The following is a 57,671-nucleotide window of genomic DNA, read 5'->3' as shown; positions in this document are numbered from 1 at the left end:
CGGCCTGGACCTCCGCGCCCTGCGGGTCGCGGACGCCGTACTTGAAGGCGGCCGCCAGCACGAAGGGCTTGTAGGTGGAGCCGACCTGGGCGCCGGTCTGGTCGGCGTTGTTGGTGAAGTGCTTGGTCGCGTCCTCACCGCCGTAGATGGCCTTGATCGCGCCGGTCTTCGGGTCCACGGAGGCGCCACCGAACTGCACGTGCGTGTCCTTCTTGGGACGCAGCTTGGTGTTGAGCTTCTCCTTGCGGACCTTCTCCACCGACTTCTCGAGCTCCTTGACCTTCTTCCTGTCGAAGGTCGTGTGGATCTCGTAGCCGCCCTGCTGGAGCTGCTCGGCGGTGATGTTCGTGTTCCGGATGACGTACGCCTTGGCCAGGTCCACGAGGTAACCGGTCTGACCGGCCAGGTCGGCGTTCGACCGGGGGTTCTGCAGCTTGGGGAACGTCCGGTACTTGTCCCGCTCCGTGGCGGTCAGGCGGCCGTCCTTGACCTCCTCGTCGAGGATCCACGCCCAGCGCTTCTTCGCCCGCGCGGTGTTGTCTTCCTTGCTCGCCGCGGGGTCGATCTCGGGGGAGCCGGCCGGGTCGTAGTAGGTGGCGCCCTTGAGCACCGTGGCGAGGAGCGCGCACTGGCTCGGGTCCAGCTCGCTGGCTTCCTTGTCGAAGTACGCCCGCGCCGCGGCCTGGATGCCGTAGGCCCCGCGCCCGTAATAGGCGGTGTTGAGGTACCCCGCCATGATGTCTTCCTTGGGGACCGTGCGGCCGACCTTTATGGAGATGAAGAGCTCTTTGAACTTACGCGAGAACGTCTGCGACTGGTCGCCCAGGCGCGCGTTCTTCACGTACTGCTGGGTGATGGTCGAACCACCCTGGGTCTGCCCGCCCTTGGCCATGTTGACCAGGGCACGCGTGATGCCCATCGGGTCGACGCCCTTGTCCTTCTCGAACGTCTTGTTCTCCGCCGACATGACGGCGAAGCGCATCTCCTTGGGGATGTCGTCGTAGTCGATGATCTGGCGGTTGCGCTCACCGCCGGTCGCGACCATCTGCTTGCCGTCGCCCCAGTAGTAGACGTTGTTCTGGGCCGTGGCCGCCTTGTCGACCTCCGGCACCTGCACCAGCGCGTACGCGATGCCCGCGACGGCCATCAGGCTGCCGAGGAAGCCGATGAACATGCCGGTGACCAGGCGCCAGGACGGGACCCAGCGGCGCAGACCGTCCTTGTCCGCGCGCGGGTAGTCGATGAACCTCTTCTTACGAGGAGGCTCGGCACCGCGGCCCCTGCCGCGACCGGGACCACTGGAGCCGCCACCACCGCGGCGGCCACCGCCACCACCGGAGCGACCGCCCCCACCACCGTCGGGTGCTCTGCGCCGACTGCCGGCCGCACCGCTGCGCTGCGCTGCGCGCCGGGCCTCGGCCCGGCCGCCGTAAGGGCGGTCCCCCTCGTCCGACGTCCCGGATCCTTGCGATCCGTACGAGGAAGAGGGCGACTCAGTGGCGCCCCGCGGTGCCGCGCGGCGGCCCGACGACGCTCCTGGGGCGCCACGCCTGGCCGCGGCGCGTCCGCCGCCCTGCGGCTGCGGCGGTTTGCGACGGTGCTCGCTCATCGAACGATTACTCCTCGGGCAGGCGCAGTTGTCCACGCCTGGAAACGGCGGCTGGTTTCCGGTCCCCCCGAAGTACGGATGCGCCCGTTCCGGCACTCACCCGCACTACACCGGGGACAACGACGCCCCCTGGCGTCACGTGGTTCCCGGCGGTTTGCATGGCGCACAGACTACGCACCGTCAAAACCCTCGTAGGGCCGAAGTTCACCCCAAATCAGGCAAGTTACTTCCTACGAATCGGTGATGTGACGCCGTTCACCATGCCCCCTCTTGTCTCAACCGGATCGCCGTTCTATCGTCTCGATGTATCGAGTCGATACATCAGCTCGGCATAAAGGCCGTACTGAGGGACCACGAAGGACGGGAGGCGACGATGAGCAGGCGCTCCGGCATCCTCGAATTCGCCGTGCTCGGTCTGCTCCGTGAGTCCCCGATGCACGGCTATGAGCTGCGGAAACGACTCAATACGTCGCTGGGAGTGTTCCGCGCCTTCAGCTACGGGACCCTCTACCCCTGCCTCAAGACGCTGGTCGCCAACGGCTGGTTGATCGAAGAGTCGGGCAGCACGCCGGAAGACGCCCTCGCGGCTCCACTCACAGGACGTCGCGCCAAGATCGTCTACCGGTTGACGGCGGAAGGTAAGGAGCACTTCGAGGAGCTGCTCTCGCAGACCGGCCCCGACGCGTACGAGGACGAGCACTTCGCCGCCCGCTTCGCCTTCTTCGGGCAGACCTCGCGGGACGTACGCATGCGGGTGCTCGAGGGCCGACGCAGCCGCCTCGAAGAACGCCTGGAGAAGATGCGCGCCTCCCTGGCCCGTACCCGGGAGCGCCTGGACGACTACACGCTTGAGCTGCAGCGGCACGGCATGGAGTCCGTGGAGCGCGAAGTGCGCTGGCTGAACGAGCTCATCGAGAGCGAGCGAGCGGGGCGGGACCAGCAGCGGTCCACTCCCCACGGCTCCGCTCAGCAGGACAGCACATCTGGGGAGTCGGCGGACCTGCCCCGGCGGCGGGAGAACGACCCGCCGCCGGATCCGTCCGATGACCCCGCCAAGTGAGACCCAGCGTTCCGCAGGGTCTCATCCGGAATACCGAGATCACACAGGGAGCAACCGGAATGGGTTCGGTTCGCGTAGCCATCGTCGGCGTGGGCAACTGCGCCGCCTCGCTGGTCCAGGGCGTCGAGTACTACAAGGACGCCGACCCGGACGCCAAGGTCCCGGGCCTGATGCACGTCCAGTTCGGCGATTACCACATCGGTGACGTCGAGTTCGTCGCCGCCTTCGACGTCGACGCGAAGAAGGTCGGCCTCGACCTCGCGGACGCCATCGGCGCCAGCGAGAACAACACCATCAAGATCTGCGACGTGCCGAACTCCGGCGTGCAGGTCCAGCGTGGCCACACCCACGACGGTCTGGGCAAGTACTACCGCCAGACCATCGAGGAGTCCGCCGAGGCCCCGGTCGACGTCGTCCAGGTCCTCAAGGACAAGCAGGTCGACGTTCTCGTCTGCTACCTGCCCGTCGGTTCCGAGGACGCCGCGAAGTTCTACGCGCAGTGCGCCATCGACGCCAAGGTCGCGTTCGTCAACGCCCTGCCGGTCTTCATCGCCGGTACCAAGGAGTGGGCTGACAAGTTCACCGAGGCGGGCGTCCCGATCGTCGGCGACGACATCAAGTCGCAGGTCGGCGCCACCATCACGCACCGTGTGATGGCGAAGCTGTTCGAGGACCGCGGTGTCCGTCTTGAGCGCACGATGCAGCTCAACGTCGGCGGCAACATGGACTTCAAGAACATGCTCGAGCGCGACCGCCTCGAGTCGAAGAAGATCTCGAAGACGCAGGCCGTCACCTCGCAGATCCGCGACCGCGAGCTGGGCGAGGACAACGTCCACATCGGCCCGTCGGACTACGTGGCGTGGCTCGACGACCGCAAGTGGGCGTACGTCCGCCTCGAGGGCCGCGCCTTCGGCGACGTCCCGCTGAACCTGGAGTACAAGCTCGAGGTCTGGGACTCCCCGAACTCCGCCGGTGTCATCATCGACGCCCTGCGCGCCGCGAAGATCGCCAAGGACCGGGGCATCGGTGGCCCGATCCTCTCCGCGTCCTCGTACTTCATGAAGTCCCCGCCGGTGCAGTACTTCGACGACGAGGCCTACGACAACGTCGAGAAGTTCATCAAGGGCGAGGTCGAGCGCTAAACAGCTCTCTCCTTGTTACTTGTCGAGGGTCCCCGGGCATTCCGCCCGGGGACCCTCCTCATATGTGAGGGTGTGCTCCATGGCTGTCGTCGGTGACCTGCGGATACTGCTGAGGCTGCGGGACTTCAGACGGCTGCTCGCCGTGCGTCTGATCTCCCAGGGCGCGGACGGCGTCTACCAGGTCGCGCTCGCCACCTACGTCGTCTTCTCGCCGGAGAAGCAGGCATCCCCCGGAGCGATCGCCTCCGCGATGGCGGTGCTGCTGCTTCCCTACTCGCTGATCGGCCCCTTCGCGGGCGTCCTCCTCGACCGCTGGCAGCGCAGACAGGTTTTCCTGTACGGCAATCTGCTGCGGGCCGCGCTGGCCTCCCTGACCGCCGTCCTGATGCTGAGCGGCGTGCCGGACTGGCTCTTCTACGCCTCCGCGCTGTGCGTCACGGCCGTCAACCGCTTCGTCCTCGCCGGTCTCTCGGCCGCGCTGCCGCGCGTGGTGGACGCCGACCGCCTGGTCATCGCCAACTCCCTGTCACCGACCGCGGGCACCCTCGCCGCGACGGTGGGCGGCGGACTCGCCTTCGTCGTACGCCTGACGGGGTCGGACTCCGACGCCTTGGTGGTCCTTCTGGGGGCCGCCCTGTACCTCTGCGCCGCCGTGGCCTCCCTGCGCATGGGCCGTGAACTGCTCGGCCCCGACCCGGACCTCGTACAGCCACGGCTCAGGACCGCGCTGGCCGGTACGGCCCACGGGCTGCGCGCCGGCGTGCGGCACCTGGCGCAGCGCCCCGCGGCCGCCCGCGGGCTGGCCGCGATGACGGTGATGCGGTTCTGCTACGGCGCCCTGACCGTCATGTTCCTGATGCTGTGCCGGTACGCCTGGTCCTCGACGGAGTCCGACGGGCTCGCGCTGCTCGGGCTCGCCGTGGGGATCTCCGGGGCGGGCTTCTTCGTGGCCGCCGTGGTGACGCCGTGGGCGGTGGGGCGGCTGGGCGCGGGCGGCTGGATCGTCGCCTGCGCGGGCGCGGCGGCGGTCCTCGAACCGGCACTCGGCCTCCCGTTCGCACCCGTGCCCCTGCTCGTCGCCGCCTTCTTCCTCGGCGTGACGACCCAGGGCGCGAAGATCGCCACGGACACGGTGGTGCAGTCCGCGGTGGACGACGGCTTCCGCGGACGGATCTTCTCGGTCTACGACGTGCTGTTCAACGTCGCCTTCGTGGGCGCGGCGGCGGTGGCCGCCCTCCTGCTGCCGCCTGATGGGCGGTCGGTTCCGCTGGTGGTCGGGGTTGCCGTGCTCTACGCAGCAGTTACTGCGACTATGTACCGATTTAGCCGCCAGTAAGTGTCACATCAATGACACAGAGCCCCTCTGAACTTCAGAGATGTCACTCCACCCCGATAACTTACGGGCGTCGTATTCGCGCCATCGCGCTCTCGTTCGAGGGGGACCCCCAAAGTGACCACTCCGCCGCCCCAGGGCCAGAATCCGTATCCGCCGCAGGGTCAGAACCCGTACGGCCAGACCCAGGGCGTCGCTCCGTACGGCCAGCAGGCCCCGGCACCGTACCCGCCGCAGCAGGGCGCTCCGTACCCGCCCCAGCAGGGCGTGCCCTACCCGCCGCACCAGGGTGGTCCGGTCCCCCCGCCCGCCGCGCCTTCCGGCAAGGGCAAGAAGCTGCTGCTGCGCATCGGCGGCTTCATCCTGGTCGCGATCCTCATAGGCGTCGGCAAGTGGTACCTCGGCAAGAGCGACGCCGAGACGATCTCGGTCGGAAGCTGCATGCACAACAACGGCACGCAGATATCGCCGGACCTCAAGGAAGTCGACTGCGGCTCCAGCGACTCCGAGTTCGAGGTCGTCGAGAAGTTCGACAACACCAGCGACAGCAACAAGTGCGAGGCCGTCACGGCCTCCGAGCTCGCCTACTACCAGAGCGGCAAGGGCCACGACGTCGTGCTCTGCCTGAAGAAGACCAAGTAGGAGACTCCTGAGGGGCGCTGCTTCACGGTTTCACGTGAAACAGCGCCCCTCAGTGCATCCCGGGATTGGCTTGTTTCACGTGAAACCACGGAACAAGCCACCGCCAGAACAAGCCAACGCTTGTCCCGCCGGTCTCAGCCCTGCTCGGCCCACCACTCCTTGAGCGCCGCCACCGCGGCGTCCCGCTCCATCGGACCGTTCTCCAGGCGCAGTTCCAGCAGGAACTTGTAGGCCTTGCCGATCACGGGGCCGGGGCTCACGCCCAGGACCTCCATGATGTCGTTGCCGTCGAGGTCGGGCCGGATCGAGTCCAGCTCCTCCTGCTCCTGGAGGCGGGCGATGCGCTCCTCCAGGCCGTCGTACGCGTGCGACAGGGCGCTCGCCTTGCGCTTGTTGCGCGTCGTGCAGTCGGAGCGGGTCAGCTTGTGCAGCCGGCTCAGAAGCGGTCCCGCGTCCCGCACATAGCGGCGTACGGCCGAGTCCGTCCACTCACCCGTGCCGTAGCCGTGGAAGCGCAGGTGGAGCTCGACCAGGCGCGAGACGTCCTTCACGAGCTCGTTGGAGTACTTGAGCGCCGTCATGCGCTTCTTGACCATCTTCGCGCCGACCACCTCGTGGTGGTGGAACGAGACCCGGCCGTCGTCCTCGAAGCGCCGCGTCCGCGGCTTGCCGATGTCGTGCAGCAACGCCGCGATCCGCAGCGTCAGGTCGGGGCCTTCGGTCTCCAGCGCCATCGCCTGCTCCAGGACGATCAGCGAGTGGTCGTAGACGTCCTTGTGGCGGTGGTGCTCGTCCCGCTCCAGGCGCAGCGCGGGAAGCTCGGGCAGGACCCGGTCGGCGAGGCCCGTGTCGACGAGGAGGGCGAGGCCCTTGCGCGGGTGCGCGGAGAGGATCAGCTTGTTCAGCTCGTCCCGCACCCGCTCCGCGGAGACGATCTCGATGCGCTCGGCCATCGCCTTCATGGCCTCGACGACCTCGGGCGCCACCTCGAAGTCCAACTGCGCGGCGAACCGCGCGGCCCGCATCATCCGCAGCGGATCGTCCGAGAAGGACTCCTCGGGTGTCCCAGGGGTCCGCAGCACCCGCTCGGAAAGGTCGTCGAGCCCGCCGTGCGGGTCGATGAACTCCTTCTCGGGCAGGGCCACGGCCATCGCGTTCACGGTGAAGTCACGGCGTACGAGGTCTTCCTCGATCGATTCGCCGTAGGACACCTCGGGCTTGCGCGAGGTCCTGTCGTACGCCTCGGAGCGATACGTCGTGACCTCGATCTGGTAGCCCTCCTTCTGGCAGCCGACCGTGCCGAAGGCGATCCCGACCTCCCACACCGCGTCGGCCCACGGACGCACGATCTTCAGTACGTCCTCGGGGCGGGCGTCGGTAGTGAAGTCCAGGTCATTGCCGAGCCGGCCCAGCAGGGCGTCCCTGACCGAGCCACCGACCAGGGCGAGGGAGTAGCCCGCCTCCTGGAATCGGCGGGCGAGATCGTCCGCTACAGGGGACACACGCAGCAGCTCGGTGACCGCGCGGCGCTGCACCTGGCTCAGTGCGCTGGGGTTGTCTTCATTGGCGTTCGGCACAACAGAAAAGGGTACGTGCCCGGGACCCCCGGGGCCGAACCGATTCCCTCGGGGCCCTCGGTGGCCCACGACGCCGCTTCCGGCCAGGTCTTCCGATCACGTAAGGCGTCCGCTCTTCCGCTCACGTCGGCAGTCCGCGCGATCACGTGGAGCAGTCCGCGGCACTTCGCCACAGCGCGCATCGTTACCATGCGTGGACGCAGGAACCGAGAACCATCGATGAAGCCGACGACGACGAGGAACGGGCGAACGCGTGGCCGAGGCGGCAGACATCCCGGGGACAAGCCCCTCACCTGCCCGCCGGTGGCTGCGGCGCACCGCAGCACTGCTGGTGGGTACCCCTTTGCTGGCCGGGCTCCTGCACGTACCGGCAGGACCCGCCGCGCACGCCGCCGTGCCCAGAGGGACGGCGGCCGCCCCCACCGGCTCCAGCACCGTCGACGTCTCGCTCGACGGGCTCACCCCCACCGCTCCCGGTGAGGGCGACACCCTCACGGTCTCCGGCACGGTCACCAACGACAGCAAGCAGACGGTGACCAAGGCCGAGGTCGGGCTGCGTCTCGGCCCGACCCTGAACAGCCGGAGCACGATCGACGGCGCCGCCAAGCGCAAGGGCTACCAGCCGGGGTCCGACGGCACCGAGGTCGGCGGCAAGTACGTCGAGAAGTTCGGCAAGCTGGCGCCCGGCGTCCGGCAGGACTTCAGCATCTCCATCCCGGTCAAGGCGCTTGACCTTGGCCCCAGCGGTGTCTACCAGCTGGGCGTCGCGGTCACCGGCCAGTCCGCCGCCCAGCCGTATCCGCAGGTGCTCGGCTTCGAGCGGACCTTCCTGCCGTGGCAGCCCGACGCCGCCGACACGAAGACGAAGACCACGTACCTGTGGCCGCTCATCTCCAAGACGCACCTCACCGCGGAGACAGGCTCCGACGAGCAGCAGACGCCGGTCTTCAAGGACGACGGCCTGGCCAAGGAGATCGCTCCCGGCGGGCGACTGGAGCAGCTCCTGTCGCTGGGCCGGGACCTCGACGTCACCTGGGTCATCGACCCGGACCTGCTGGCCTCCGTGGAGGCCATGACGAAGAACTACCGGATCCAGACCAAGGACGGCAGGTCCACCGTCGCGGGCAAGCACCAGGCGGCCGCCAACCAGTGGCTCAACGACCTCGGTGACGCCGTCAAGGGCAAGAAGATCGTCGCCCTGCCCTTCGCCGACCCCGACCTGGCCTCCCTCGCCCACACCGGCAAGGCGGTCACCGGCTCCCTCGGCCGCCTGAAGGAAGCCACCGAGGTCGGCGCGAAGGCCGTGGAAGCCATCCTTCAGGTGAAGCCGAGCACCGACTTCACCTGGCCCGCGGAGGGCGCGATCGACCCCTCCATCGTCGACGTCGCCACCTCGGCGGGCGCTCACACCGTGATCGCCCGCAGCGACAGCTTCCGCGAGACCGGCGGCCTCCAGTACTCGCCCAACGCCGCCCGCCCCATCGGGGGCGGCACGACGGCCGTGGTCGCCGACGCGCGGCTCTCGACCGCCTTCGAGGGCGACATGACGGGGGCCGAGAGCTCCACGCTCGCCGTGCAGGAGTTCCTCGCGCAGAGCCTGATGGTCACGATGCAGGACCCGGAGAAGCAGCGCAGCATCGTCGTCGCCCCGCAGCGCATGCCGTCCGTCAGCCAGGCCCAGGCCATGGCGAAGGCCCTTAAGGCCCTCGGCGAGGGCCGCTGGTCCCAGCCCGAGGACCTGGCCGCGGCCGCGAAGGCCAAGCCGGACCCGAGCGCCACGACCCAGGTGCCGTCGACCGACGCGTACCCGGCGCGACTGCGCAAGCAGGAGCTGCCGCAGTCGGCCTTCGAGTCGATCCAGAGCACCCAGAAGATGCTCGAGCGCTTCCAGGTGATCCTCACCGAGAAGGACCGGGTGGTCACCCCGTTCGGGAGGGCCATAGACCGTGAGATGGCGACCTCCTGGCGCGGCCGCCCCAGCGAGGCGCGGAGCTATCGCGACGGCGTCACGGACTACCTGACCACGCTCACCGAACAGGTGACGCTCATCAAGAAGTCCGACGCGAAGCTCTCCGGGCGCAGCGCCACGATCCCGGTGTCGGTGCAGAACAACCTGGTGCAGGGCGTCGACCACCTGGTGCTGCGCCTGACCTCCATGAACCCCACCCGTCTCAAGATCGGCGACGGGCCGTACGAAGAGCACCCGATCAAGATCTCGGGCGGCCACTCCCAGTCGGTCAAGTTCACCACCAACGCCAACGCCAACGGACCGGTCCCGGTCTACGCCCAGCTCTTCACCGAGGACGGCGAGCCCTACGGCGGGCCGGTCCGCTTCGAAGTCAACGTCACCGAGATCACCCTGACGGTGATGCTCGTCATCGCGGGCGGCCTCCTGCTGCTCGTCCTCGCCGGGTTCCGCATGTACACCCAGCGCAAGCGCGCGGCCCGGAAACGCGCTCTGGAGGGGCCCGACGAGGGTCCTGAGGGCGAGTCCGGCACCGAGTCGGGTGAAGACGATCCCGAGCAGCCGAGTGACCCGACACCGGACACCGCTCCGGAAAGCACCGACCCGTCGGACACGGGTGAGAGAGTGGACCGTTGAGCGATGTCGTGGCCGGTGGGCCCGGGGACGATGAGGTGGGGTAACCATGAACGCGCCGTACGACGGTGACCGTGGCCAGGGCGCGGGCGGCTCCGCCTCGCCCGGAGGCCCGCCTCCCGGCTCTCCCGAGCACGGGCAGGTGCCACCGCAGCCAGCGCCGGACATGTACCTCCAGGACGCCTACGACCAGGATCCCTACCGGGCGCAGGACCTCTCCGCCCAGGATCCGGTGAACGAGGCGCTCTACGACCGCGCGGCGCACCCACCGCCGCCGCCCGGCACGTACCAGCAACAGCAGCCGCTGTACGCCCAGCCGCCCACCGCGCAGCACGCCCCCGACCCGCGCGTATGGGCCCAGACCCCGGCCCCCGAGCCGGAGGGCCCCACCCGCCACCTCCCGTACGGCGACGACGCGAGGACGACCCAGTTCGTGGGCGTCGACGACCTGGTCACCCAGGCCGGCGAGGAACACCACGAGCCGGACGCCTTCGCCCACCTCTTCCGCGACCAGCAGCCCGGCGGCTACCGGAGCCAGCAGGCGCCCTACCCGCAGGACGGGTACCAGCAGGAGGGCTACCAGCAAGCCGCCTATCAGCAGGACGGCTACCAACAGGGCAGCTACCAGCAGGGCGGTCACCCGCAAGGCGGCTACCCGCAGGGCAACGCCTATCAGCAGGGCGGCGGATACCAGCAGGGCGAGGGCTATCCCCAGGGCAACGGATATCCCCAGGGCAACGGCTACCAGCAGCCGGTCAACGGCGGCTACCCGCCCGTCGACCAGCCGGTCGTCCCCGCTCCCGCGGCCGCCCCGGCCCCGACGCCCGCGCCCGCGCCGCCCGCCAAGTCGGGCGGCCGCGCGTCAAGCCTGCTGAAGTCCAGCGCCGTCATGGCGGCGGGCACGCTCGTCTCGCGCCTCACCGGCTTCATCCGCTCCGCCCTGATCGTCTCGGCGCTCGGCGTCGGCCTGCTCGGTGACACCTTCCAGGTCGTCTACCAGATCCCGACGATGATCTACATCCTCACCGTCGGCGGCGGCCTCAACTCCGTGTTCGTGCCGCAGCTGGTGCGCTCCATGAAGGAGGACGAGGACGGCGGCGAGGCCTACGCCAACCGCCTGCTGACGCTCGTCATGGCGGCGCTCGGCCTGCTCACCGTCCTGGGCATCGTCCTCGCCCCGCAACTGGTGCGGGTGATGTCCGTCCCCGTCGCGAACGACCCGGCGGCCACCGAGGTCGGCACCACGCTGCTCCGCTACTTCCTGCCCTCGATCTTCTTCATGGGCGTCCACGTGGTGATGGGGCAGATCCTCAACGCACGCGGCAAGTTCGGCGCGATGATGTGGACGCCGGTCCTCAACAACGTCGTCATCATCTTCACGCTCGGCATGTTCATCTGGGTGTACGGGTCGTCGGCGGAGTCCGGCATGACCGTCAACAGCATCCCGCCACAGGCCGAGCGGCTCCTGGGCATCGGCATCCTGCTCGGCCTCGTCGTACAGGCCCTGGCGATGATCCCGTACCTGCGCGAGACCGGCTTCCGGCTGCGTCCGCGCTTCGACTGGAAGGGCCACGGGCTGGGCAAGGCCGCCAAGCTCGCGAAGTGGACCATCCTCTTCGTACTGGCCAACCAGGCGGGCGCGCTGGTCGTCACCCAGCTGGCCACCGCGGCCACCACCGACCTGCCGTCGACCAGCGGCATCGGCTTCGCGGCGTACGCGAACGCCCAGCTGATCTGGGGCCTGCCGCAAGCCATCATCACGGTCTCCCTGATGGCGGCCCTGCTGCCCCGGCTCGCCCGGTCCGCGCACGACGGGGACACCGGTTCGGTACGCGACGACATCTCGCAGGGCCTGCGCACGACGGCCGTGGCCATCGTCCCGATCGCCTTCGGCTTCGTCGCGCTCGGCATTCCGATGTGCACCCTGATCTTCGGCTCGTCGGGCAGCGCCCAGGCCACGAACATGGGCTTCATGCTGATGGCCTTTGGCCTCGGCCTGATCCCCTACTCCGTGCAGTACGTCGTGCTGCGCGCGTTCTACGCCTACGAGGACACCCGGACGCCGTTCTACAACACGGTCATCGTCGCGGTCGTCAACGCCGCCGCCTCCGCCGCCTGCTACATGCTGCTGCCGACCCGCTGGGCGGTCACCGGCATGGCGGCCGTGTACGGCCTGGCGTACGCGATCGGCGTCGGCATCGCCTGGCGCCGGCTGCGCAAGCGGCTCGGCGGCGACCTGGACGGCGCCCACGTCATGCGCACCTACGCCCGTCTGGGAATCGCGGCGCTGCCCGCGGCGATGCTGGGCGGCGGAGCCGCTTACGCGGTCACCCAGGGGCTCGGACAGGGCGTCCTCGGGTCGCTGGCGGCACTGATCGCGGGCGGTGCGGTGCTGCTCGGAGTCTTCTTCATCGCTGCGAAGCGCATGCGGATCGCCGAGCTCAACTCGATGGTCGGTATGGTCCGCGGACGTCTCGGTCGTTGAGATGAAGAGGTTCGCACAACCATCGTCGGCCACCGCGTGTCGTGCATAGCACCGGACTGTGGGCACAATTGGCTTTGGCGTCTGACGAAGCGCAACGGATGGGGAGGCAGGAACGACGGTGGCGGAACGGAGCACGGCTGCCGTCGACGTGGCAGACAACAGCGGCGATGAGCCGCTGACCGCCAAGGCGGAGCAGGCCACGGCCGACGGGGTGGCCCAGACCCGGGAGCGGGACACGGCAGCAGACGAAGACGTGGCGGAGAACGACAAGCCCACGAGCCATGGGGCCTCCTCACCCCCAGAACTGCACAGCGGCCACAAGCTCGCCAGACGCTATCGACTCGAAGAGTGCGTCACCCGTCTGGACGGTTTCAGCAGCTGGCGTGCGGTGGACGAGAAGCTGCGCCGCGCCGTCGGCGTGCATCTCCTGCCCGCCGACCATCCACGAGCCCGTTCGGTGCTCGCGGCGGCCCGTTCCTCGGCGCTACTCGGGGACCCGCGCTTCGTGCAGGTCCTGGACGCCGTCGAGGAGAACGACCTCGTCTACGTAGTCCACGAGTGGCTGCCGGACGCCACGGAGCTGACCGCGGTCCTCGCGGCGGGTCCACTGGAGGCGCACGACGCGTACCAGCTCGTCACGCAGACGTCCCAGGCGATGGCCGCCGCGCACCGCGAGGGCCTCGCGCATCTGCGGCTGACGCCCAGCGCCGTGCTGCGCACCTCCACCGGGCAGTACCGCATCCGCGGTCTCGCGGTGAACGCGGCGCTGCGCGGCATCAGCTCCGACACCCCCCAGCGCACCGACACCGAGGCGATCGGCGCTCTGCTGTACGCCGGGCTGACGCAGCGCTGGCCCTACGAGGACGACGCGTACGGCCTCTCCGGGCTTCCCAAGGGCGTCGGGCTCATCGCCCCCGACCAGGTGCGCGCGGGCATCCACCGCGGCCTGTCCGAGCTCGCCATGCGCGCGCTCGTCAACGACGGGGCGACCGCGTCACGCCAGGAACCTCCGTGCACGACGCCGGAGGAGCTGGTGAAGGCCATCGGCGAGATGCCCCGCATCCGCCCGCCGGAGCCCGCCTTCACCGCACCGCCCGAGTACCAGCGCACGACCTACCAGCAGGGCACGTACGGCCGTCCTGCACCCCACCCCGGCGCCACGCAGGCCATGCCCGCTCCGCCGCCCCCGTTGCAGAGCCGTACCGGCAGGGCGCTCAAGTGGGCCGTGTCCGCGTTGCTCATCGCGGCCCTCGGCCTGGGCAGCTGGCAGCTCGCGGACGCCCTGATGGACCGCGAGAACTCCGGCGAGCCCGGTTCCTCGGAGACCTCGGGGGGCGGCGACAAGGGCGAGCCCAAGTCCGCGAAGAACCTGCGCGTCGAGGACGCCAGGGAGTACATCGTCGAGAACCGTACGCAGGACCCGGACAAGGTCCCCAACACGTACGACGGGAACGACGCCACGGTGTGGCGCACCAAGACGTACAACGAGGGCCCCGAACTCGCTCCGTACAAGGCCGGTGTCGGTATCGTCTACGACCTCGGCTCGGAGCAGGAGGTGTCCGCCGCGTCGATCAGCGTGCTGTACGGCGGTCCCCACACGTCGGTCACGCTGTACGCCGCGGATTCGCTGTCGCCCTCGACGCCGGTCTCGTCGATGAAGAAGATCGGCACGGGTACGACATCGGGGACGACCCTGAAGGTCAAGGCCGGCAAGAAGCCGGTGAAGTCCCGCTACGTGCTTCTCTGGATGACGGCGGTACCGAAGTCGGCCACCGACGGCTACTACGGCGCGGGCTACAAGCAGGCCATCAAGGACGTGAAGTTCACGGGCTGACGGACCGGTTCGACAAGGCTCACTGGGGGGAGGGGTTCCAGGTGGACAGCACCGAGCTCGGTGACATGAACGACCAGGACCTCCTCGCCGCCCATGTGGCAGGCGACAAGGACGCCTTCGGCGAGCTCGTGAGGCGCCATCGCGACCGGCTGTGGGCCGTGGCACTGCGCACCCTGGGCGACCGCGAGGAGGCCGCCGACGCGGTCCAGGACGCGCTCGTCTCGGCCTACCGCGCGGCGCACACCTTCCGGGGCCAGTCCGCCGTGACGACCTGGCTGCACCGCATCACCGTCAACGCGTGCCTCGACAGGGCGCGGAAGGCGGCGTCCCGCAAGACCTCCCCGATCGACGACACCGAGCGCCTCGAACAGCTCCTGGAGCCGGAGGAGTCTGCCGCCGCGCCGGTGGAGCGCGGCGATCTGCACCGGGAACTCCTGGAGGCATTGGGCACCCTGCCCCACGATCAGCGCGCGGCGCTCGTCCTCGTCGACATGCAGGGCTATCCGGTGGCCGAGGCGGCCCACGTCCTCGACGTCCCCACCGGCACCGTCAAGAGCCGCTGTGCGCGGGGCAGAGCCAGACTGCTGCCGCTCCTCACTCATCTGCGGACGGAGACCCCCACGCGGAACGGGGACGGCGGCGACGAGGGCGAGAGCAAGAAGCCCGGCTCGGGAAGGAACCGGTCGCAGGGGACATCCGTCCCACCGGCAGCAGGGCCACGGGATGCAGGACCAAGCGATTCAGCTGCTGTGAAGGGCGGAGGTGGGCGCGCGTGACAACCACGACCGAATCGGCCGGGCACCCGGAAGTCGCTGAGATCTCGGATCTGACCGAGGGCCTCCTCTCCCCGTCGCGCACGAGCGACGTACGGCGGCATCTGGACGGCTGCGAGCTCTGCGCCGATGTGTACGCCTCCCTGGAGGAGATCCGGGGCATGCTCGGCACGCTGCCGGGGCCGCCCCGTATGCCCGCCGACATCGCGGGGCGCATCGACGCGGCCCTGGCGGCCGAAGCGCTGCTGGATTCCACGTCGCTCGACGCTCCCTTCGCCTCGACGGAGGCGGAGGCGGAGACAAGGGCAGAGGCGGAAGCCGTACCGGAGCCCGTGTCGGTCTCCGCGGCCACCTCGTCACCCGCCGCCGCGCGTGTTTCACGTGAAACATCGCCCTCATCGACGGCTCGGACGGCCACCGATCGCCCGGCGGGACACCCTCGTGCATCGACCGGTCCCGGTCGTGGCGGGCGGTTGCGCGGCATGCGCCGACGGACGACCGTGCTCGGCGCCGTCTTCACGGCAGCCGCCCTCGGGCTCGGCTCGCTGCTGGTCTACAGCCTGAGCGATGACTCGGGCGGGTCCACCGAGACGTCGGCGGGCCGACAGACCGCGGCCAGCAGCTCCTTCGCCGACGAGAAGCTCAAGGGCAAGGTCGCCGAGCTCCTCGCCAAGAACTCCGTGAAGAGCCCGGGGAAGACGGACGGGTCCCATCCCTCCTTCGACACCCGCTCCAGCCCGGAGTCCCCGGGGTCGAAGTCCCCGCTGAGCACGGCCAGCGTCGACGTTCCGACGTGCATCCAGCGCGGCATCGGTGACGGCACGCCGATCGCCGCCGAGGAAGGCACCTACGAGGGCAAGAAGGCCTACCTCGTCGTGACGCCCCACACCTCGGATGCGACCAAGGTGTCCGCGTACGTCGTCGACGCCGCCTGCGTGGGCAAGTCCTCGCCGTCCAAGGGCAAGGTTCTGGCGGAGCACTCCTACCCTCAGGGCTGACGTCTCGGAGTGTTTTTCCCGGGCCGGTTCACGGCTCGGGAACGCTGCTGCCAGGAGCCTTGTGGTGCATGGCACTCTCCCGTTCTGACACGCTTCCGTGCGCGCGGACACGTCGGGGAATGCATGCCCCGTAGGATCCGTTGGGTGGGGTGAGAGTCCTGATAAGGGCCCCCGCCAGCAGTACGCAGCAGTCCCCAGAGACGAGGAATCAAGCCGTGACCGACGTCCGTAACGTGATCATCATCGGCTCCGGGCCCGCCGGCTACACGGCGGCGCTCTACACCGCGCGCGCGTCGCTGAAGCCGCTGGTGTTCGAGGGCGCCGTCACCGCAGGCGGTGCGCTGATGAACACCACCGAGGTGGAGAACTTCCCCGGCTTCCAGGACGGTGTCATGGGCCCTGAGCTCATGGACAACATGCGCGCCCAGGCCGAGCGCTTCGGCGCCGAGCTCGTGCCCGACGACGTCGTCACCGTTGACCTGAGCGGCGAGATCAAGACCGTGACGGACACCGCCGGCACCGTGCACCGCGCGAAGGCCGTCATCGTCACGACCGGCTCCCAGCACCGCAAGCTCGGTCTGCCGAACGAGGACGCTCTCTCCGGACGCGGTGTCTCCTGGTGCGCCACCTGCGACGGCTTCTTCTTCAAGGACCAGGACATCGCCGTGATCGGCGGCGGCGACACCGCGATGGAGGAGGCCACCTTCCTCTCGCGCTTCGCCAAGTCCGTGACGATCGTGCACCGCCGCGACAGCCTGCGCGCCTCCAAGGCGATGCAGGAGCGCGCCTTCGCCGACCCGAAGATCAAGTTCGTCTGGGACAGCGAGATCGCCGAGATCAAGGGCGACCAGAAGCTCTCCGGACTGACGCTGCGCAACCTGAAGACGGGCGAGACGTCCGAGCTGCCGGTGACCGGTCTGTTCATCGCGATCGGCCACGACCCGCGCACGGAGCTCTTCAAGGGTCAGTTGGAGCTCGACGACGAGGGCTACCTGAAGGTCGAAGCGCCGTCGACCCGGACGAACCTGACCGGTGTCTTCGGCGCCGGTGACGTCGTCGACCACACCTACCGTCAGGCGATCACGGCGGCCGGCACCGGCTGCTCCGCCGCTCTCGACGCCGAGCGTTTCCTCGCCGCTCTCGCCGACAGCGAGACCGCGGCCGCCACCGTCTGACCCCCCATCTTCCCCACCGCACCAAGTTAAGGAGACTGCCGTGGCCGGCACCCTGAAGAACGTGACCGACGCTTCCTTCGACGAGGACGTCCTCAAGAACGACAAGCCCGTCCTGGTGGACTTCTGGGCCGCCTGGTGCGGACCGTGCCGCCAGATCGCGCCGTCCCTCGAGGCGATCGCCGCCGAGTACGGCGACAAGATCGAGATCGTCAAGCTCAACATCGACGAGAACCCGGGCACGGCCGCCAAGTACGGCGTCATGTCGATCCCGACCCTGAACGTGTACCAGGGTGGCGAGGTCGCCAAGACCATCGTCGGCGCCAAGCCGAAGGCCGCGATCGTCCGCGACCTCGAGGACTTCATCGCCGAGTAATCGGTGGCGATGTTTCACGTGAAACACGAATGGACCAGTCCCCGCGGGGGCTGGTCCATTCGCCGTTCCGGAGTCAGAGCGGCCGCAGCGCGGGTTCCTTCTGCACCGCGCCGAGCAGCCGGTCGAGCGCCAGCTCGACGTCTTCCTTCCAGGAGATCGTCGTACGCAACTCCAGCCTTAACCGGGGATAGGCCGGGTGCGGCCGGACGGTCTTGAACCCGACCGCCAGGAGATGCTCCGCGGGCAGTACACACGCCGGCTTCTCCCACCGCGCGTCCCCGAACGCCTCGATCGCCTTGACCCCTCTGCGCAGCAGATCCTTCGCCACGGTCTGCACGATGACGCGCCCGAGCCCCTGGCCCTGGTAGCCGGGCATGATCCACCCGGTTATCAACTGGACGGCGTCGGGGGACACAGGGCTCGTGGGAAAGGCCGTGGAGCGCGGGACGTAGGCCGGTGGCGCGTAGAGCACGAAACCCACCGGCACGTCGTCGACGTAGACGACGCGGCCGCAGGATCCCCATTCCAGGAGGACGGCGGAGATCCACGCCTCCTTCTCCAGCTCCGGGGTCCCGGCCTTTATCGCGGCTTGTCCGCTGACCGGATCGAGCTCCCAGAAGACGCACGCGCGGCAGCGGTTGGGAAGGTCCGGGAGGTTGTCCAGCGTGAGCGGTACGAGCCGACGCCCCATGAAGGCAGTTCCTCACTTCCTTCGCCGGCCGCGCTGCGGGCGGCTGTCAGAGCGCTGCGTTCCCTGAGGAGGCTGCCGACGAACCCGCCGACCGCTCCCAGTCCGAGGCCCGCGGTCATCAGTCCGGTGCGGCTCATCGTTCGCATGGCCCCTGCCTCCCCATGAGGTGCCGTCAGGTGGATGCGCCATACCTGAACGCATCGTATCCACGATGCGATTGCGTCGATACCGTAAGCAAGCAAAGAGCGGGCCGTGTTCCGGTGTGCACCGGAACACGGCCCGCTCTCGCGGTACCGGTGGCTGGGACCAGGCCCCTGCCGTCCTAGGAGGCCTCCTCCTCGGAGTCCTCCGAGGAGCCGTTCTGGAGGACCGGGCCCTCTCCCGGGGCGAGCGTGCTGAGGATGCGCTCCAGGTCCTCGAGAGAGGCGAAGTCGACGACGATCTTGCCCTTCTTCTGGCCCAGGTCCACCCTCACCCGGGTTTCGAACCGGTCGGAGAGCCGGGTCGCCAGGGTGCTGAGAGCGGGCGAGAGCCGGGTTCCCGCACGCGGTCCCTTGGCCTTCGGAGCACTCTGCGGACGCGACCCCATGAGGGTCACGATCTCCTCCACGGCGCGCACCGAGAGGCCCTCGGCCACGATCCGGTGGGCGAGCCTGTCCTGCTCCTCCGAGTCGTCGACGGAGAGCAGCGCACGGGCGTGTCCCGCAGAGAGCACCCCGGCGGCGACCCGGCGCTGTACGGCGGGCGACAGCTTGAGGAGCCGCAGCGTGTTGGAGACCTGCGGGCGGGATCGGCCGATCCGGTCCGCGAGCTGGTCATGCGTGCAGTTGAAGTCCTTGAGCAGCTGGTCGTAGGCGGCTGCCTCTTCCAGCGGGTTCAGCTGGGCGCGGTGCAGGTTCTCGAGCAGCGCGTCCAGGAGGAGCTTCTCGTCGTCCGTGGCCCGCACGATCGCCGGGATGCGCTCCAGGCCCGCCTCACGACAGGCCCGCCAGCGCCGCTCGCCCATGATGAGCTCGTAGCGCGCGGGGCCCAACTGTCGTACGACGACCGGCTGGAGAAGACCGACCTCCTTGATGGAGGTCACCAGCTCGGCGAGCGCGTCCTCGTCGAACACCTCTCGCGGCTGTCGCGGGTTGGGCTTGATGGAGTCCAGCGGCAGCTCGGCGAAGTACGCACCCGCCACGGACTGGTTCTCCGACGCCTGCGCCGGTACCGGCTCCGGTGTTTCATGTGAAACGGGACTCTGCGGGAGTGCCGTCACCTTCGCCGCCGCCACGCCGCGTTCGGCGGTCAGCACCGGCACCGCCGAGGGAGAGGTCGAGGCGCCGCCCACGCTCTGGGGGGCCTGCTTCTCCGTCGGGGCTGCAGGGATCAGGGCTCCGAGGCCTCGGCCCAGCCCTCTCCGTCGCTCGCTCACTGCATCCCCTCCGTCATGTTCTGCTGGTCATTCTGAGCGCCCGTGTGGGCGTGTTGGACGTCGTACCGCACGCCCACTCCGCGCAGCGCGATCTCTCGCGCGGCCTCGAAGTAGGACAGGGCGCCACTCGATCCCGGGTCATAGGTGAGCACCGTCTGTCCGTAGCTCGGCGCTTCGGAGATACGTACCGACCGCGGGATGCTCGTCCGCAGAACCTCGTCACCGAAGTGATTGCGGACCTCGTCCGCCACTTGGGAGGCGAGTCGGGTCCTGCCGTCGTACATGGTGAGCAGGATCGTCGACACGTGCAGGTTGGGGTTGAGGTGGCCCCGCACCAGATCGACGTTGCGCAGGAGCTGACCGAGGCCCTCCAGTGCGTAGTACTCGCACTGGATGGGGATCAGCACCTCCGCACCGGCAACCAGGGCGTTGACCGTCAGCAGTCCCAGCGATGGCGGGCAGTCGATGAGGATGTAGTCCAACGGCTGCTCGTACGCCTGGATCGCCCGCTGCAGCCGGCTCTCACGGGCCACCAGCGACACCAGCTCGATCTCCGCACCGGCGAGATCGATGGTGGCGGGGGCGCAGAAGAGACCCTCGACATCAGGTACCGGCTGAACGACCTCGGAGAGCGGCTTGCTCTCGACCAAGACGTCATAGATGGATGGCACATCGGCGTGATGGTCGATACCGAGAGCCGTGGAGGCGTTGCCCTGCGGGTCGAGGTCGATCACCAGGACGCGTGCGCCGTGCAGAGCGAGCGAAGCGGCGAGATTGACGGTCGTCGTCGTCTTGCCCACTCCACCCTTCTGGTTGGCGACCACCATGACGCGCGTCTGCTCGGGGCGCGGCAGGCCTTCGCCCGCACGCCCCAGGGCTTCCACCGCCAGTTGGGCAGCACGACCGATGGGTGTGTCGTCCATCGGGGTCGGTGTTTCACGTGAAACATCCTCCCCCGCCGACTCGGTACGGGGACCGGGGACCGGATCGGTCATCGGTCCCGCGATGTTGGCGTCGGACCGCAAGGATTCACTCTCCTCGACATCAGGCTCGCAATGAACAGAGCCTCCCATGCTTTCGGGGTGGTGAACCAGCGAGGCCCGGTCTTCTGTGGACGAATCCACCTCTGTGGACAACTCCGTGCCCTTATCGAGGGAACCGAGTGGCCGACGGTCGCGAGGTTCCGCAGCGCGGCCGCGACTGATGATGCCATGCAGCAGTGAGCGACGTTTCACGTGAAACACGATGCCAATAGCTAGACCGTTTTGTCCGCAACACTCCGATTAGAGGCATTTCCGTAACCAGATCAGCCACCCTTGCACGCGGCAAAGCGAGAGGCGCTCCCCCATTGAGCGGGGGAGCGCCTCTCGCTTTGCCGTACGACACCGTCAGCGACGCCGGCGGGCCCGTCCCGCACGGGCCGCCTTGGCTCGCTTCGCCGCGAAGCGGACACCACCCGGGCTCTCGCCGACCTCGACCCGGACGACCGTGGACTGCGGATCGACGACGCCCTCGCCGACATGCAGCACCGAGGTGTCCACCGCGCCGAGCTTGCTGAGCGCGGCCCCCGCCGCCTTGACCTCTTCCTCGGCGGTGTCGCCCTTGAGGAGGAGCATTTCTCCGTACGGACGGAGCAGGGGAACGCCCCAGGCCGCCAGGCGGTCCAGCGGTGCGACGGCCCGCGCGGTCACCACATGGACGGGCGGCAGCTTGCCCAGGACCTCTTCGGCGCGGCCGCGCACGACCGTCACGTGGTCGAGGCCGAGCAGCTCGACGACTTCGGTGAGGAAGTTCGTGCGCCGCAGCAGCGGTTCGAGGAGCGTGATCTTCAGGTCGGGGCGGACGAGGGCGAGCGGGATGCCCGGCAGTCCGGCGCCGGAGCCGACATCGCACACCGTGACACCCTCGGGCACGACCTCGGACAGCACCGCGCAGTTCAGCAGGTGCCGCTCCCACAGCCTGGGCACTTCACGAGGGCCGATCAGGCCGCGCTGCACTCCTGCATCGGCCAGCAGTTCCGCGTACCGGACCGCGTCCGCATAGCGATCACCGAAAACCGTGCGCGCCTCCTCGGGCGCCGGGGGGAGCTCCGCTGCCTCCGTCACGGGGACCGTCCTTCCGTACCGCACTGGTGTGGCTGACTATCAGGCTGACAAAGACCGGCCCCGCCTGCGAACAGACGGGGCCGGAGAAGCGCTGTACCGATCAGGCGGGGAGCACGACGACGAAGCGCTGCGGCTCCTCGCCCTCGGACTCGCTGCGCAGGCCGGCGGCCTTGACCGCATCATGCACGACCTTGCGCTCGAACGGCGTCATCGGATCGAGCTTGGCCGGTTCACCGGAGCTCTTCACCTCGGCCGCGGCCTTGGCGCCCAGCTCGGAGAGCTCCTCGCGCTTCTTGGCGCGGTAGCCCGCGATGTCCAGCATGAGGCGGCTGCGGTCGCCGGTCTCGCGGTGCACGGCGAGACGCGTGAGCTCCTGGAGCGCCTCCAGGACCTCGCCGTCGCGGCCGACCAGCTTCTGCAGGTCGCGGCCGCCGGAGTCGCTGATGATCGAGACAGCGGCCCGGTCGGCCTCGACGTCCATGTCGATGTCGCCGTCGAGATCAGCGATGTCCAGCAGACCCTCGAGGTAGTCCGCCGCGATCTCGCCCTCCTGCTCGAGGCGGGTGAGAGTGTCGCCGGCCTCAGCTGCGGCGGAGGTGGTGCCTTCCGTCACGGGATGGACTCCTTCTACTTCTTGGAGGACGGGTGCTTCGGGCGCTGCTGGCCCTTGCGCTGTCCCGACTTGGCTTTGCTGCGGGTACCGGAGCCGGGCTTGTTGCCCGTCGTGTTGCCACCCGCCGGCTTGGCCTTGGGGGCAGCGTCCTCAGGCTGGTCCTGAGCCTTCTCCAGCGACGTCTTCGCTTCCGGGTCGTCGTCCTTGCCGGCGCCCTGCGCAGTGCCGGACTGGCGCTGTGCCTTGCTCTGACGCTTGGGCTGCTGACGCTTGGGGGCACCGCCGGTGGGCGTGCCGTCCTCGGTCTCGGTGGCGACGGCGGACTCGCTCTCCACCACGGTGCCGTCGGCCTGAGCCGCGAGGCCCGCCTTCGTCAGGCCGTTGATGAACTTCCGCTCGAACTCGTTGCGGTCCCGGCCCTTGGCGACGATCGCCTTGATGACGTTCGTGTTGCCGCGGCCCTTCACCTTCTTGGTGTGCCCGATCTGCTTCTGCAGGCGCTCGAGGAAGGCGGCCTGGGCCTTGGAGCCCGGGGTCGGGTTGCGGCGGATCACGAACATCTGCTGACCCATGGTCCACACGTTGGTGGTCAGCCAGTAGACGAGGACACCGACGGGGAAGTTGATGCCGAACACGGCGAACATGACCGGGAAGACGTACATCAGCATCTTCTGCTGCTGCATGAACGGCGTCTTGACCGTGGTGTCCACGTTCTTCGTCATCAGCTGGCGCTGCGTGAAGAACTGCGAGGCCGACATCAGGACGATCATGACCGCGGTGACGACCCGGACATCCGTCAGGGTGGCGCCGAGGGAGGCGACCTTGTCGGCACCGTCGGTGAACTTCGCGGCCAGCGGGGCACCGACGATGTGCGCCTTACGCGCGCTCTCCAGGAGCTGATCGTCGATGACACCGATCGTCTTGCCCGTCGCGATGCCGTTGAGCACGTGGTACAGGGCGAAGAAGAACGGGGACTGCGCCAGGATGGGAAGGCACGAGGAGAGCGGGTTGGTACCCGACTCCTTGTACAGCTTCATCATCTCTTCGGACTGGCGCTGCTTGTCGCTCTTGTAGCGCTCCTGGATCTTCTTCATCTCGGGCTGCAGCGTCTGCATCGCCCGAGTCGCCTTGATCTGCTTCACGAAGAGCGGGATCAGGCAGATCCGGATCAGGATCACCAGGGACACGATGGACAGGCCCCAGGCCCAGCCCGTGTCGGGACCGAAGATCTTCCCGTACACCGAGTGGAACTGGACGATGACCCACGAGACTGGTGTGGTGATAAAGCTGAAGAGACTGGCAATCGTGTCCACTAATCAAGCTCCTTGAGCATGGGACGGGGTCTCGGTCTCGGCGGCCGGGGCCGGGGAAGGATTCCCGGTCGGCGTGCCTGCGGCGGAGGGCCCGCCCTTGCGTTCGCGCCAGGCAGTGCGCAGCATCTCGTGCCACCGCGGACGCTTGCGCGGCGGAACATGATCGACACCGCCCAGCGACCACGGATTGCACCGCAGGATGCGCCAGGCGGTGAGCGCCGTTCCCTTGATAGCGCCGTGCCGGTCGATGGCCAGGAAGCCGTAGCGGGAACACGATGGGTAGTACTTGCACACCGGGCCCAGGAGCGGACTGATCGTCCACTGGTACAGCTTGATAAGAGCCAGCAGCGGGTACTTCATCGCGCGCCCCCTCCCAGCAGCCGCTGGAGGGCGGCATCCAGGTCTCGGGCCAGCTGTGCATGGTCGGCGTCGCCCGAACCGGGCAGCGCTCGTACGACTACCAGGCTACCGGGGGGCAACGAGGCCAGCCGGTCGCGCATCAAGTGGCGAAGTCTGCGCTTCACCACGTTGCGCACGACGGCGCCACCCACGGCCTTGCTGACGACGAAACCCGCACGTGTCGGGGGAATGGTCTCCCCAGGCACGTGCGGGTCCGTTGCGCCGCTACGTAGATGGACGACGAGAAGCGGGCGTCCGGCCCGGCGTCCTCGGCGTACCGCGGTCGCGAAGTCTTCGCGCCGCCTCAGCCGATGCTCGGTAGGCAGCACGACGTCATGACCTGACTGAAATCAGGCGGACAGGCTGGCGCGACCCTTGCCACGACGGTTCGCGAGAATCGCGCGACCGGCACGGGTACGCATCCGCAGGCGGAAGCCGTGGGTCTTGGCACGACGACGGTTGTTCGGCTGGAAGGTGCGCTTGCTCACTCGGGGGCTCCAGAAATGATCGTGTGGTGGCGGGACATCGCCTGGCTGTCACCGTGCGCCCACGAGAAGCTCGCGTATACGCACCGAGTGCACCGCTTCACAATCACAGATCGTGATCTTTGCCCATCGGAGGCAGGCGGCAGCAGCCATCGACAACTCGACCTGGTCACGGTACGCGGGGCTACGCCATCCGGTCAAACCGACCGCTGGAGGGAGACACTGTGCACAGCCTGTGGACAACAACTTGAACCGCACCCGTCGCCCTGACTACCGTGGCTGAACTCCGATTCGTTCCCTTCCCCCTCCCCATCCCGATTTCCGTCCCAAGAACCACACCTTCGTGGGACCCCGTGAGAGAGCGTGCCTTGTGGCTGACGTACCTGCCGATCTTGCCGCAGTGTGGCCACGAGTTCTGGAACATCTGCTGGGTGAGGGCCGGGGGCAGGGCGTCGAGGCGAAGGACGAACGGTGGCTCAGGAGCTGCCAGCCGCTGGCGCTGGTCGCCGACACGGCACTGCTCGCCGTGCCGAACGAATTCGCCAAGGGCGTACTGGAGGGCCGTCTCGCCCCCGTGGTCAGCGAGACGCTGAGCCGCGAGTGCGGCCGCCCGATCCGCATCGCCATCACGGTCGACGACTCCGTCGGCGAACCCGTGGGCCCGCCGGCGCCGCCGATCCAGCAGCAGCACGTCCCGCAGCATCAGCAGCACTACGACGAGCCCGACATGTCCTCGGGGCAGGGACAAGGACAGGGACACGGCCAGGGCCGCGACACGTACGACAGTTACGGACGGCGTCACCAGGACGAGCACACGTCGGGGCCGCGCCCCGACCAGATGCCGACCGCCCGCCCCGCGTACCCGGACTACCAGCGCCCCGCTCCCGGCGCCTGGCCGCAGCACCAGCCCCAGCACCAGCAGCCGCAGGACGACTACGGCTGGCAGCAGCCGCGGCTCGGGTTCCCCGATCGCGACCCGTACGCGAACCCGGTCCAGCAGCCGCAGCACGACTACCGCTCGCAGCCGCCGCAGGACCGTTCGCCGTACGACCAGCAGCGACACGAGCCGCAGGACCGGCGCGAGCGCCACGACATGCAGGATTCCCCGGGTGATCACCGGGGCGGCCACGGCGTGCACCGGGGCGGCCCGGTCGGTCCCACCTCGTCGAGCGGCGCCCCCGGCCCGCTGGCCGCGCAGCCGGCGCCCGCGACGGGACCCGGTGAGCCCACCGCGCGGCTCAACCCCAAGTACCTGTTCGACACCTTCGTCATCGGCGCGTCCAACCGCTTCGCGCACGCGGCCGCGGTCGCGGTCGCCGAGGCACCCGCGAAGGCGTACAACCCCCTCTTCATCTACGGAGAGTCGGGACTCGGCAAGACGCACCTGCTGCACGCGATCGGGCACTACGCCCGCAGCCTCTATCCCGGCACGCGCGTGCGCTACGTGAGCTCGGAGGAGTTCACCAACGAGTTCATCAACTCCATCCGCGACGGCAAGGGCGACAGCTTTCGCAAGCGCTACCGCGAGATGGACATCCTGCTCGTCGACGACATCCAGTTCCTCGCGGACAAGGAGTCGACGCAGGAGGAGTTCTTCCACACCTTCAATACGCTCCACAACGCGAACAAGCAGATCGTGCTCTCCAGTGACCGGCCGCCCAAGCAGCTGGTCACCCTGGAGGACCGGCTGCGCAACCGCTTCGAGTGGGGACTGATCACCGACGTCCAGCCGCCCGAGCTGGAGACGCGTATCGCCATCCTTCGTAAGAAGGCGGTGCAGGAGCAGCTCAACGCTCCTCCGGAGGTGCTCGAGTTCATCGCGTCGCGCATCTCGCGGAACATCCGTGAGCTGGAGGGCGCGCTGATCCGCGTCACGGCGTTCGCGTCCCTCAATCGTCAGCCCGTGGACCTCGGTCTGACGGAGATCGTCCTCAAGGACCTGATCCCCGGCGGGGAGGACGCCTCTCCGGAGATCACGGCGCCGGCCATCATGGCCGCGACCGCCGACTACTTCGGGCTGACGGTGGACGACCTGTGCGGGTCCTCGCGCAGCCGCGTCCTCGTGACGGCGCGCCAGATCGCCATGTATCTGTGCCGCGAGCTGACCGACCTCTCCTTGCCGAAGATCGGCGCGCAGTTCGGCGGCCGCGACCACACGACGGTGATGCACGCGGACCGCAAGATCCGCGCTCTGATGGCCGAGCGGCGCTCCATCTACAACCAGGTCACCGAGCTCACGAACCGCATCAAGAACGGCTGACAGCCCGCCGCGTTCCTCGCTGAAGGCGCCTCAGGACACGTCCTGAGGCGCCTTTTTCGATGTCCGCAAGGCATTTTCCGATGTCTCCGGAGCGACGACGAGGCGTACGGGGCCCAGACGCTGTTCGATTTCCCCTGGTCAGACGGGGGTTCTCCACAGATGTTCGAACTTTTTCGCGTCCACACCCTGGGGACTGGGAAGTTGTCCAGATGCTGTCCACAGGGGAGGCTGCTGAGGGATCATCAGGCCAGGTCAGCAGGTTGTGGATTCGTGGACGAAGACTCTCCACAGGCTGTGGAGAAAAAACTCATCCACAGGCTGTGCATGAAGTTGTCCACCGGCTGCCCACAGGCTCGAGCTCGTTGTCCCCAGCCTTCCCCAGCTTCTCCACACGGCTGTCCACTGTTCGGCAACGCGACGCGCCCTCTCACCGGGTCGAGTGAAAGGCGTCACACCAAGGGGGTCGGTTGGCCTGTGGGGAAGCTGGGTAAAGCTGGGGACAGCGCTGGGGAGAAGTACCCCCTGCCTGTGCATCGGGTGTGCAGAACTTTCGCCCGTCCACAGAAACACCCGGTTGTCCACGGGCTCCGCCCACAGGCTCAGTGGATAAAAAACCGGGCCTGACCTGCGCTTTCGCGGTTATCCACGGTTTCCACAGCCCCTACTACTACTGACAACTAGAGAGACCTGGGAAATTGTTTGGAAGGGGGGGCTGTGCACAACTCGCGCTCCGGAGCTCCCCTGCCGCTCGCCACGACTTGACCCCGACGGGCACCGACTGTCAGTGCGGTGCGTCAGACTGTTCCCCGGTGTCCTTCCCACGGCATGGCTGAGAGACACCGAGTCAGACGACGAGGGCCTCGGGCCCAGCGGGCGAGAGCAGCCAGCAACAGCAGGAGGGCGGCTTACGGTGAAGATCCGGGTGGAACGCGACGTACTCGCGGAGGCAGTGGCGTGGGCGGCGCGCAGCCTCCCGGCACGGCCGCCAGCGCCCGTCCTCGCGGGCCTGCTGCTGAAGGCCGAAGAGGGCGCGCTGAGCCTGTCGAGCTTCGACTACGAAGTCTCGGCACGTGTCTCGGTGGATGCCGAGGTGGACGAAGAGGGCACGGTTCTCGTGTCGGGCCGACTGCTCGCGGACATCTGCCGCGCGCTCCCCAACCGCCCGGTGGAGATCTCCACAGACGGTGTGCGGGCGACGGTGGTCTGCGGCTCCTCGCGATTCACACTCCACACCCTTCCTGTGGAGGAGTACCCGGCGCTGCCGCAGATGCCGACCGCCACGGGCACCGTCCCCGGTGAGGTCTTCGCCTCCGCCGCCGCCCAGGTGGCCATCGCCGCGGGCCGTGACGACACGCTGCCCGTGCTCACCGGTGTGCGCATCGAGATCGAGGGCGACACGGTCACCCTGGCCTCCACCGACCGCTACCGCTTCGCGGTCCGCGAGTTCCTGTGGAAGCCGGAGAACCCCGAGGCGTCCGCCGTGGCCCTGGTGCCCGCCAAGACGCTCCTGGACACCGCCAAGGCGCTCACGAGCGGCGACACGGTCACCCTGGCGCTCTCCGGCTCCGGTGCGGGCGAGGGCCTGATCGGTTTCGAGGGTGCCGGGCGGCGTACGACGACGCGGCTGCTCGAGGGCGACCTGCCGAAGTACAAGACGCTCTTCCCCACGGAGTTCAACTCGATCGCGGTCATCGAGACCGCGCCGTTCGTCGAGGCCGTGAAGCGCGTGGCCCTGGTGGCCGAGCGGAACACTCCGGTCCGGCTCAGCTTCGAGCAGGGTGTGCTGATCCTGGAGGCCGGCTCCAGCGACGACGCACAGGCTGTGGAGAGGGTCGACGCCCAGCTCGACGGCGACGACGTCTCGATCGCCTTCAACCCGACCTTCCTGCTGGACGGCCTGTCCGCGATCGACTCCCCGGTCGCCCAGCTGTCGTTCACGACGTCGACGAAGCCCGCTCTGCTGAGCGGCAAGCCGGCCCTGGACGCCGAGGCGGACGAGGCCTACAAGTACCTGATCATGCCCGTACGTCTGAGCGGCTGAGCCCACAGGTGTGTGCGTGCGTCCGGGCGTAGGCTCGGACGCAGGTACGAAAGTGCCGTAACGCCACCTCGCTAGTGAAGGAACTCTGATGGAGCTCGGTCTCGTCGGCCTCGGCAAGATGGGCGGCAACATGCGCGAGCGCATCCGCCGCGCAGGTCACACCGTCATCGGATACGACCGCAATCCGGACCTCGCGGATGCCGCGAGCCTGGAGGAGCTGGTCGGCAAGCTCAAGGGCCCGCGGGTGGTGTGGGTGATGGTCCCGGCAGGGGCCGCGACCCAGTCCACCATCGACGAGCTGTCCGAGCTCCTGGAGCCCGGCGACGTCGTCGTGGACGGCGGCAACTCCCGCTGGACGGACGACGAGAAGCACGCCGAGGAGCTGAGGGCCAAGGGCATCGGCTTTGTCGACTGCGGCGTCTCCGGCGGCGTCTGGGGCCTGGAGAACGGCTACGCGCTGATGTACGGCGGCGACAAGGAGAACGTCGCCAAGGTGCAGCCGATCTTCGACGCGCTCAAGCCCGAGGGCGACTTCGGCTCCGTGCACGCGGGCAAGGTCGGCGCCGGCCACTTCGCGAAGATGGTCCACAACGGCATCGAGTACGCGATGATGCAGGCCTACGCCGAGGGCTGGGAGCTCCTGGAGAAGGTCGACTCGGTCACGGACGTCCGTGAGGTCTTCCGCTCCTGGCAGGAGGGCACGGTCATCCGTTCCTGGCTGCTCGACCTCGCGGTCAACGCCCTGGACGACGACGAGCACCTGACGGACCTGCGCGGCTACGCCCAGGACTCCGGAGAGGGCCGCTGGACCGTCGAGGCTGCCATCGACAACGCCGTGCCGCTGCCCGCCATCACCGCCTCGCTCTTCGCCCGCTTCGCCTCGCGGCAGGACGACTCGCCGCAGATGAAGATGATCGCCGCGCTGCGCAACCAGTTCGGCGGCCACGCGGTGGAGAAGAAGTAGTCCACAGCCTGTGCACTGAGCACGGGCTTGCCGGGGGAGGTCGGCGCACACCATGCACGTCACGCATCTGTCGCTGGCCGACTTCCGGTCCTACGCCCGGGTCGAGGTCCCTCTCGATCCGGGCGTCACCGCGTTCGTGGGCCCGAACGGCCAGGGCAAGACCAACCTCGTCGAGGCCGTCGGCTATCTCGCGACGCTCGGCAGCCACCGGGTCTCCTCGGACGCGCCGCTGGTGCGCATGGGAGCGGAGCGGGCCGTCATCCGCGCCGCCGTCACCCAGGGCGAGCGCTCCCAGCTGGTCGAGCTCGAACTCAACCCCGGCCGCGCCAACCGCGCCCGCATCAACAGGTCGTCGCAGGTCAGGCCGCGCGATGTGCTCGGCATCGTGCGCACGGTGCTGTTCGCGCCCGAGGACCTCGCGCTGATCAAGGGCGACCCCGGCGAGCGGCGGCGCTTCCTCGACGAGCTGATCACCGCGCGCTCGCCGCGCATGGCGGGCGTGCGCTCGGACTACGACCGCGTCCTGAAGCAGCGCAACACCCTCCTGAAGTCGGCCGCCCTCGCGCGGCGGCACGGCGGCCGCACCATGGACCTGTCCACGCTCGACGTCTGGGACCAGCACCTCGCGCGCGTGGGAGCCGAACTGCTCGCACAGCGGCTCGACTTGATCGCCGCGCTGCAGCCGCTGGCCGACAAGGCGTACGAACAGCTGGCCCCCGGCGGCGGCCCGGTCTCCCTGGAGTACAAGCCGTCCGCGCCGGGCGAGGGCCACACGCGCGAGGCGCTCTACGAACAGTTGATCGCCGCCCTGGAAGAGGCCCGCAAGCAGGAGATCGAGCGCGGTGTGACGCTGGTCGGTCCGCACCGCGACGAGCTGACTCTCAAGCTGGGCCAGCTCCCCGCGAAGGGGTACGCGAGCCACGGAGAGTCCTGGTCGTACGCGCTGGCGCTGCGCCTGGCCTCGTACGACCTGCTCAGGGCCGAGGGCAACGAGCCGGTGCTCGTCCTCGACGACGTCTTCGCCGAGCTGGACGCGCGCCGCAGGGAGCGGCTCGCCGAGCTCGTGGCGCCGGGCGAGCAGGTGCTGGTCACCGCGGCGGTGGAGGACGACGTCCCCGGCGTGCTCACCGGCACGCGCTATGCGGTGTCCGACGGGGCGGTGGAGCGCGTATGAGCGCCGACGAGCCCGCCAAGGGCCCCGCGGCCGACGCCTCGGGCGCCACGCCGAAGACCCCCGAGCCTTCCGGCGTCGACCTCGCACGGGTCGCCCTGCGCGCCGCGAAGGAACAGGCACGCGCGCGTGGGGATGCCGTTCAGCAGAAGAAGCAGGCCCGGCGCGGCGGGCTGCGCTCCGGCGCGCGCGCCGACGGGCGTGACCCGCAGCCGCTCGGCTCCGCGATCAACCGTCTGATCACCGAGCGCGGCTGGGAGACGCCGGCCGCGGTCGGCGGGGTGATGGGCCGCTGGCCGCAGATCGTCGGCGACGACCTGGCCAAGCACTGCGTCCCGCAGCGGTACGACGAGGACGAGCGCGTGCTGACCGTGCAGTGCGACTCGACGGCCTGGGCCACGCAGCTGCGGCTCATGGCCCCGCAGCTGGTCGCACGCCTCAACGAGGACCTGGGCCACGGCACCGTACGCCTCATCAAGGTGCTCGGTCCCGGGGGTCCCGCGCGCCGCTTCGGACCCCTGCGCGCACCCGGCAGCACGGGTCCCGGCGACACCTACGGCTGAGGCCGCCGCGGGTGGTAGCTGGGGGTTGACGCCCCGAAGCGCTGAGTGCCGCTGTGAGCCCTTTGGAGCCCCGTTCCGCATATGGGGAGTCGGCCGAGTCCCGTTCAGGACGGCACATGCGGACTCAGGTACCGGCAAACCCCCATCACTGTCGGCGCTACCGGTAGACTGGAAGCTAATCCCGCCCCACTTGTGGGACGCACCGAGCAACGCTGACTATCGCTGAACGACGCAGCCGCTCCGGCCACCGCCGGGAGCTTGGCTTGTGCTGTGCCAGAAAGGGCGCTTCGTGGCCGATTCCGGCAACCCCAACGAGAACATCCCGTCCACCGCCGCCGGCGAGAACGGCGAGGTCACACCCTCGTACGACGCCAGCGCGATCACCGTCCTCGAGGGTTTGGACGCGGTCCGCAAGCGACCCGGCATGTACATCGGCTCGACCGGTGAGCGTGGCCTGCATCACTTGGTGCAGGAAGTGGTCGACAACTCCGTGGACGAGGCCCTCGCCGGGCACGCGGACACCATCGACGTCACGGTCCTCGCCGACGGCGGCGTCCGCGTCGTCGACAACGGCCGCGGCATCCCCGTCGACATGCACCCCGTGGAGAAGAAGCCCGCGGTCGAGGTCGTCCTGACCGTCCTGCACGCGGGCGGCAAGTTCGGCGGCGGCGGTTACGCCGTCTCCGGTGGTCTGCACGGCGTCGGTGTCTCGGTGGTGAACGCGCTCTCCACCAAGCTCTCGGTCGAGATCAAGCGCGACGGCTTCCGCTGGACCCAGGACTACAAGCTGGGCGTGCCGACGGCCCCGCTGGCCAAGCACGAGCAGGTCGCGGAGTCCGGCACGACGGTCACCTTCTGGGCCGACCCGGACGTCTTCGAGACGACCGAGTACTCCTTCGAGACGCTCGCGCGGCGTTTCCAGGAGATGGCGTTCCTCAACAAGGGTTTGACGATCAAACTCACTGATGAGCGCGAGTCGGCGAAGGCGGTCGCGGGCGCGGACACGGCCGAGGCGGCCGACGACGAGGTCCGCACGGTCACGTACCACTACGAAGGCGGCATCGTCGACTTCGTGAAGTACCTCAACTCCCGCAAGGGCGAGGTCATCCACCCCACCGTCATCGACGTCGAGGCCGAGGACAAGGAGCGCATGCTCTCGGCCGAGATCGCGATGCAGTGGAACTCGCAGTACACCGAGGGTGTGTACTCCTTCGCGAACACCATCCACACGCATGAGGGCGGTACGCACGAGGAGGGCTTCAGGGCCGCGCTGACGGGCCTGGTCAACCGCTACGCGCGCGACAAGAAGCTGCTCCGCGAGAAGGACGACAACCTCACGGGCGAGGACATCCGCGAGGGTCTCACCGCGATCATCTCGGTGAAGCTGGGCGAGCCCCAGTTCGAGGGCCAGACCAAGACCAAGCTGGGCAACACGGAGGCGAAGACCTTCGTCCAGAAGGTCGTGCACGAGCACCTCACGGACTGGTTCGACCGGAATCCGAACGAGGCCGCGGACATCATCCGCAAGGGCATCCAGGCCGCCACGGCCCGTGTCGCCGCCCGCAAGGCGCGCGACCTGACCCGCCGCAAGGGCCTCCTGGAGACGGCGTCCCTGCCGGGCAAGCTCTCGGACTGCCAGTCGAACGACCCGACGAAGTGCGAGATCTTCATCGTCGAGGGTGACTCCGCCGGTGGTTCGGCGAAGTCGGGCCGCGACCCGATGTACCAGGCGATCCTGCCCATCCGAGGCAAGATCCTGAACGTCGAGAAGGCGCGCGTCGACAAGATCCTGCACAACACCGAGGTCCAGGCGCTGATCTCGGCGTTCGGTACGGGTGTGCACGAGGACTTCGACATCGAGAAGCTCCGCTATCACAAGATCATCTTGATGGCGGACGCCGACGTCGACGGTCAGCACATCAACACGCTGCTCCTGACGTTCCTGTTCCGCTTCATGCGGCCGCTGGTCGAGGCCGGGCACGTCTACCTGTCGCGCCCGCCGCTCTACAAGATCAAGTGGTCCAGGGACGACTTCCAGTACGCCTACTCGGACCGCGAGCGCGACGCCCTGATCGAGCTCGGCCGCCAGGCGGGCAAGCGCGTCAGGGACGACTCGGTCCAGCGCTTCAAGGGCCTCGGCGAGATGAACGCCGAGGAGCTGCGCGTCACCACCATGGACCAGGAACACCGCGTGCTCGGCCAGGTCACCCTGGACGACGCGGCGCAGGCCGACGACCTCTTCTCGGTGCTGATGGGAGAGGACGTCGAGGCACGGCGCTCGTTCATCCAGCGCAATGCCAAGGACGTTCGCTTCCTCGACATCTGAGTCGGCCCGTACCAGCCGCACCTCGAAAGGACTTTGACCAGCAATGGCCGACGAGAACACCCCCGTGACGCCCGAAGAGGAACCCGCCGTTCCCGGCGTGGGCATGCGTGTCGAGCCCGTCGGGCTCGAGACGGAGATGCAGCGCTCCTACCTCGACTACGCGATGTCCGTCATCGTGTCGCGCGCGCTGCCCGACGTACGGGACGGTCTGAAGCCCGTCCACCGCCGCGTCCTGTACGCGATGTACGACGGCGGTTACCGCCCCGAGAAGGGCTTCTACAAGTGCGCCCGCGTCGTCGGCGACGTCATGGGTACGTACCACCCGCACGGCGACTCCTCCATCTACGACGCCCTGGTGCGCCTCGCCCAGCCGTGGTCGATGCGGATGCCGCTCGTCGACTCCAACGGCAACTTCGGCTCCCCGGGCAACGACCCGGCGGCCGCCATGCGCTACACCGAGTGCAAGATGGCGCCGCTGGCCATGGAGATGGTCCGTGACATCGACGAGGACACCGTCGACTTCACGGACAACTACGACGGCCGCAACCAGGAGCCGACGGTTCTGCCGGCGCGCTTCCCGAACCTGCTGATCAACGGCTCCGCGGGCATCGCGGTCGGCATGGCCACCAACATCCCGCCGCACAACCTCCGCGAGGTCGCGGCGGGCGCGCAGTGGGCCCTCGAGCACCCCGACGCCTCGCACGAGGAGCTCCTCGACGCCCTTATCGAGCGCATTAAGGGCCCCGATTTCCCGACCGGCGCCCTTGTAGTGGGCCGCAAGGGCATCGAGGAGGCGTACCGCACGGGCCGTGGCTCCATCACGATGCGCGCGGTCGTCGCGGTCGAGGAGATCCAGAACCGCCAGTGCCTGGTGGTCACCGAGCTCCCCTACCAGACCAACCCCGACAACCTCGCGCAGAAGATCGCCGACCTGGTGAAGGACGGCAGGGTCGGCGGCATCGCCGACGTCCGCGACGAGTCGTCCTCGCGCACCGGCCAGCGCCTGGTCATCGTCCTGAAGCGGGACGCGGTCGCCAAGGTCGTACTGAACAACCTCTACAAGCACACCGATCTGCAGTCGAACTTCAGCGCCAACATGCTGGCCCTGGTCGACGGTGTGCCGCGCACCCTCTCGCTGGACGCGTTCATCCGCCACTGGGTGACGCACCAGGTCGAGGTCATCGTCCGGCGCACGAAGTTCCGGCTCCGCAAGGCCGAGGAGCGGGCCCACATCCTGCGTGGCCTCCTCAAGGCCCTGGACGCCATCGACGAGGTCATCGCGCTCATCCGCGGCAGCCAGACCGTCGACATCGCGCGCGAGGGCCTGATGGGCCTCCTGTCGATCGACGAGATCCAGGCCAACGCCATCCTCGAGATGCAGCTGCGCCGGCTCGCCGCCCTGGAGCGCCAGAAGATCGTCGCCGAGCACGACGACCTCCAGGCGAAGATCAACGAGTACAACGCGATCCTGGCCTCGCCCGAGAAGCAGCGCCAGATCATCAGCGAGGAGCTCGCGGCGATCGTCGACAAGTTCGGCGAGGACCGCCGTTCGGCGCTCGTGCCCTTCGACGGCGACATGTCCATGGAGGACCTGATCGCCGAAGAGGACATCGTCGTCACCATCACGCGCGGTGGCTACATCAAGCGCACCAAGACGGAGGACTACCGCTCGCAGAAGCGCGGCGGCAAGGGTGTGCGCGGCACGAAGCTGAAGCAGGACGACATCGTCGACCACTTCTTCGTCTCGACGACGCACCACTGGCTGCTGTTCTTCACCAACAAGGGCCGCGTCTACCGCGCGAAGGCGTACGAGCTGCCCGACGCCGGACGCGACGCCCGCGGCCAGCACGTGGCGAACCTGCTCGCCTTCCAGCCGGACGAGCAGATCGCGGAGATCCTCGCGATCCGCGACTACGAAGCGGCGCCTTATCTGATCCTGGCCACCAAGGGCGGCCTCGTAAAGAAGACGTCGCTCAAGGACTACGACTCGCCCCGCTCGGGTGGCGTCATCGCCATCAACCTCCGCGAGACGGAGGACGGTTCGGACGACGAGCTGATCGGCGCCGAGCTGGTGTCGGCCGAGGACGACCTGCTCCTCATCAGCAAGAAGGCGCAGTCGATCAGGTTCACCGCAACGGACGACGCGCTGCGCCCGATGGGCCGCGCCACTTCGGGCGTCAAGGGAATGAGTTTCCGCGACGGCGACGAGCTGCTCTCGATGAATGTTGTTCGTCCGGGTACGTTCGTCTTCACCGCCACCGACGGTGGGTACGCGAAGCGGACCAACGTCGACGAGTACCGCGTTCAGGGTCGCGGTGGCCTGGGCATCAAGGCCGCCAAGATCGTGGAGGACCGTGGTTCGCTCGTCGGTGCCCTGGTGGTCGAGGAGACCGACGAGATCCTCGCCATCACGCTGTCCGGCGGTGTGATTCGTACGCGAGTCAACGAGGTCAGGGAGACGGGCCGTGACACCATGGGCGTCCAACTGATCAACCTGGGCAAGCGCGATGCCGTGGTCGGTATCGCTCGTAACGCCGAGGCAGGGCGCGAGGCCGAAGAGGTCGACGGAGACATCGTCGTCGACGCGGAGGACACCGAGCCGGCCGACGGTACGGACGAGGGCACGGACTCCTCGGCCGAGTAGCGCGAGGAGTGAGTCATCGTGAGTGGAGCCACGGGCGCCGGATCGAAGCGGACCGGCACTACCGGCACGGACGGTGCCCGTGGCTCTGCCACTGATGCACATGACTCTCACGAGTCTCATGGATCCCAGGGGGGGACTGTGACGGACACCCGAGGGCCGGGGACTTCTGGTCAGGCGTCAGGCCAGTACGACGCCGCGTACACGGCGGGCAAGAAGACGTCGGCAGGCGGCGGCGGGGCGCTCCCCGGAGAGCGGCAGCCGCAGCAGGCCGCAGGCCCCTACCACCCGCCGCAGGCCTATCAGCAGGGCTCCCAGACGGGTTCGGTGCGCAGGCCGCGCACGGGGGCCCGTACGACGCCCCGTACGCGCAAGGCGCGGCTGCGCGTGGCGAAGGCCGACCCGTGGTCGGTGATGAAGGTCAGCTTCCTGCTCTCCATCGCGCTCGGCATCTGCACCATCGTCGCGTCCGCCGTCCTGTGGATGGTCATGGACGCGATGGGTGTCTTCTCGACGGTGGGCGGCACGATCTCCGAGGCGACGGGCTCGAACGAGTCCAACGGCTTCGACCTGCAGTCCTTCCTGTCGCTGCCGCGCGTCCTGATGTTCACGTCGATCATCGCGGTCATCGACGTCGTGCTCGCCACGGCGCTCGCGACGCTCGGCGCCTTCATCTACAACCTCTCCGCGGGCTTCGTCGGAGGCGTCGAGCTGACCCTCGCCGAGGACGAGTAGGGCCCTGGTTCCCGGGCGCTCAGGTATCGATTTTGGGACTGGCCCGCAGGTGCGCTAATCTTCAGAGGTCAGCGCGCGGGACATACCGCAGCGCGGCGGGGCTATAGCTCAGTTGGTTAGAGCGCATCCCTGATAAGGATGAGGCCACAGGTTCAAATCCTGTTAGCCCCACAGTGGCACAACGCCGAGAAGGCCGGTGGATCGAGAGATCCACCGGCCTTCTTCGTATGCCCACCATCCCCCGGAGCGGCGATCTGTGCTGCTCACAGGGGTGAAGCGGCGTATCCACTCGTTTCCTGGCGGGGTGCAGTCGATGTTGAGAGAGGCGTGAGTACTTCAACCACAAGCCCGATACTGACCGTCACTCCCGGCCGGACCGACCTGGGCAGGGGCGCCGACGCCGCGCCCTGCGACATAGTTGTCCTCTCCTGCAGCAGGATCGGCGACACGTTGGTCGTCCAGCTCGCGGGCGAAATCGACCACTACAGTGCCGGTCCTTTGCGCGTGATGCTCGCGTCGGCGGCCGCACTGGGGTGTACCGGACTGACGTTGGACACCTCCAGGGTCACCTTCTGCGACTCCGGCTTCTTCCTTGTGCTCGATTTCTGGCCGCTGCGGGGGCGGCGGCTGCGGCTGGTGAACACCTCGCGGGCCGTGCGGCGACTTCTGGAGGTCGCGGTGTAGGAGCGCGCAGAAGAAGACCCCCGGTCCGTACCGCGGACCGGGGGTCTTCGGAGTCACCTGGTCGTGATTACGGCTCAGCGGCGAGCGCGGGCTCCTGCGCGTCGGTCTCAGCATCGGCCTCCGTGTCCGTCGTGGGCAGGTGCCGGCAGCTGGGTGACGATCCATGGGCCTCGGCGCGGATGCGCTGCTTCATCGTCGGGGGCAACGACCGTTCGTACGCCATCGTCCAGTGGGCCATGGCCGGTGCGGGTGCGCACACCGTGGCGGTGCGTGCGTTCGTGGTGTCCTGTACCGCCGTGGCCGCGGTGGCCGTCGTGGTGAGTCCTAGCGCGGCGAAGAGCGCGAGGAAGGCGGTGACGATCGTGGTCCACAGCTTCATGGCCTTGGTGCCGGTCATGGCCCCTCAATTCAGGTTGGGCGATTTGCGTACTTTCCTCATGATGTGTATGCGGGGCCGAGAGTGGTGGACCGACGCACGCGCCGCGTCGATGTTCAGATGAACACCACCCGGATGGCCCCAAGAGCCCCGAGAAGGGGCAAGAGCGGCGAAAGTCACAGTGGACGGGTTCCGTTCGGATCAGCGGCATCCGTTTCGACTGCTGCGCTGGGGGCGGCAGTTGGGGTGGATCCAGGTCACCGATCGATATCGATCGGTGTGTATAGTCGGGCGCCAGAAGTCCCCTACGTCAAGGAAAGACGAGGTCGCGCGGTGAAGAAGCTTCTCCTGGTCGCACTGGCCGCCATCGGCGGGCTCCTCGTGTACCGCCAGATCCAGGCGGATCGCGCCGAGCAGGATCTGTGGACGGAGGCGACTGACTCCGTGCCCACGGGTTCGTGAGTATCGACAACAGTCACTTCACAGGCCCCGGTCGCTTTGCGGCCGGGGCTTCGTGTTGCCCGGATCGGCTGGACGTGCCCGCGATATTCGCTTACGTGAACGAACTGGTTGCGTAAGCGAACGTGAGGGGTGGCGCGGGACCGTCGATGGCGGGTTCGTGGTGGTGTTTCCGCGGCGTCGCGCGGGCAGGACGGTCGGGATGGGTGGGACGGCTGGGTTCACGACGAGGGGTGGCGCGTGATGGGGCGGCGGCTGACCGAGGGCCGGGCGGCACGAGGGGGCCGGGGCCGGGCGGCGCGGCGGGGCAGGCGTCGGGCGCTGGCCGTGCTGGCCGCCACGTCGATGTGCGTGGTGGCGGGGTTTCCGACGCAGGCCACCGCCGCGGGGACGCCGAGCCCCTACGCCTTCGCCGAGGGCGCCGAGGTGATCGAGGGCGCGACGAGCAACTCCGGCGGACATCTGCTCGTGGCGGGGTCCACGTACAAAAGCGTCCTCCCGCGCGTGGGACAGCGTTTCTACCGTCTTGAGCTCAAGGCCAAGGAGAACGCGTACGTCTCCGCCACCGCTGTGCCCAAGCTCGGCACGAAGGTCTCCTACGCCGACGGCCTGAAGGTGTCCGTCCAGGACGCCAACGGCTATACGTGCAGTCCTCTGGACACGGAGAAGGCGCGGTTCGGCTCGGCGGAGAGCGCGCGGCCCATCACGGCGACGGCGTCCCGCAGGGTCGGCACCGACGAGAAGAGCTGTACGGGGGCCGGTACTTACTACGTACTCGTCGAGCGGATCAGCGACCCAGAGTCCAGCCAGGAGGAGTGGGACCTGGAGCTGCGCGTCGCCTCGGAACCCGTCCTGCGGTTGGCCGGGACGACGACGCCTCCCCGCACAGGGGATTCCGCGTCCCCCGAACCGCCCGCCGGCGCGCGGAAGGTGCGTGCGGGCGGCACGAGCTTCAACAAGGCGCGCGGCCTGGAGAACGGCATCTGGGGGGATCGCCTGGAGCCCGGGGAGACGCGCTTCTACCGGGTGCCGGTCGACTGGGGACAGCGTCTGTCGGTCGGCGCGGAGCTCGGCGGTTCGGACACGGGCACCACGGAGCGGGACCAGGGGTTCGTCCCGACCGCGCTGGTCATGTCACTGACCAATCCGGTGCGGGCGGAGGTCGACGACGCGGACACGGCGTACGACGGGAAGCAGAGCGTGACGGCCCTGAGGCCGCTGCCACCGGTCGCCTACGAGAACCGCTACGACCCCGCGAGCAAGGTGTCCGCGATGCGTTTCGCAGGCTGGTACTACCTGGCGGTCCATCTGAACCCCGACGTGGCACGGAAGTTCGGCAGGGCGCCGCTGGACGTGACGCTGCGGATCACCGTCGAGGGCTCGCCGCGACCGGGCCCTTCGTACGCGGGGGCGTCCGTGCCGGCCGACGAGTTCAGCGTCACGGAGCGGGACACGGAGGCGGCGAGGCGGGGCGAGTCGAACGCCGCGGACACCTCGACCGGTGGGGGCGGGGGCGACGACCGCGTGATGGCGGCGGTCGCCGCCGGGGGGATCGGTACGGGGATGGGGCTGCTGGTGATCCTCGGCGCATGGACGCTGATCGCGCGGCGGAGGGCGGCGGCGGTGGCTCTACGGCGTGCGGCTTCGTCTTCCTCTTCGGCTGTGCCGAGGGCAGGGGCGGGGGCGGGGACGGCGCATGCGGCGGAGTTCGGGCCGCCGCGGGGGTGGTAGAGGAGCGTTGGTTGGGGCTGGGGCTGTGGGGCTCCTGAGCTGCTGGGTCCCCGCCTCCTGACCGCTGGGGCCTTTGGCCCGTTAACGGGCCGACGGCCTGTCAGATCTGTGTCAGGGCCCAGAATCCGACGGCGAGGCAGGCCAGCGCGACCAACAGCATCGGGACCGCGACCTTCGCGGGTGGGCCGGGGCGGCGCGGGCGGACGCGGGAGTGGGAATGCGGGCGCGTGGGGCGAGGCTGCGTGTCCTCCTGGCTCGGGATCGGTTGGCTCGGAATTGACCGGCTCGGAGGCGGAACCTGGGCGGCGTGAGCGGTGTATGGATAAGTAGGAGCGTGGGGGCGATACGCCCCGGACGTGACGGCAGCGGCGTGTGAGGGGTCGTGGGCCGGTGCGTGGTGGTGGACCTGATGGGGGGAGGTCACATGCGTGGGTTCGGGCGTGGGCGCCTGCGGGGGCGCCTGAGCAGGGGGAGTGAACGGCGAGGGCGGCGTGGGCGTCGCGGTCGGCTGCTGGGGCGGCGGCAGGGTGAAGCTGCCGGTGTCCGAGGCGGTGGACGGGCCCGAGCCGGTGGACGGATCCGGGCCGGCAGGCGGGCCCGGGGTGAGGGACGGACCCGACGTGACGGAGGGGTCCGATCCGAGGAAGGGAGCCGAGCCATAGGAAGGGTCCGGTGCGGGGGCTTGGTCCGGGGCGACGGGCCGGTGGGGTGTGAAGGACGGGTCCGGCGCGAAGGGCGAGTCCGGTGTGAAGGACGGGTCCCCTGTGACGGGCTGGCCGGATGCGGCAGGCGGGTGCAGGGGCGAGGCGGGGGGTGTTGCCGGGGCGGCCATCGGACGTGGGGGCGTGGCGGGCGCTTCAGGGATCGCGGGGGCGGGCGCCGCTGCGGGTGCGTGGTCCGGGGCGGGAGGCACGAAGCCCGGGGTGGAGGCAGGGGCAGAGGCCGGTGTGGGCGTGAGGGGCGAGCCGCGCCGACGTGCGGAGTTGAGGGGGCCGTCGGGGCCGAACCCTGTGGGCAGTGGCGCGAGTTGGTCGAAGATCTCGACGAGTTCGTCGTCCGGGCCCGGCTCGGGCAGCATCTCGGCAGCGGAGGCCAGCGCCTTGCGCGCACCCGTGGCGGTGCGGAAGCGCGTCTGGGGGTCGGGCTGCAGCAGCGTGGCGATGACCTGCCAGAGCGGCTCGGGCATGCCCTGCGGGGCGCGTGGGGTGCCGTGCTCGGCGAAGTGCTCGATCAGCGCCTTGGCGTCCGGCTTGGCGCCTTCGAGGAGATAGAGGGCGACCAGGCCGACGGCGAAGAGGTCGGCGGTGAAGTCCGGTTCGGCGCCCATCATCTGCTCGGGGGCGAAGTAGCCGGGCGTGCCCACCACATAGTCGGTCTCGGTCAGCCGGGGCTCGCCCTTGCGCATCGAGATGCCGAAGTCGGATACGCGCAGGTGCGGGCGGCCCGCGCCGGTGGCTTCGAGAAGGATGTTGGCGGGCTTGATGTCGCGGTGGACGACGCCCTCGGCGTGCACCGCGGCCAGACCGGAGAGGAGCTGGTCGAGGAGCGTGCAGGCGAAGTGGGGCGGCAGCGGGCCGTAGTCCCCGATCACATGGGCCAGCGAGCCGCCGGCGACCAGGTCCATGGTGAAGAGGACCTTGTCGTCGTCGGCGGCCCAGCTGGCGGGCGCGAGCACATGGGGGTGGTCGATGCGCAGGGCCTGTTCCCGTACGAACCGCAGCAGCGAGTGTGCGTCGCTCTGCTGCAGGACCTTGGCGGCCACATATCGGTGCCGCCGGTGGTCCCAGGACCGCCAGACCGCTCCGACTCCCCCGTGTCCGATCGGGTCGACCAGTTCGTACCGGCCTGCGAAGACCTCACCCATGGTCGCGCTCCGCTCCCCTTCCGGGCCGCGCGGCGACCCGGCCGACGGCTCAGCTCTGGTGCGCCTCGTAGTGGGCGACCGCGTCCGCGGTGCGCCCGGCGCCGTACACCCGGAGGAACTCTGCCAGTTCGGGGTGGGTGGGGGCGAGGGAGTCAGCGGCATCGATGATGTCGCCGGCCGCCGCGACGGAGCGCAGCAGTGACTGGATCTCGCGCACCACGCGCTTGACCGTGGGCGCTCCCGAACTGGTCGCCGTCTGTGCGGTGTTGGTCAGGACGGAGCCGCCCTGGGACTTCTTGATCTCGTCCATGCGGTCGGTCGCCTCCGCGGCGCTCACGCTGCCGTCCGCCACCTGACCGGCCAACTCCTGGAGGAGCTGGACGCGTTGGACGACCGCGGGGTTGCCGATCTTGGCGCGCTGGCCGCTCATCAGCTGGGAGAGCATCGGGGCGGACAGACCAAGGACTCCGGCCAGCCGTGCCTGGTTCAGGCCCAGGTCATCGATCAGCCGACGGAAGAGCGCCCCCAGCGGCTCCCCGTACCAGTTCCGCTGGAGCTCCCGTGCTCTCGCGGTGGTGTCTTGTTGTGCGGCGTCCATTGCGTCTCCCCATCGCTTCCCCTAAGACCGTGGTTCGCTGCCGCGAACCACGTCGAGCATCTTACGGAGAGTGGTCGTGGACCGGGACCCCCAATCCTTTTGCGAGATCTGGGGGGTGACCCGGTACTCTGGTCTGCGGTGCTCGGCGGGGACGTGATTGTTCCGGTCCGTCGCATCGTTTTCGGGGCCTTAGCTCAGTTGGTAGAGCGCTGCCTTTGCAAGGCAGATGTCAGGAGTTCGAATCTCCTAGGCTCCACAGCCTGAAGCCCCCCGACCTGTGTTTTCGCAGGTCGGGGGGCTTTTTTGCGTGCCCGCGCGGGTGTCGGGCCCGCCGCCTCGTCGTGCGCCCTCCCCGATCGGGGCCCCGGTGCTAGCCTGGGTCTATCTAACAGTGTTAGGAAGAGTGCCCGGAGGCCTCTGCGGGCACCGGACCCAGGGGGTTACGTGACTGCCGACGCTTCCGCTCCGATCGGGCTGCCCGGGGGGCCCTACGATCCTCCCCACGTCCGCGTGCTCTCCCTGGCCGCGGCGAAGTGGGTCTCCCAGCCGATCGCGGTCCTCGCCTCGCTGGGAGTGGCGGACGCCCTGGTGGACGGGCCCCGGGCGGTGGATGATCTCGCGGCGGCCGTCGGTGCGCGGGCCGGTGCGTTAGGGCGCTGTCTGCGGGCCGCCGCGTCGGTCGGTGTCTTCGCCGAGCGGGCGGACGGGACGTACGAGCTGACGCCGATGGCCCAGAGCCTGCGGGCCGATGCGCCCGACTCGATCCGCAACTGGGTCCTGATGCTGAACCAGGGCCCCATGTGGGACTCCTTCGGGAAGCTGGAGGAGGCCGTGCGCACCGGGCGGTCCGCGTTCGAAGTGGCGCACGGGCGGCCGTTGTTCGAGCATCTGGACAAGGACGTGGAGTTCCGCGGCGTCTATGAGTCGGCGATGGGCGAGCTCACCTCCGAGCTGGCCGCGGAGCTGGCGCCGGCCATCGACTTCAGCGGCTACGGCACGCTCGTCGACCTCGGTGGCGGGGACGGTGAGCTGCTCGGCACGCTGTTGCGGCACTGCCCGGACAGCAGGGGCGTGCTCGTGGAGCGGCCGCACGTCGTGGAGCGGGCCAGGGCGCGCCTCGCCGAGCTCGGTGTCGCGGACCGGACGCGGCTGGTGGCGGGCGACGCGACCGAAGAGGTGCCGGCGGGCGGCGACGCGTATCTGATCAAGAACATGCTGCACTGCTTCGACGACGACACGGCCCTCTCCGTGCTGCGCAGGGTGCGTGCGGCGGGTGGCAACGACGCGCCGCTCTTCGTCATCGAGGTCGTGGTGCCGCCGGGCAACGGCTTCCACTGGGCGAAGCTCATCGACATCGAGATGCTCGCCGACAACGACGGCCGCGAGCGCGGCGAGGACGAGTGGCGGGAACTGCTCGGCCGTGCCGGGTTCGAGCTGGAGCGGATCGTACCGGCCACGCCGCCGCAGTCGGTGCTGATCGCCAGGCCCGTCCGCCGGGCCGGTGACTGAACGGGAATCCCACCGCAGGCCCGTCCGAAAGGCCTGCCCACAGCCCGACCCGCAGGCCTCAGAGGCCTGCCGACAGGAGGAGAGATCCCATGCGAGCACCCTGGAAGGGCGACCCCGTCGAGCGCGCCCGCAATCGCGCCCGGCAGCGTGAGCTGCAGAAGCAGCAGGATGCCGAGCAGGCCCGCAACCGCGAGCGCCAGGAGCGGGAACAGGCCGAGCGGGACGCCCGGCAGTCGAGGAACGACCGCAGCGACCGTAACGACCGCCGCTGACCGGACGTACTCAGCCGCGGTGCCTGCTCTCCAGGCGGCTGCGCAGGCCGTCGAGCAGACGGTCGAGCCCATAGGTGAAGCGCGCCTCGATGTCGGGGCGCGCGAGCCGGGCGCCGACCGCGACGACGTTCGGATACTCCTCGGGCGAGAGCCCGGCGAGGCGTTCGCGCGCCGCCTCCAGGAACTCCTTGGGGTCGGCGCCGCGCGCCACGTCGGCCGAGAGCGGGGACGTCTCGTGCAGGACGAAACCCTGGACGTACTGCGTCAGGGAGTAGAGCGAGTCCGCGGTGTCCTGGTCGTCGAAGCCCGCGCGGCGCACCGCGCCGAGGATGACCTCCGCGTGGCGCAGGAAGTGCGAACCCAGCTGGAGCCGGCCCGCGAGCACCCGGCCCGAGTCCCGCTTGGACAACAGGTAGGCGCGGTATTCGAGCATCATGTCGCGCAGCTCGGTCTGCCAGTCGCCGTCGGTGCGGACGTGGGCATCCAGGCGCAGATCCGCCAGGAGGGCGTCGGCGAGCAGGTCGAGGAGCTCGTCCTTGTTGCGCACGTACCAGTACAGGGACGGTGCCTGGATGGACAGTTCGTCGGCGAGGCGGCGCATGGAGAGGGCGTCGAGACCGTCCCTCTGGAGCGTGCGCAGCGCGGCATCGGTGACGGCCTCCAGCGTGATCGCGGGCCGTGGCTGACGCCGGGTCGTGTTCGCGGCACGCTGGGCTCCCATGCGCCGGCTCCCTCCTGAAGCTCCGTCCCGGTGCACCGGGCTGGTCCTCTAACTATGTTAGAGGACCATGGATGGCGGAAAGTCGCCGTCGCGAAACAGTTGCTCTTCAGCGGAGTTGAGGCAGAACCTCGTCCCTGAAGAGCTTGAAGCTGCGCTCCATCGTCACGCCGTCCTGGCCGCCGAAGTCGACCTGCCACAGGAAGGTGTCCACGGAGAGGAAGTCCCGCAGCTGGCGGGCCCTTTCGAGGACGGTCGCGGGCGATCCGACCACCGCCGTGCCCAGGCTGCGGAAGTCGGCGATGTCGAGATTGCGCAGGGTGAGCGCCATCTGGGAGTACGTCGGGTAGTCCTTGGACGAGGTGTGCATCCAGGCCTCGGCGGCCTCCGCCCACACGGTCAGGTACTCGCGGAGCAGCGGGTCGGCCGTCTCGTACGCCTCGTCGTCGGTCTCGGCGACGTGGAGCGGGATGGAGACCGCCACGCGCGGGCGCGGCCCGTCGGGGGCGGAGCCGTGCACGTCCTCGAAGGTGTCGAGGTAGACCTCCACGAGATCGCGTACGCCCGCCAGGTCCTGCTGCCGGGGCGGCGGCGTCACGAGCAGTCCGAAGCCCTGTTCGGCGAGCCAGGCGAAGCTCTGCCGGGAGCGGACCGCCGCGCCCCACACGGGCGGATGCGGGCGCTGCACAGGAGCGGGCAGCGAGGTGGCGTCGCGGAAGGAGAAGAAGGGGCTCTCCTCGCTCACCTTCTCCTCGGTCCACAGCCGCAGGACGGCCGCGATGGTGTGGTTGAAGCGGTCCCTGGACTCGTCCATGGAGACCCCGAACGCGGCGAACTCGTACGGCATCCACGCGCGTGCGAAGCCGACGTCGAGGCGGCCGCCGCTCATCGCGTCGACCATCGCGGTGTGCGCGGCGAGCTGGATGGGGTGGTGGAAGGCGGGCAGGACGCAGCCGGTCATGAGGCGGATCTGGGAGGTCTGCGCGGCGACGGCGGCGAGGAAGGTCAGAGGGCTCGGACAGTAGCCGCCGTACTCCTTGAGGTAGTGCTCGGTCATCTTGACGTAGTCGAGGCCCGCCTCGTCGGCGAGGCGGGATATCCGCAGCACGTCTTCGTAGTACTCGCGGGCGCCCCGGGTGGCGGGACGGCAGTCCGGAAGCAGTGAAATGCCGTGTTTCACGGTGTTTTCCTCTCAGTCGGGCTTCGAGATCACCGGCGGCCGGCGCCGGTTGCCACGGGGCGATGTTTCACGTGAAACGGTCGCTTCCCCTCGGTTGGAACGAGACGCGCCGGTGCGCGTCGGCCGGAACGAACCGGCCGGTACGAGCAGGGCGAGAAAGGCCGCGTCGGCGGCGAGCAGCGGCACGAGGGTGGCTCCGCGCCAGTACAGGACGGTGTGCACGGCCGCCACGAGCAGCGCGGGCACCCAGGCGTCCGGCGTGCGGCGCCGCCCCGCGGGGGTGCGGTGCACGACGACGGCGACCTGGGCGAGGACCGCGATGCCGACGGCCACCACGGCGCCCGCTTCTGTCAGCGCCTTCGTGAGCGCGGCCCGGAAGACGGCCTCGTCACAGAGAACGGCCGTGGCGAGCACGACGACGCCCCACGGGCCGGGTCCCGCGACGCGGGCCCGCGCCTCCTCGGCCGCGTGGCCGCGGGCGAGCGAGAGCCAGTGGGTGCGCCCTGCCGCAGTCCGGGTGCGTGCGGGGGCAGCAGGGGCGCGCGTCGCGGCCGCGGCGGGCCGGAGCCGGGGCATCCGGCGCGCGGCGGCGAGCACCGGGCGCGTGCCGCGCAGGGCGTCGACGCTGTCCGCGACGACGCTGGTCAGGAAGGCCGCCGCCGCGAACTCCCCGCATCCCAGGGCCAGTCCGATGACCAGCAGCGCCGGCATCGTGGCGCCGGGCAGCGCGGGGTGCCAGGACAGGACGCCCACGGCGAAGGCGGCCGCGAGGGTCACGGCACCGGCCGCGGTGGCCGCGAGGGAACGGGCCCTCGCCGGGGCGATTCCCTTCAGCCGTCCGGCCAGCCAGGGCGAGAGGAAGCCGTACGCGGCGGCGGTCACCGCGAGCGTGAGCCCGCCGGCCGGCAGAGGCCCGGGGCCGCTCATGGCGCCACCGTCCGGCCCCGGGCCCGTGACGGCCGACGAGACTCGCCCCCAGCGGATCGAGTGGATGGAGCAGAGCCAGCAGACCGAGCAGACCCAGCGGATTCAGCGGTGGACCGTGCCGACGACGACGCCCCGCGCACCGTGTTCTGGTAGCGCCAGATCCGTACGTTGAAGAGCGCGTGCGTCACGATCGCGCCCAGGACGCTGCCCGTCACCAGGGTGAGGGCGAGTGCCGTCACCGAGAGCGGCAGCTTCGCCGCGACCTGGGCCCAGCCGAAGAAGATGTGCGAGAGCGCGAACGCGCCCGTCGCCGCCACCAGGATCAACACCCGCAGCGCGATGCCCTGTTCGGTCAGGGCGACGCCGGTGAGCGTGCCGCGGAACACGCACTCCTCCAGTACGCCCACCGCCACCAGCCAGCCGAGCGGCAGCGCCACGTCCGTGTCCCTGCGGTTCGGCGTCCACTGCTGCGTGGTCGTCGTGGCCGACGATGCGCCCGCGAGCCGTGCGGCCTGCCCGACGGGGCGGGTGGCACGGGCACGCGGCGCGGTGGCAGGGGCGCCGCCACGGGACCCGCCGCGGTCCGGCCCCCGGGCGGCCGAGCGCGCGGCCCGCCGTCCGAGCCGTCGCGTGATCAGCGTGTCCGCGGCGGCCACCAGGGGCGCGACGGCCGCGCCGAGCAGCGGGCTGACCAGCAGCCCCCAGCCGACGCCCGAGCCACCGAGCACCCGGGGCCCGACCACGAGCAGCCCGCACCCGGCGACGGCCGCGAGCACCGCGGCGTACACCTGGAGCGTGTGCACGCCGCGGTGGTCGAAGAAGCGCACATGCAGATGGGAGGCGAGCGCCAGGCACGACAGCGCGCACAGCGTGAGCGCGGCGAGTGCCGGTTCCCGCAGCTCAGGGGTAGGGATGAGGGACGTCATCGGTAAAGCCCCCGTAGTCGGCGAAGCGCGGGTGCGCGGCCGGGACGGCGCTGGGCAGCGGCAGGCTGACCGTGTCCGGCGACCACACCCGCATCGCGTGGAAGCCGAGCGCCCGCAGGTCGCGGGTGGTCAGATCGCCGAAGTAGAGCTGTTTCCCGGTGTGCTGGAAGGCGTCGATCAGGGTGCGTACGGCCTCCTTGACCGGGCGGTCGTCGTCCGGCGGGAGTTCGGAGGCGGCGCGTTCGACGTGCCGGGCGAAGCGCCGTTCGACCGTGCGCGCGCCCTGGGAGGTGGCGTACAGGCCGACGTTGCCCTCCAGGTCGTAGATGTCCGCGTCGGCGGGTGTGCCCTGCACCGCCTGTTCGACCGCGACCCAGGCGGCGAGCCACTGCACGCCGGCCGCCTCCAGGAGCGCGCGGTACATCGCGCGGGCCAGCGAGGGGCCGCTGCCGAGCCCGATGGCGACCTCCGGCACGAGTCCCGGGGGCTGGCGCAGCAGGCAGGCGATGGTGAAGCCGGGCAGGTCGGGGCTCGGCAGGGCGTGGAACTCGGGGCGCGGCGCGGAGGCGGGGAAGTACGTGTCGACGATCGCGTCGAGGTGGCGGGTGCGGGCGTCGGGGCGGATCAGGACGCTCTCGGTGCGCCCGTACCAGTGCCCCATCGCGGCGTCGACCTGCACGACTTCCTCAAGTGCCGCGCGCAGGGCGGCCGGTGGCGTGGTGTGTGTCGCGGTGCCGGTGGTGACGGCGGGCAGTGTCCAGGGCTCCTCGCGCTCGCGGACGTAGCCGAGCAGGAAGCGCTGGGCGGGCACCCAGCACCGCGACCCGTCCGTCAGGGAGCCGACCCGCAACCAGCCGGAGGGCGCGTCGGGGTCGAAGGGGTCGAACGGGAAGCCCTCACGTGCGTACTGCTCGTCGGTGAAGAGGTGGAACGCCTCCTTGGGGAGCACCGGTTCGCCCTGGGCGACCAGTTCGGCGTACGAGAGGTGGCGGCTCTCGAAGCGTCCGTCGAGGGCCGCGGCGTATCCGGAGTAGCGCTCCAGCGTCTCGGCGAGCGAGCGGATGTGGCTCTCGAACGGGAAGATGCCGTAGCCGCCGATGTGGTAGCTGCCCGCCTTCGGCGGCGGCTGGTCCTGGCGTACGTGCACGCCCGTCATGTCGGCGGTGCCGACCAGGAGCCGTGGTCCGCCCGGATAGCGCGTCAGGAAACCCATGGACGTGGTGATCCCGCAGAGCGGTCCGTGCATGCGGGCGCGCAGCCGGTGGACGCGGGTGTCCTCGTCCTGGTGGAGCGTGAGCCGCATCAGCCCTCCAGCCAGGTGCGCGGGTCGAAGTGCAGCGTCTCGTCGTCGCGCTCGGGCACCGGGCCGCAGCCGGGGCAGCCGGGCAGCGGCAGCACTTCCTGGTAGGCGATCTCCATGCTCGGCAGGTAGCAGCCGAGGACCTTCTCGATGGTGAAGGTCGAGCCGCAGCTGAGGTAGTTGGTCGCTTCCATCGCCAGGTGCGAGCAGAGCAGGGACCGCACGGGTCCGTAGACGGGCGGGGCGCCGGCGAGGACGGCGGAGCGGGCGAGCGCCGCCTTGTAGCGCTGGTATCCGGCGCTCTCGCGGAGGTTCATCGTCACGCGCGTCTCGAAGCACTCGAAGCAGGCGGAGCGCCCGGCCACCATGGTGGGGCCGACGAAGAGGAAGGGGCCGTCCACCGCCGCGTACGTCCAGTCGATGCCCGCGGCGCGGGTGAGCCGGTTGAGGAGCTGGGCGCGGACCGGGTCGATCGTCTTCTCGGCGAGCAGCAGATAGCGGCCCTGCCAGGGGCGCAGCGTCTCGACGGCCTCTTCGAAGGCGAGTCCGTCGTGCAGCACGGCGGGCGCGAGGGCGTCGAGGCGGGCGCGTACGGGGTGCTCGGCGCCCGGTATGAGCACGTCGCCGGTGACCTCGGCGGGCAGCAGGGACGCGGTGAGTTCGCACAGGTCGGTGTCGCCGAGCAGCACGACGCCCGAGGCGACGGGTTCCGCGGTGCGGCCGCCGAGGGCCGCCATCTCGTCGAGGTAGGCGTCCAGGGCGTTGCCGGGACCCTCCTCGATGGCGTCGAGGCCGTAGAGGTGGTCGACCAGGGCCTCGACCTCGACCCGCGAGACGCCCTCGCGCTTGGCGAGGTCGCGCCGGGAGAGGGTGCCGTCGAGGCCGCTGATCAGGTTGAAGAGGGTGCCGGAGCGGGAGTCGTCGGTGAGCGTGTAGGACTTGGCGTTCCACACACCGGTGCGCAGTTCGACGACGTCGGGGCTGTGGCCGACGACGGAGAAGGAACGGCGCACGCGGGGCTGCCCGTTGTCTGTTGGCTGCCGGTTGTCTGTCATGCGAAGCCTCTCTGCCGCTCTCCGCGGCCTTCTGTACGGCCGGAGGCCGGATCGGCGCGGCCTTCGGTACGTCTCCGGGGTCGGACTTCGATACGTCTCCGGGTCGGTCTTTCGATCCGTCCTCGGGGTCAGGCCGCGCCGAGCAGCACGGTGTGCAGCAGCGTCCGGTGCACGCCGTCAAGGCCGAGCGCGGAGTGCGCCTCGTCGTCGTAGAAGCCGGAGAAGTCCACGCTCTCCAGGCCGAGTCCGGTGGCCGCGAGATGGGCGTTCTGCGCGATGCCGCCCGCCTCGTGGAACATCGAACGCATGCCCCGTGGCCCGTACTTGCGCATCGAACGCCACGGGTTGCCGACGAGCAGCAGGACGGCGGCCGTGCGGTCGAAGTCGATGGAGCCGTCCTGCGGGTCGAAGGAGGCGATCAGCTCGGTGACCGCGTCCGGGCCCGCCTGGGCGGCGAGGGACTCCTCCACGGGGAGGAAGCGGTGCAGCCCCGGTTCGAGTCCCGTGACGTTCCGCGCGGCGAGCCAGATCTCCACGGGGTACAGCCCGCCGGCGCTCGGCACGGTGCGGAAGCCCATGGTCAGGGGCGCCCCGTCGGCGAGCTCGATGTCGGCCTCGGCGGTGACCGAGCCCGCGAAGCGCAGCACGGACGTGATCTCGTCGAGGTCGAGGGGCGCGCCGGAGAAGTCGCGGCCGCTGCGCCTGCGCAGCACGGTCTCGGTGAGGTCCGCGTCGACGGCCGCTCCCTCGGGGAGGGGAGTGCGCGGCGCGCTCCGACGCGGTACGCGGTCCTGACGGGACTGGACCACGGCCATGACGTCGGAGAAGTAATAGCCGATCGACAGCAGCGCGGAACGGTCCCAGCGCCGCATTCGCGTGGCCATCAAGAACTCTTCCGCGATGCGCCTGAAGGTTCCCGACGAAAGATTCTCGAAGCGCATCGAGTTGGTTTGAAGACCGACTCCAGAGGCGTTCGGGCTCATCGTCCGATAGGCGCTCGTGGCCACTGAAGATTGAATGAGACGCGCTTGTTCAGGGCTGTCCGCATCGCTCATGTAATGGCTCCCGTCGTTCTTTGAATTCACCGACGCGCGGCAGGTCGGAGACCTGCCGCGCGTGGTTTTGCGGGTTACTTGCGGACAACAGCACCGCAGCAGCAGGAACAGGCGCCCGGGACCAGAACGGCCTCGTCGCGTCCCGCGCCGAAGGGCTCGAGAGCGGCCTGGGGGGTGCTGTTGCGGTGTTCGGCGACCTTCTCGGACTGCAGCTTCATTACAGCTCCTTCCTGAGGAATCAGTGCGCGTCAGAGCACATCAACGCACTTCTTCGCCTTGTCTGCGTACCTTGTTGATGTTCCTTGCGTTGTGCTTTGTGAGCTTTGACTTCAGGCTCACGGTTCCGCAAACTAACAGTGTTTGTCTGAGCGCACAAGGCTTGCCCGTAAAGCCAATTGAGCAGTAAACGAAGACTCTAATTCCGTTTTGCTTCTTCTTTGAACTGGATAACCGGGAGTTTATTGAGTGTCCGCTCCTCGGCTGTTACCAACGACCTCATGGCCCTCGATGGAGCACCCGACGAAGTAATTGATCTACTGAACCCCGTGTTCATGGCCGATCCCGGGCCCGGCTACGCGCGGCTGCACCGCGTCGACCCGGTGACCCGCGTCCGGCTGCGGCCGGGCCTGAACCCCTGGCTGGTCTGCGGTTACGACGAGGCGATGGAGGTCCTCTCCGATCCGCTGTTCAGCGTCGACCCGGCGAGCACCGGGGACTCCGTGAGGGATGCCATCGCCGTGGGCCGCGCCGAGGAGAAGACCGCGTTGCTCGGCCGCCATCTGCTGAGCGTCGATCCACCGGACCACACACGGATGCGCCGGCTGATGTCCCGTGCGCTGACCGCCCGCAGGATGCGCGCCCTCGAAGGGCCGATCGGCGGCTTCGCGGACGCGCTGCTGGACGAGCTCGCCACCGCGCAGGGGCGCTCAGGGGGCGCGGAGTACACGTTCGACGTGCTGGGCGACTACGCCCTGCCGCTCGCGGTCGAGGTCATCTGCGAGCTGATCGGCATCCCCGCGGCCGACCGTCCGCGCTTCCAGGAGTGGGGCGCGCTGCTCGTCCGCTCGGAGCTCCAGGACGACGCCGCGTTCGACGGCGCCGCCGACGAGATGGCCGGCTATTTTGTCCCGCTCCTCGCGGCCCGCCGCGCGGAGCCCGCGGACGACCTGGTGAGCGCCCTGGTGACCGCCCACGGCGAGGAACAACTGGACGACTACGAGCTGATCTCCCTCGTCTACCAGCTCTTCTTCGCGGGCCACGAGTCCAGCGCCTACCTCATCTGCAACTCCGTGCTGCGGCTCCTTCGCCACCCCGACGAGCGCGCCGCGCTCGCCGCGGAGCCCGCGCTGGTCGAGCGGCTGATCGAGGAAGTCCTGCGCGTCGACGGCCCGGTGAAGGTCCCGACCTGGCGGTTTCCGCTGCGGGACACGGAGTTGGGCGGCCGGAAGGTGCGGGCGGGCGAGCCGGTGCTCATCCTGCTCGGCGCGGCGAGCCGCGATCCGCGGCACTTCCCCGAGCCGGACCGCTTCGACAGCGGCCGCACGGGCCGTCAGCACCTGGCGTTCAGCCACGGGATCCACCACTGCATGGGCGCGGCGGTCGGCCGCACGGAGGGCCGGGTCGCGGTGGGCCGCCTGTTCGCCCGCTTCCCCGACCTCGAACTCGCCGTCCCCGCGGAGCGCCTGCGCTGGCGGGACAACCTGATGATGCGGGGCGTGTGCGAGCTGCCGGTGCGGGTCTCGGGCTGAGCGGCGTACGTCCTGGCCGGCCGCGCCACCGTAGAGGGGCGCGGCCGACCGCGAGCGGACATGCAAACGCCGGACGGGCCCTCGGCGGGGGATCCAGGGGCCCGTCCGGCTGTCTGAGAGGGGGCTGGTCGGCGCCTCAGCGGCGCTCGGCGACCTGCCCCGTGGAACCGGAACCTTCGGTATCTGTGCTGCCGTCGCCGGCACCGTCCTTGCTGCCAGTACCGTCCGTACTGCCAGCACCGTCCGTGTCGCTCGAACCGTCCGCGCCGCCAGCACCTTCCGTACCGCTCGAAGCGTCCGTACCGCTCGAACCGTCCGTGGACTCCGCCATCTCGGTCTCCACGTCGTCGCGGTCCCTGCCGCGCACCAGGAAGTACACGGCCACGGCGGTCACCAGGAGCAGCGCGCCGCCGACCCGCTCCGCGAGGTGCAGCCCGTCCACGAACCCGTCGTTGACCAGCGCGGTGATCCGCGCGCTGCCGCCGCCGCCCGCGCTCTGTGCCCCGCCGGCCTCGACGGCACGCACCACCTCGTCGCGCGCGGCGGCCGGTACGTGGGCGTCGGTGAGCCGGTCGCGGACGCTGTCCGTCATCCGCGTCGTGAGCAGGGTGCCGAGCACGGCCACTCCGAAGACGCTGCCGAGCTGGCGCGTGGCGTTGCTCGCGCCGGACGCCATGCCGGAACGCGCGGCGGGCACCCGCATCATCACCAGGGTCGAGATCGGGGTGAGGGTCAGACCGATGCCGAGGCCGACGAGCAGGACGACCCACCAGTACTCCGTGTAGCGGGCGTCCGCGCCGTACAGGGACGCGCCGAACATCGTCAGCGAGGCGAACAGGATGCCGAGTCCGAGCGGGATCGCGCCGCCGACCTTGCTGGTCATCCAGCCCGCGAGCGGCGCGGAGACCATGGCGAGCAGCATGCCCGGCAGGATCGCGAGCCCGGCGCCCACGGCGGACCAGCCGAGCACGGTCTGGAGCCAGAGCATCAGGAAGTACGTGATGGCGAAGAGGCCGAAGTACAGGACGAATCCGGCGATCACCGAACCGGTGAAGACCCGGTCGCGGAAGAAGGACAGGTCCAGCATCGGCTCGCGCACGCGCAGTTCGGTGATGACGAACGCGATGAGGAGCACGCCGCCCGCGAGGTAGGTGCCGACCACCAGGCGGTCGCTCCAGCCGCGCGAGCCGCCCTCGATGGTCGCGTAGACGATCGCGGACATCGCGGCGACCGAGAGCACGAGCCCCGCGGGGTCGAGCCTGCGTTCGGGGTTGGAGGACTCGGGGACCATGCGCACCGCGAGCGCGAAGCCGAGCACCGCGATGGGCACGTACATCCAGAAGATGCCCTCCCAGCCGAAGTTCTCCACCAGCGGGCCGCCCACCACCGGGCCGAAGGCCACCGCGGCGCCGGCCACCGCGGCCCAGATGCCGATGGCGGTGCCGCGCTCGCCGCTGTCCGTGAAGACGTGCCGGATGATCGAGAGGGTGTTCGGCATCAGGAGCGCGGCGCCCACGCCGAGCACCGCCTGGGCCGCCACGAGCACCCACACCGACCCGGCGAGCGCGGAGAAGACCGCGCCGCCGAGGAACACGGCGAGGCCCGTGAGGAACGTCTTCTTGCGCCCGAAGCGGTCACCGCAGGTGCCGCCGGTGAGCATCAGCGCGGCGAAGGCCAGCGAGTAGCCGCTGATCACCCACTGGATGTCCTGGATGCCGCCGTTGAGGTCGTCCTGGATGTCGGGCAGCGCGGTGGAGAGCACCGTGCTCTGCAACATCGTCAGGGCCAGTGGGACGCAGAGCGCGGGGAGCGTCCGGTAAGGGTTTGGCCCCTGTCGGGCGGGGGCGTCGACCGCCATCACACACCGTCCTGTCGAGTCGTCTTTCGCCTGTCATCTGTCTAACAGTGTTAGACCACTCTAACAGTGTGAGTCTGGGCTCGGGAAGCGGTGGCGAGCGACCGTTCCACGTGAAACATCGACGGGTGCGGGTGATCGTGTGGCGGATGAGGCACGGGAAACGCCGAGGGGCGGGAGACCATTCGGTCTCCCGCCCCTCGGCGTCGTGTGGTCGGCCCTGCGGCCTACTTGTCCCGCTCGCTCACGTCCGCCTCGGTCTCGGCCTGCTTGGCCTGGACCTCGGGGTCGAGGACGCTCTGCGCGCTGCCGTCGACAGAGGTCAGCGTCGTGTCCGGGACCTCCGTGGCGGCCGGCGGCTCCACCAGCCAGTCCGGGTTGGCCTGCTTGTCCCACCACTTCCAGGCGGCGAAGGCGCCGCCCGCGAGGATGCCGAGTACGGCGAGCCTCTTGGTGAGCCGGCCCGCCCTGGCCCGGCGGTCGTGCTTGCGGGCCAGGCGCTGGATCTCCTTCGGCGTGACCTGGCCGCGCAGCGCGGCGAGCGCGGCCGCACTGCGCGCGGCGGCCTCCTCGCGGACCGGCTGCGCGGCGGCCACGGCGTGCTCGATGCGCGGCTTGGAGTAGTCCGCGGCCTGGCGGGCAGCCTTGCGGGTGCGGACGGCGGCCTCGTGCGCGGCGTGGTCGACCTTCGGCGGCACGTGCGTGCGGGCCTGCTCGACGCGGGGTGCTACGTGGGCGCCGTACTGGACACGGGCTTGCTCAGCGGCCTGCGACACCTTGGGCGCGAGCCGTACGCGTGCTTCGTGGGCGTAGTGGGTGGCCCGGTCCTTGGCCGTGTCGGCGTAGGGCGCCACCGCGTCCGCGGCGTGACGCACGCTGTCCTTGGCCGAGCCGGTCGCGGCGCGCACGCTGTCGATGCGGGTCACGGGATCCTCCTCCTCGGTGGCGTATAGGTATGTCACCTTTCCACCCTTTCAGGGATCATGCCTTCTGGATGGAATCCAGGCATGCGAGGGCGGGCATCCGGGTCACTGGCACTGACTCCGGCCAATCTCTGATCAAGGAAAATGCCGATCGATGAGATCGAAGCGATCGTTCCGTTCAATTCGATCGAATCGGTGCAAGAAGAGCTCTTCGCCGACAATGCCACGGATCGCTTCGGTGCGCGCCCAGTCGGCGGCTACTCGTCCCAATCCGGTCCGTGCGAGGATCGGGGGGTCACAGAAGACAACGGAAGGCAGATCGTGGCTGAGCAGCTTTACGCCACCCTGAAGACCAACCAGGGCGACATTGAGGTCCGGCTCCTGCCGAATCACGCGCCCAAGACGGTCAAGAACTTTGTTGAGCTCGCTCAGGGCGAGCGCGAGTGGGTCCACCCCGCGACCGGCAAGAAGACCTCGGACCGCCTGTACGACGGCACGGTCTTCCACCGGGTGATCAGCGGTTTCATGATCCAGGGCGGCGACCCGCTGGGCAACGGCACCGGTGGTCCGGGCTACGAGTTCGAGGACGAGTTCCACCCGGACCTCGCCTTCGACAAGCCCTACCTCCTGGCCATGGCCAACGCAGGTCCGGGCACCAACGGCTCGCAGTTCTTCGTGACTGTGTCGCCGACGGCGTGGCTGACCCGCAAGCACACCATCTTCGGCGAGGTCACCAACGACGCCAGCAAGAAGGTCGTGGACGCCATCGTGGGCACGCAGACCAACCCGCGCACCGACCGCCCGGTGAACGACGTGGTCATCGAGTCCGTGGTCATCGAGACCCGCGACGCCTGACCCACGCGTTCCGCGCGCTCGCGTGAGGGAACCAAACCGCCCCGCCCGTCCGTAAGGAAGGGCGGGGCGGCGCGTTGCCACGTGTGCCGTCGCAGTGCCTTCGTACGGAGATTGAGGGGACCCCATGGACCAGGCGCCAGGCAGCCCGCAGGAGCCGCAAGGGGCGTCGGCCCTGCCCGGGTGCTACCGGCACCCGGACCGTGAGACCGGCATCACCTGCACGCGCTGCGAGCGGCCCATCTGCCCCGAGTGCATGATCAGTGCCTCGGTCGGCTTCCAGTGCCCCGAGTGCGTCAGGGAAGGCTCGGGCAC

The 57,671-nt window shown here is 69.4% G+C and carries 51 protein-coding genes and 2 tRNA genes (2 of these 53 only partly in view); 29 read left to right on the top strand and 24 right to left on the bottom strand.

Features of this window, described 5'->3' with window-relative positions:
* Positions 1-1,609, bottom strand: partial view of a transglycosylase domain-containing protein gene (locus tag ACIO9J_RS27160; RefSeq protein ID WP_402004797.1) — the 5' portion only. The gene continues 1,136 nt to the left of window position 1, outside the view; only the first 1,609 of its 2,745 coding nucleotides appear in the window; the start codon lies at positions 1,607-1,609; its stop codon lies beyond the left edge, outside the window.
* A 373-nt stretch (positions 1,610-1,982) separates the two neighbouring features.
* On the opposite strand from ACIO9J_RS27160, the gene ACIO9J_RS27155 reads away from it, so the two are divergent.
* The 4 genes from ACIO9J_RS27155 to ACIO9J_RS27140 all read left to right on the top strand — a co-directional run bounded on the left by ACIO9J_RS27155 (position 1,983) and on the right by ACIO9J_RS27140 (position 5,786).
* A complete protein-coding gene (locus ACIO9J_RS27155; protein ID WP_402004794.1) occupies positions 1,983-2,669 on the top strand; it encodes a PadR family transcriptional regulator in 687 nt (228 codons plus the stop codon).
* Between the two features lie 59 nt (positions 2,670-2,728).
* A complete protein-coding gene (locus ACIO9J_RS27150) occupies positions 2,729-3,811 on the top strand; it encodes an inositol-3-phosphate synthase (protein WP_402004791.1) in 1,083 nt (360 codons plus the stop codon).
* Positions 3,812-3,890: 79 nt separating this feature from the next.
* Positions 3,891-5,147, top strand: a complete 1,257-nt coding sequence (locus ACIO9J_RS27145) for an MFS transporter (protein ID WP_402004788.1) — start codon at positions 3,891-3,893, stop codon at positions 5,145-5,147.
* A gap of 114 nt (positions 5,148-5,261) precedes the next feature.
* A complete protein-coding gene (locus tag ACIO9J_RS27140; protein ID WP_402004785.1) occupies positions 5,262-5,786 on the top strand; it encodes a hypothetical protein in 525 nt (174 codons plus the stop codon).
* Positions 5,787-5,920: 134 nt separating this feature from the next.
* Here the strand turns inward: ACIO9J_RS27140 and ACIO9J_RS27135 are convergent, their stop codons facing one another.
* Positions 5,921-7,363 carry a CCA tRNA nucleotidyltransferase gene (locus tag ACIO9J_RS27135; protein ID WP_402004782.1) on the bottom strand — a complete coding sequence of 481 codons (1,443 nt, stop codon included), beginning with the start codon at positions 7,361-7,363 and terminating at the stop codon, positions 5,921-5,923.
* A gap of 253 nt (positions 7,364-7,616) precedes the next feature.
* On the opposite strand from ACIO9J_RS27135, the gene ACIO9J_RS27130 reads away from it, so the two are divergent.
* The 7 genes from ACIO9J_RS27130 to trxA all read left to right on the top strand — a co-directional run bounded on the left by ACIO9J_RS27130 (position 7,617) and on the right by trxA (position 17,600).
* Positions 7,617-9,965: a DUF6049 family protein gene (locus ACIO9J_RS27130; protein WP_402004779.1), complete on the top strand. Its 2,349-nt coding sequence runs from the start codon at positions 7,617-7,619 to the stop codon at positions 9,963-9,965.
* 46 nt (positions 9,966-10,011) lie between these two features.
* Complete coding sequence (gene murJ / locus ACIO9J_RS27125) at positions 10,012-12,447, top strand: murein biosynthesis integral membrane protein MurJ (protein WP_402004776.1); 2,436 nt, start codon at positions 10,012-10,014, stop codon at positions 12,445-12,447.
* Positions 12,448-12,565: 118 nt separating this feature from the next.
* On the top strand, positions 12,566-14,281 hold the full coding sequence (locus ACIO9J_RS27120; protein WP_402004773.1) for a serine/threonine protein kinase: 1,716 nt from the start codon (positions 12,566-12,568) through the stop codon (positions 14,279-14,281).
* Positions 14,282-14,346: 65 nt separating this feature from the next.
* The gene (gene sigM / locus ACIO9J_RS27115; protein ID WP_402005418.1) at positions 14,347-15,057 is read left to right on the top strand and encodes an RNA polymerase sigma factor SigM; all 711 of its coding nucleotides are present in this window, start codon (positions 14,347-14,349) and stop codon (positions 15,055-15,057) included.
* Positions 15,054-16,052: an anti-sigma factor family protein gene (locus ACIO9J_RS27110; protein WP_402004770.1), complete on the top strand. Its 999-nt coding sequence runs from the start codon at positions 15,054-15,056 to the stop codon at positions 16,050-16,052. The genes sigM and ACIO9J_RS27110 overlap by 4 nt, the downstream gene beginning before the upstream one ends.
* A 215-nt stretch (positions 16,053-16,267) precedes the next feature.
* Entirely contained in the window at positions 16,268-17,227 is a 960-nt protein-coding gene (gene trxB, locus ACIO9J_RS27105) for a thioredoxin-disulfide reductase (RefSeq protein ID WP_402004767.1), read from the top strand.
* Between the two features lie 40 nt (positions 17,228-17,267).
* Positions 17,268-17,600: a thioredoxin gene (gene trxA / locus ACIO9J_RS27100; RefSeq protein ID WP_055544620.1), complete on the top strand. Its 333-nt coding sequence runs from the start codon at positions 17,268-17,270 to the stop codon at positions 17,598-17,600.
* 73 nt (positions 17,601-17,673) lie between these two features.
* Here the strand turns inward: trxA and ACIO9J_RS27095 are convergent, their stop codons facing one another.
* The 9 genes from ACIO9J_RS27095 to rpmH form a co-directional block, all read right to left on the bottom strand.
* Positions 17,674-18,291 carry a GNAT family N-acetyltransferase gene (locus tag ACIO9J_RS27095; protein ID WP_402004763.1) on the bottom strand — a complete coding sequence of 206 codons (618 nt, stop codon included), beginning with the start codon at positions 18,289-18,291 and terminating at the stop codon, positions 17,674-17,676.
* 322 nt (positions 18,292-18,613) lie between these two features.
* Positions 18,614-19,708: a ParB/RepB/Spo0J family partition protein gene (locus ACIO9J_RS27090; protein ID WP_402004760.1), complete on the bottom strand. Its 1,095-nt coding sequence runs from the start codon at positions 19,706-19,708 to the stop codon at positions 18,614-18,616.
* Positions 19,705-20,781, bottom strand: a complete 1,077-nt coding sequence (locus ACIO9J_RS27085) for a ParA family protein (RefSeq protein WP_402005415.1) — start codon at positions 20,779-20,781, stop codon at positions 19,705-19,707. Before ACIO9J_RS27085 ends, ACIO9J_RS27090 begins: the two co-directional genes overlap by 4 nt.
* Positions 20,782-21,096: 315 nt before the next feature.
* Positions 21,097-21,813: a 16S rRNA (guanine(527)-N(7))-methyltransferase RsmG gene (rsmG, locus tag ACIO9J_RS27080; protein ID WP_402004757.1), complete on the bottom strand. Its 717-nt coding sequence runs from the start codon at positions 21,811-21,813 to the stop codon at positions 21,097-21,099.
* Positions 21,814-21,913: 100 nt separating this feature from the next.
* A complete protein-coding gene (locus ACIO9J_RS27075) occupies positions 21,914-22,426 on the bottom strand; it encodes a protein jag (RefSeq protein WP_402004754.1) in 513 nt (170 codons plus the stop codon).
* 14 nt (positions 22,427-22,440) lie between these two features.
* A complete protein-coding gene (gene yidC / locus ACIO9J_RS27070; protein WP_402004751.1) occupies positions 22,441-23,739 on the bottom strand; it encodes a membrane protein insertase YidC in 1,299 nt (432 codons plus the stop codon).
* A gap of 3 nt (positions 23,740-23,742) precedes the next feature.
* A complete protein-coding gene (gene yidD / locus ACIO9J_RS27065) occupies positions 23,743-24,099 on the bottom strand; it encodes a membrane protein insertion efficiency factor YidD (protein WP_402004748.1) in 357 nt (118 codons plus the stop codon).
* The gene (gene rnpA / locus ACIO9J_RS27060) at positions 24,096-24,467 is read right to left on the bottom strand and encodes a ribonuclease P protein component (RefSeq protein ID WP_079043244.1); all 372 of its coding nucleotides are present in this window, start codon (positions 24,465-24,467) and stop codon (positions 24,096-24,098) included. The genes yidD and rnpA overlap by 4 nt, the downstream gene beginning before the upstream one ends.
* A gap of 21 nt (positions 24,468-24,488) precedes the next feature.
* Complete coding sequence (gene rpmH, locus ACIO9J_RS27055; protein WP_006381191.1) at positions 24,489-24,626, bottom strand: 50S ribosomal protein L34; 138 nt, start codon at positions 24,624-24,626, stop codon at positions 24,489-24,491.
* A gap of 367 nt (positions 24,627-24,993) precedes the next feature.
* On the opposite strand from rpmH, the gene dnaA reads away from it, so the two are divergent.
* From dnaA to ACIO9J_RS27005, 10 genes are all read left to right on the top strand, one after another.
* Positions 24,994-26,883 (top strand): chromosomal replication initiator protein DnaA, encoded by a 1,890-nt coding sequence (dnaA, locus tag ACIO9J_RS27050; protein ID WP_402004744.1) that lies wholly within the window; start codon positions 24,994-24,996, stop codon positions 26,881-26,883.
* Positions 26,884-27,793: 910 nt separating this feature from the next.
* Positions 27,794-28,924 (top strand): DNA polymerase III subunit beta, encoded by a 1,131-nt coding sequence (dnaN, locus tag ACIO9J_RS27045; protein WP_402004742.1) that lies wholly within the window; start codon positions 27,794-27,796, stop codon positions 28,922-28,924.
* An 88-nt stretch (positions 28,925-29,012) separates the two neighbouring features.
* Complete coding sequence (gnd, locus tag ACIO9J_RS27040; protein WP_402004739.1) at positions 29,013-29,888, top strand: phosphogluconate dehydrogenase (NAD(+)-dependent, decarboxylating); 876 nt, start codon at positions 29,013-29,015, stop codon at positions 29,886-29,888.
* A 52-nt stretch (positions 29,889-29,940) separates the two neighbouring features.
* Positions 29,941-31,062 (top strand): DNA replication/repair protein RecF, encoded by a 1,122-nt coding sequence (gene recF, locus ACIO9J_RS27035; RefSeq protein WP_402004736.1) that lies wholly within the window; start codon positions 29,941-29,943, stop codon positions 31,060-31,062.
* On the top strand, positions 31,059-31,622 hold the full coding sequence (locus tag ACIO9J_RS27030; RefSeq protein ID WP_402004733.1) for a DUF721 domain-containing protein: 564 nt from the start codon (positions 31,059-31,061) through the stop codon (positions 31,620-31,622). The genes recF and ACIO9J_RS27030 overlap by 4 nt, the downstream gene beginning before the upstream one ends.
* 265 nt (positions 31,623-31,887) lie before the next feature.
* Positions 31,888-33,948, top strand: a complete 2,061-nt coding sequence (gyrB, locus tag ACIO9J_RS27025) for a DNA topoisomerase (ATP-hydrolyzing) subunit B (protein ID WP_402004731.1) — start codon at positions 31,888-31,890, stop codon at positions 33,946-33,948.
* 43 nt (positions 33,949-33,991) lie between these two features.
* Positions 33,992-36,592 carry a DNA gyrase subunit A gene (gyrA, locus tag ACIO9J_RS27020; RefSeq protein ID WP_402004728.1) on the top strand — a complete coding sequence of 867 codons (2,601 nt, stop codon included), beginning with the start codon at positions 33,992-33,994 and terminating at the stop codon, positions 36,590-36,592.
* An 18-nt stretch (positions 36,593-36,610) separates the two neighbouring features.
* Positions 36,611-37,324 (top strand): DUF3566 domain-containing protein, encoded by a 714-nt coding sequence (locus ACIO9J_RS27015; RefSeq protein ID WP_402004725.1) that lies wholly within the window; start codon positions 36,611-36,613, stop codon positions 37,322-37,324.
* A gap of 97 nt (positions 37,325-37,421) precedes the next feature.
* Positions 37,422-37,495, top strand: a tRNA-Ile gene (locus ACIO9J_RS27010).
* A gap of 156 nt (positions 37,496-37,651) precedes the next feature.
* Positions 37,652-38,008: an STAS domain-containing protein gene (locus ACIO9J_RS27005; RefSeq protein ID WP_402004722.1), complete on the top strand. Its 357-nt coding sequence runs from the start codon at positions 37,652-37,654 to the stop codon at positions 38,006-38,008.
* Positions 38,009-38,075: 67 nt separating this feature from the next.
* Here the strand turns inward: ACIO9J_RS27005 and ACIO9J_RS27000 are convergent, their stop codons facing one another.
* Positions 38,076-38,405: a DUF6344 domain-containing protein gene (locus ACIO9J_RS27000; protein WP_402004719.1), complete on the bottom strand. Its 330-nt coding sequence runs from the start codon at positions 38,403-38,405 to the stop codon at positions 38,076-38,078.
* A gap of 312 nt (positions 38,406-38,717) precedes the next feature.
* Between ACIO9J_RS27000 and ACIO9J_RS26995 the strand changes: the two genes are divergently transcribed.
* Together ACIO9J_RS26995 and ACIO9J_RS26990 are read left to right on the top strand one after the other, a co-directional pair.
* Positions 38,718-38,846, top strand: coding sequence for a DLW-39 family protein (locus ACIO9J_RS26995; protein ID WP_003999697.1), 129 nt, complete (start codon positions 38,718-38,720; stop codon positions 38,844-38,846).
* 240 nt (positions 38,847-39,086) lie between these two features.
* Positions 39,087-40,574, top strand: a complete 1,488-nt coding sequence (locus tag ACIO9J_RS26990; RefSeq protein ID WP_402004716.1) for a hypothetical protein — start codon at positions 39,087-39,089, stop codon at positions 40,572-40,574.
* Between the two features lie 100 nt (positions 40,575-40,674).
* On the opposite strand, the gene ACIO9J_RS26985 is transcribed toward ACIO9J_RS26990, so the two are convergent.
* Together ACIO9J_RS26985 and ACIO9J_RS26980 are read right to left on the bottom strand one after the other, a co-directional pair.
* Positions 40,675-42,438 (bottom strand): protein kinase, encoded by a 1,764-nt coding sequence (locus tag ACIO9J_RS26985; RefSeq protein ID WP_402004713.1) that lies wholly within the window; start codon positions 42,436-42,438, stop codon positions 40,675-40,677.
* Between the two features lie 49 nt (positions 42,439-42,487).
* Positions 42,488-43,036 (bottom strand): hypothetical protein, encoded by a 549-nt coding sequence (locus ACIO9J_RS26980; RefSeq protein WP_055527494.1) that lies wholly within the window; start codon positions 43,034-43,036, stop codon positions 42,488-42,490.
* Positions 43,037-43,219: 183 nt separating this feature from the next.
* Between ACIO9J_RS26980 and ACIO9J_RS26975 the strand changes: the two genes are divergently transcribed.
* The 3 genes from ACIO9J_RS26975 to ACIO9J_RS26965 all read left to right on the top strand — a co-directional run bounded on the left by ACIO9J_RS26975 (position 43,220) and on the right by ACIO9J_RS26965 (position 44,817).
* Positions 43,220-43,292 (top strand) — tRNA-Ala (locus tag ACIO9J_RS26975).
* A 188-nt stretch (positions 43,293-43,480) separates the two neighbouring features.
* Positions 43,481-44,545: a methyltransferase gene (locus tag ACIO9J_RS26970; RefSeq protein ID WP_402004710.1), complete on the top strand. Its 1,065-nt coding sequence runs from the start codon at positions 43,481-43,483 to the stop codon at positions 44,543-44,545.
* A gap of 89 nt (positions 44,546-44,634) precedes the next feature.
* Positions 44,635-44,817 carry a hypothetical protein gene (locus ACIO9J_RS26965; protein WP_402004707.1) on the top strand — a complete coding sequence of 61 codons (183 nt, stop codon included), beginning with the start codon at positions 44,635-44,637 and terminating at the stop codon, positions 44,815-44,817.
* Positions 44,818-44,827: 10 nt separating this feature from the next.
* Here ACIO9J_RS26965 and ACIO9J_RS26960 read toward each other — a convergent pair whose 3' ends face one another.
* The 8 genes from ACIO9J_RS26960 to ACIO9J_RS26925 form a co-directional block, all read right to left on the bottom strand.
* Positions 44,828-45,538 (bottom strand): TetR/AcrR family transcriptional regulator C-terminal domain-containing protein, encoded by a 711-nt coding sequence (locus tag ACIO9J_RS26960; protein ID WP_402004704.1) that lies wholly within the window; start codon positions 45,536-45,538, stop codon positions 44,828-44,830.
* A gap of 106 nt (positions 45,539-45,644) precedes the next feature.
* Positions 45,645-46,715: an LLM class flavin-dependent oxidoreductase gene (locus ACIO9J_RS26955; protein WP_402004702.1), complete on the bottom strand. Its 1,071-nt coding sequence runs from the start codon at positions 46,713-46,715 to the stop codon at positions 45,645-45,647.
* Positions 46,716-46,727: 12 nt separating this feature from the next.
* A complete protein-coding gene (locus ACIO9J_RS26950; protein ID WP_402004699.1) occupies positions 46,728-47,642 on the bottom strand; it encodes a type II CAAX prenyl endopeptidase Rce1 family protein in 915 nt (304 codons plus the stop codon).
* Complete coding sequence (locus ACIO9J_RS26945; RefSeq protein WP_402004696.1) at positions 47,639-48,568, bottom strand: CPBP family intramembrane glutamic endopeptidase; 930 nt, start codon at positions 48,566-48,568, stop codon at positions 47,639-47,641. The genes ACIO9J_RS26950 and ACIO9J_RS26945 overlap by 4 nt, the downstream gene beginning before the upstream one ends.
* Positions 48,543-49,871 carry a YcaO-like family protein gene (locus tag ACIO9J_RS26940; RefSeq protein WP_402004693.1) on the bottom strand — a complete coding sequence of 443 codons (1,329 nt, stop codon included), beginning with the start codon at positions 49,869-49,871 and terminating at the stop codon, positions 48,543-48,545. The genes ACIO9J_RS26945 and ACIO9J_RS26940 overlap by 26 nt, the downstream gene beginning before the upstream one ends.
* Positions 49,871-50,923: a TOMM precursor leader peptide-binding protein gene (locus ACIO9J_RS26935; RefSeq protein ID WP_402004690.1), complete on the bottom strand. Its 1,053-nt coding sequence runs from the start codon at positions 50,921-50,923 to the stop codon at positions 49,871-49,873. Before ACIO9J_RS26935 ends, ACIO9J_RS26940 begins: the two co-directional genes overlap by 1 nt.
* 128 nt (positions 50,924-51,051) lie before the next feature.
* Positions 51,052-51,807, bottom strand: a complete 756-nt coding sequence (locus tag ACIO9J_RS26930; RefSeq protein ID WP_402004687.1) for a SagB/ThcOx family dehydrogenase — start codon at positions 51,805-51,807, stop codon at positions 51,052-51,054.
* A gap of 245 nt (positions 51,808-52,052) precedes the next feature.
* On the bottom strand, positions 52,053-52,196 hold the full coding sequence (locus ACIO9J_RS26925; protein ID WP_157877791.1) for a hypothetical protein: 144 nt from the start codon (positions 52,194-52,196) through the stop codon (positions 52,053-52,055).
* 279 nt (positions 52,197-52,475) lie between these two features.
* Between ACIO9J_RS26925 and ACIO9J_RS26920 the strand changes: the two genes are divergently transcribed.
* Entirely contained in the window at positions 52,476-53,726 is a 1,251-nt protein-coding gene (locus ACIO9J_RS26920) for a cytochrome P450 (RefSeq protein WP_402004685.1), read from the top strand.
* 136 nt (positions 53,727-53,862) lie between these two features.
* Here ACIO9J_RS26920 and ACIO9J_RS26915 read toward each other — a convergent pair whose 3' ends face one another.
* Together ACIO9J_RS26915 and ACIO9J_RS26910 are read right to left on the bottom strand one after the other, a co-directional pair.
* Positions 53,863-55,584, bottom strand: a complete 1,722-nt coding sequence (locus tag ACIO9J_RS26915) for a DHA2 family efflux MFS transporter permease subunit (protein WP_402004682.1) — start codon at positions 55,582-55,584, stop codon at positions 53,863-53,865.
* A 224-nt stretch (positions 55,585-55,808) separates the two neighbouring features.
* Positions 55,809-56,507, bottom strand: coding sequence for a DUF5324 family protein (locus ACIO9J_RS26910; RefSeq protein ID WP_402005412.1), 699 nt, complete (start codon positions 56,505-56,507; stop codon positions 55,809-55,811).
* 318 nt (positions 56,508-56,825) lie between these two features.
* Here ACIO9J_RS26910 and ACIO9J_RS26905 point away from each other — a divergent pair, with 318 nt between their 5' ends.
* Entirely contained in the window at positions 56,826-57,359 is a 534-nt protein-coding gene (locus ACIO9J_RS26905; RefSeq protein ID WP_402005409.1) for a peptidylprolyl isomerase, read from the top strand.
* A 124-nt stretch (positions 57,360-57,483) separates the two neighbouring features.
* Positions 57,484-57,671, top strand: the 5' end (the start) of a protein-coding gene (locus ACIO9J_RS26900) for a rhomboid family intramembrane serine protease (RefSeq protein ID WP_402004679.1). The gene runs 709 nt beyond the window's last position; 188 of the gene's 897 nt are visible here — the first part of the coding sequence; it begins with the start codon at positions 57,484-57,486; the stop codon falls past the right edge of the window.

This window comes from Streptomyces sp. NPDC087300 (assembly GCF_044744425.1).
Classification (GTDB): Bacteria; Actinomycetota; Actinomycetes; order Streptomycetales; family Streptomycetaceae; genus Streptomyces.
This window is presented reverse-complemented; position numbering and strand designations above follow the sequence as displayed.

Bases quoted from the DNA above. Each gene is read 5' to 3' on its own strand.
- ACIO9J_RS27155 (WP_402004794.1), top strand. From the start codon at position 1,983: ATGAGCAGGCGCTCCGGCATCCTCGAATTCGCCGTGCTCGGTCTGCTC.
- ACIO9J_RS27150 (WP_402004791.1), top strand. From the start codon at position 2,729: ATGGGTTCGGTTCGCGTAGCCATCGTCGGCGTGGGCAACTGCGCCGCC.
- ACIO9J_RS27145 (WP_402004788.1), top strand. From the start codon at position 3,891: ATGGCTGTCGTCGGTGACCTGCGGATACTGCTGAGGCTGCGGGACTTC.
- murJ (WP_402004776.1), top strand. From the start codon at position 10,012: ATGAACGCGCCGTACGACGGTGACCGTGGCCAGGGCGCGGGCGGCTCC.
- sigM (WP_402005418.1), top strand. From the start codon at position 14,347: ATGAACGACCAGGACCTCCTCGCCGCCCATGTGGCAGGCGACAAGGAC.
- ACIO9J_RS27095 (WP_402004763.1), bottom strand. From the start codon at position 18,291: ATGGGGCGTCGGCTCGTACCGCTCACGCTGGACAACCTCCCGGACCTT.
- ACIO9J_RS27085 (WP_402005415.1), bottom strand. From the start codon at position 20,781: ATGGGAGGCTCTGTTCATTGCGAGCCTGATGTCGAGGAGAGTGAATCC.
- yidD (WP_402004748.1), bottom strand. From the start codon at position 24,099: ATGAAGTACCCGCTGCTGGCTCTTATCAAGCTGTACCAGTGGACGATC.
- gnd (WP_402004739.1), top strand. From the start codon at position 29,013: ATGGAGCTCGGTCTCGTCGGCCTCGGCAAGATGGGCGGCAACATGCGC.
- recF (WP_402004736.1), top strand. From the start codon at position 29,941: ATGCACGTCACGCATCTGTCGCTGGCCGACTTCCGGTCCTACGCCCGG.
- ACIO9J_RS27030 (WP_402004733.1), top strand. From the start codon at position 31,059: ATGAGCGCCGACGAGCCCGCCAAGGGCCCCGCGGCCGACGCCTCGGGC.
- gyrA (WP_402004728.1), top strand. From the start codon at position 33,992: ATGGCCGACGAGAACACCCCCGTGACGCCCGAAGAGGAACCCGCCGTT.
- ACIO9J_RS27000 (WP_402004719.1), bottom strand. From the start codon at position 38,405: ATGACCGGCACCAAGGCCATGAAGCTGTGGACCACGATCGTCACCGCC.
- ACIO9J_RS26990 (WP_402004716.1), top strand. From the start codon at position 39,087: ATGGGGCGGCGGCTGACCGAGGGCCGGGCGGCACGAGGGGGCCGGGGC.
- ACIO9J_RS26985 (WP_402004713.1), bottom strand. From the start codon at position 42,438: ATGGGTGAGGTCTTCGCAGGCCGGTACGAACTGGTCGACCCGATCGGA.
- ACIO9J_RS26980 (WP_055527494.1), bottom strand. From the start codon at position 43,036: ATGGACGCCGCACAACAAGACACCACCGCGAGAGCACGGGAGCTCCAG.
- ACIO9J_RS26965 (WP_402004707.1), top strand. From the start codon at position 44,635: ATGCGAGCACCCTGGAAGGGCGACCCCGTCGAGCGCGCCCGCAATCGC.
- ACIO9J_RS26960 (WP_402004704.1), bottom strand. From the start codon at position 45,538: ATGGGAGCCCAGCGTGCCGCGAACACGACCCGGCGTCAGCCACGGCCC.
- ACIO9J_RS26950 (WP_402004699.1), bottom strand. From the start codon at position 47,642: ATGAGCGGCCCCGGGCCTCTGCCGGCCGGCGGGCTCACGCTCGCGGTG.
- ACIO9J_RS26945 (WP_402004696.1), bottom strand. From the start codon at position 48,568: ATGACGTCCCTCATCCCTACCCCTGAGCTGCGGGAACCGGCACTCGCC.
- ACIO9J_RS26940 (WP_402004693.1), bottom strand. From the start codon at position 49,871: ATGCGGCTCACGCTCCACCAGGACGAGGACACCCGCGTCCACCGGCTG.
- ACIO9J_RS26935 (WP_402004690.1), bottom strand. From the start codon at position 50,923: ATGACAGACAACCGGCAGCCAACAGACAACGGGCAGCCCCGCGTGCGC.
- ACIO9J_RS26930 (WP_402004687.1), bottom strand. From the start codon at position 51,807: ATGGCCACGCGAATGCGGCGCTGGGACCGTTCCGCGCTGCTGTCGATC.
- ACIO9J_RS26925 (WP_157877791.1), bottom strand. From the start codon at position 52,196: ATGAAGCTGCAGTCCGAGAAGGTCGCCGAACACCGCAACAGCACCCCC.
- ACIO9J_RS26920 (WP_402004685.1), top strand. From the start codon at position 52,476: ATGGCCCTCGATGGAGCACCCGACGAAGTAATTGATCTACTGAACCCC.
- ACIO9J_RS26915 (WP_402004682.1), bottom strand. From the start codon at position 55,584: ATGGCGGTCGACGCCCCCGCCCGACAGGGGCCAAACCCTTACCGGACG.